Origin of the sequence: Parabacteroides faecis, assembly GCF_014647375.1 — a bacterium.
Classification (GTDB): domain Bacteria; phylum Bacteroidota; class Bacteroidia; order Bacteroidales; family Tannerellaceae; genus Parabacteroides; species Parabacteroides faecis.
In genome coordinates this window covers 173,015-230,685 of record NZ_BMPB01000013.1, presented here as the reverse complement: position 1 = coordinate 230,685, position 57,671 = coordinate 173,015, and the positions used below count along the sequence as shown (strand labels likewise).

General features: G+C 42.2%; 38 protein-coding genes and 1 pseudogene (2 of these 39 running past the window's edge). 32 read left to right on the top strand and 7 right to left on the bottom strand.

The window, feature by feature from the left end:
* The 10 genes from IEY67_RS19215 to IEY67_RS19170 all read left to right on the top strand — a co-directional run.
* Positions 1–964, top strand: the 3' portion of a protein-coding gene (locus IEY67_RS19215; protein WP_183670743.1) for an oligosaccharide flippase family protein. 443 nt of this gene lie to the left of the window's left edge; 964 of the gene's 1,407 nt are visible here — the last part of the coding sequence; the start codon falls outside the window, past its left edge; it ends in the stop codon at positions 962–964.
* A gap of 13 nt (positions 965–977) precedes the next feature.
* Positions 978–2,180 carry an EpsG family protein gene (locus IEY67_RS19210; protein ID WP_183670746.1) on the top strand — a complete coding sequence of 401 codons (1,203 nt, stop codon included), beginning with the start codon at positions 978–980 and terminating at the stop codon, positions 2,178–2,180.
* A 4-nt stretch (positions 2,181–2,184) separates the two neighbouring features.
* Positions 2,185–3,303: a glycosyltransferase WbsX family protein gene (locus tag IEY67_RS19205; protein WP_183670748.1), complete on the top strand. Its 1,119-nt coding sequence runs from the start codon at positions 2,185–2,187 to the stop codon at positions 3,301–3,303.
* Complete coding sequence (locus tag IEY67_RS19200) at positions 3,284–4,270, top strand: glycosyltransferase family 2 protein (protein ID WP_189086830.1); 987 nt, start codon at positions 3,284–3,286, stop codon at positions 4,268–4,270. Before IEY67_RS19205 ends, IEY67_RS19200 begins: the two co-directional genes overlap by 20 nt.
* A gap of 434 nt (positions 4,271–4,704) precedes the next feature.
* On the top strand, positions 4,705–5,310 hold the full coding sequence (locus IEY67_RS25225; RefSeq protein ID WP_229801134.1) for a glycosyltransferase: 606 nt from the start codon (positions 4,705–4,707) through the stop codon (positions 5,308–5,310).
* The gene (locus tag IEY67_RS19190; RefSeq protein ID WP_183670754.1) at positions 5,300–6,889 is read left to right on the top strand and encodes a heparinase II/III domain-containing protein; all 1,590 of its coding nucleotides are present in this window, start codon (positions 5,300–5,302) and stop codon (positions 6,887–6,889) included. The genes IEY67_RS25225 and IEY67_RS19190 overlap by 11 nt, the downstream gene beginning before the upstream one ends.
* Before the next feature lie 18 nt (positions 6,890–6,907).
* Positions 6,908–8,119, top strand: coding sequence for a glycosyltransferase family 4 protein (locus IEY67_RS19185; protein ID WP_122353006.1), 1,212 nt, complete (start codon positions 6,908–6,910; stop codon positions 8,117–8,119).
* Entirely contained in the window at positions 8,116–9,276 is a 1,161-nt protein-coding gene (gene wecB / locus IEY67_RS19180) for a non-hydrolyzing UDP-N-acetylglucosamine 2-epimerase (protein WP_122374092.1), read from the top strand. Before IEY67_RS19185 ends, wecB begins: the two co-directional genes overlap by 4 nt.
* Entirely contained in the window at positions 9,273–11,654 is a 2,382-nt protein-coding gene (locus IEY67_RS19175) for an SLBB domain-containing protein (protein WP_122374091.1), read from the top strand. The genes wecB and IEY67_RS19175 overlap by 4 nt, the downstream gene beginning before the upstream one ends.
* 5 nt (positions 11,655–11,659) lie before the next feature.
* Positions 11,660–12,733 carry a Wzz/FepE/Etk N-terminal domain-containing protein gene (locus IEY67_RS19170; RefSeq protein WP_183670756.1) on the top strand — a complete coding sequence of 358 codons (1,074 nt, stop codon included), beginning with the start codon at positions 11,660–11,662 and terminating at the stop codon, positions 12,731–12,733.
* Between the two features lie 20 nt (positions 12,734–12,753).
* Here the strand turns inward: IEY67_RS19170 and IEY67_RS19165 are convergent, their stop codons facing one another.
* Positions 12,754–15,591, bottom strand: coding sequence for a bifunctional fucokinase/fucose-1-phosphate guanylyltransferase (locus IEY67_RS19165; RefSeq protein ID WP_183670758.1), 2,838 nt, complete (start codon positions 15,589–15,591; stop codon positions 12,754–12,756).
* Between the two features lie 279 nt (positions 15,592–15,870).
* Between IEY67_RS19165 and IEY67_RS19160 the strand changes: the two genes are divergently transcribed.
* The 5 genes from IEY67_RS19160 (at position 15,871) to IEY67_RS19140 (ending at position 20,009) form a co-directional block, all read left to right on the top strand.
* Positions 15,871–16,473, top strand: a complete 603-nt coding sequence (locus IEY67_RS19160; RefSeq protein ID WP_122353001.1) for a master DNA invertase Mpi family serine-type recombinase — start codon at positions 15,871–15,873, stop codon at positions 16,471–16,473.
* A 618-nt stretch (positions 16,474–17,091) separates the two neighbouring features.
* Positions 17,092–17,553, top strand: a complete 462-nt coding sequence (gene ndk, locus IEY67_RS19155) for a nucleoside-diphosphate kinase (protein ID WP_122352998.1) — start codon at positions 17,092–17,094, stop codon at positions 17,551–17,553.
* A gap of 282 nt (positions 17,554–17,835) precedes the next feature.
* On the top strand, positions 17,836–18,345 hold the full coding sequence (locus tag IEY67_RS19150) for a DUF4494 domain-containing protein (RefSeq protein ID WP_122353109.1): 510 nt from the start codon (positions 17,836–17,838) through the stop codon (positions 18,343–18,345).
* Positions 18,342–19,010 carry a YggS family pyridoxal phosphate-dependent enzyme gene (locus IEY67_RS19145; protein WP_183670760.1) on the top strand — a complete coding sequence of 223 codons (669 nt, stop codon included), beginning with the start codon at positions 18,342–18,344 and terminating at the stop codon, positions 19,008–19,010. Before IEY67_RS19150 ends, IEY67_RS19145 begins: the two co-directional genes overlap by 4 nt.
* Positions 19,011–19,031: 21 nt before the next feature.
* Positions 19,032–20,009, top strand: coding sequence for a dihydroorotate dehydrogenase-like protein (locus IEY67_RS19140; RefSeq protein WP_122352996.1), 978 nt, complete (start codon positions 19,032–19,034; stop codon positions 20,007–20,009).
* Positions 20,010–20,069: 60 nt separating this feature from the next.
* Here the strand turns inward: IEY67_RS19140 and IEY67_RS19135 are convergent, their stop codons facing one another.
* Entirely contained in the window at positions 20,070–20,396 is a 327-nt protein-coding gene (locus tag IEY67_RS19135) for a cupin domain-containing protein (RefSeq protein WP_122353108.1), read from the bottom strand.
* A 171-nt stretch (positions 20,397–20,567) separates the two neighbouring features.
* Here IEY67_RS19135 and IEY67_RS19130 point away from each other — a divergent pair, with 171 nt between their 5' ends.
* The 7 genes from IEY67_RS19130 to IEY67_RS19100 all read left to right on the top strand — a co-directional run bounded on the left by IEY67_RS19130 (position 20,568) and on the right by IEY67_RS19100 (position 38,185).
* The gene (locus IEY67_RS19130; RefSeq protein ID WP_122352995.1) at positions 20,568–20,933 is read left to right on the top strand and encodes a MarR family winged helix-turn-helix transcriptional regulator; all 366 of its coding nucleotides are present in this window, start codon (positions 20,568–20,570) and stop codon (positions 20,931–20,933) included.
* Between the two features lie 65 nt (positions 20,934–20,998).
* Positions 20,999–23,455 (top strand): CoA-disulfide reductase, encoded by a 2,457-nt coding sequence (locus tag IEY67_RS19125; protein WP_183670762.1) that lies wholly within the window; start codon positions 20,999–21,001, stop codon positions 23,453–23,455.
* A gap of 183 nt (positions 23,456–23,638) precedes the next feature.
* On the top strand, positions 23,639–27,676 hold the full coding sequence (locus IEY67_RS19120) for a hybrid sensor histidine kinase/response regulator transcription factor (RefSeq protein ID WP_183670764.1): 4,038 nt from the start codon (positions 23,639–23,641) through the stop codon (positions 27,674–27,676).
* 181 nt (positions 27,677–27,857) lie between these two features.
* On the top strand, positions 27,858–30,995 hold the full coding sequence (locus IEY67_RS19115; RefSeq protein WP_229801132.1) for a SusC/RagA family TonB-linked outer membrane protein: 3,138 nt from the start codon (positions 27,858–27,860) through the stop codon (positions 30,993–30,995).
* A gap of 39 nt (positions 30,996–31,034) precedes the next feature.
* Positions 31,035–32,942, top strand: a complete 1,908-nt coding sequence (locus IEY67_RS19110; protein WP_183670768.1) for a RagB/SusD family nutrient uptake outer membrane protein — start codon at positions 31,035–31,037, stop codon at positions 32,940–32,942.
* A 200-nt stretch (positions 32,943–33,142) separates the two neighbouring features.
* The gene (locus tag IEY67_RS19105; protein WP_183670773.1) at positions 33,143–36,472 is read left to right on the top strand and encodes an SUMF1/EgtB/PvdO family nonheme iron enzyme; all 3,330 of its coding nucleotides are present in this window, start codon (positions 33,143–33,145) and stop codon (positions 36,470–36,472) included.
* Between the two features lie 468 nt (positions 36,473–36,940).
* Positions 36,941–38,185, top strand: coding sequence for a DUF4925 domain-containing protein (locus tag IEY67_RS19100; protein ID WP_183670775.1), 1,245 nt, complete (start codon positions 36,941–36,943; stop codon positions 38,183–38,185).
* Between the two features lie 75 nt (positions 38,186–38,260).
* On the opposite strand, the gene IEY67_RS19095 is transcribed toward IEY67_RS19100, so the two are convergent.
* The gene (locus tag IEY67_RS19095; protein WP_183670777.1) at positions 38,261–39,685 is read right to left on the bottom strand and encodes a PKD-like domain-containing protein; all 1,425 of its coding nucleotides are present in this window, start codon (positions 39,683–39,685) and stop codon (positions 38,261–38,263) included.
* 281 nt (positions 39,686–39,966) lie between these two features.
* Here IEY67_RS19095 and IEY67_RS19090 point away from each other — a divergent pair, with 281 nt between their 5' ends.
* Together IEY67_RS19090 and IEY67_RS19085 are read left to right on the top strand one after the other, a co-directional pair.
* Positions 39,967–41,436, top strand: a complete 1,470-nt coding sequence (locus tag IEY67_RS19090) for a PCMD domain-containing protein (RefSeq protein ID WP_229801131.1) — start codon at positions 39,967–39,969, stop codon at positions 41,434–41,436.
* A gap of 126 nt (positions 41,437–41,562) precedes the next feature.
* Positions 41,563–43,195, top strand: a pseudogene (locus IEY67_RS19085) (IS1182 family transposase).
* A gap of 143 nt (positions 43,196–43,338) precedes the next feature.
* Here the strand turns inward: IEY67_RS19085 and IEY67_RS19080 are convergent.
* Positions 43,339–46,311, bottom strand: coding sequence for an AAA family ATPase (locus tag IEY67_RS19080; RefSeq protein ID WP_183670779.1), 2,973 nt, complete (start codon positions 46,309–46,311; stop codon positions 43,339–43,341).
* A complete protein-coding gene (locus IEY67_RS19075; RefSeq protein ID WP_183670781.1) occupies positions 46,308–47,558 on the bottom strand; it encodes an exonuclease SbcCD subunit D in 1,251 nt (416 codons plus the stop codon). Before IEY67_RS19075 ends, IEY67_RS19080 begins: the two co-directional genes overlap by 4 nt.
* A gap of 109 nt (positions 47,559–47,667) precedes the next feature.
* Here IEY67_RS19075 and IEY67_RS19070 point away from each other — a divergent pair, with 109 nt between their 5' ends.
* Together IEY67_RS19070 and IEY67_RS19065 are read left to right on the top strand one after the other, a co-directional pair.
* Complete coding sequence (locus IEY67_RS19070) at positions 47,668–48,975, top strand: S41 family peptidase (RefSeq protein WP_122374079.1); 1,308 nt, start codon at positions 47,668–47,670, stop codon at positions 48,973–48,975.
* 54 nt (positions 48,976–49,029) lie between these two features.
* Positions 49,030–50,700, top strand: coding sequence for a putative transporter (locus tag IEY67_RS19065; RefSeq protein ID WP_122352983.1), 1,671 nt, complete (start codon positions 49,030–49,032; stop codon positions 50,698–50,700).
* A gap of 3 nt (positions 50,701–50,703) precedes the next feature.
* On the opposite strand, the gene IEY67_RS19060 is transcribed toward IEY67_RS19065, so the two are convergent.
* Positions 50,704–51,600 (bottom strand): 1,4-dihydroxy-2-naphthoate polyprenyltransferase, encoded by an 897-nt coding sequence (locus tag IEY67_RS19060; protein WP_122374078.1) that lies wholly within the window; start codon positions 51,598–51,600, stop codon positions 50,704–50,706.
* Positions 51,601–51,688: 88 nt separating this feature from the next.
* Here IEY67_RS19060 and IEY67_RS19055 point away from each other — a divergent pair, with 88 nt between their 5' ends.
* The 6 genes from IEY67_RS19055 (at position 51,689) to IEY67_RS19030 (ending at position 55,934) form a co-directional block, all read left to right on the top strand.
* Complete coding sequence (locus IEY67_RS19055; protein ID WP_122374077.1) at positions 51,689–52,087, top strand: hypothetical protein; 399 nt, start codon at positions 51,689–51,691, stop codon at positions 52,085–52,087.
* A gap of 148 nt (positions 52,088–52,235) precedes the next feature.
* Entirely contained in the window at positions 52,236–52,448 is a 213-nt protein-coding gene (locus IEY67_RS19050) for a hypothetical protein (RefSeq protein WP_122374076.1), read from the top strand.
* Positions 52,449–52,487: 39 nt separating this feature from the next.
* Positions 52,488–52,694 (top strand): hypothetical protein, encoded by a 207-nt coding sequence (locus tag IEY67_RS19045; RefSeq protein WP_122374075.1) that lies wholly within the window; start codon positions 52,488–52,490, stop codon positions 52,692–52,694.
* Positions 52,695–52,896: 202 nt separating this feature from the next.
* A complete protein-coding gene (locus tag IEY67_RS19040; RefSeq protein ID WP_183670783.1) occupies positions 52,897–53,844 on the top strand; it encodes a calcium/sodium antiporter in 948 nt (315 codons plus the stop codon).
* An 82-nt stretch (positions 53,845–53,926) separates the two neighbouring features.
* Positions 53,927–54,628 carry a nucleoside-specific channel-forming Tsx family protein gene (locus tag IEY67_RS19035; RefSeq protein WP_122352977.1) on the top strand — a complete coding sequence of 234 codons (702 nt, stop codon included), beginning with the start codon at positions 53,927–53,929 and terminating at the stop codon, positions 54,626–54,628.
* Positions 54,629–54,638: 10 nt separating this feature from the next.
* Positions 54,639–55,934, top strand: coding sequence for an NCS2 family permease (locus tag IEY67_RS19030; RefSeq protein ID WP_183670786.1), 1,296 nt, complete (start codon positions 54,639–54,641; stop codon positions 55,932–55,934).
* 75 nt (positions 55,935–56,009) lie between these two features.
* On the opposite strand, the gene IEY67_RS19025 is transcribed toward IEY67_RS19030, so the two are convergent.
* On the bottom strand, positions 56,010–57,671 hold the 3' portion of the coding sequence (locus tag IEY67_RS19025; protein ID WP_183670788.1) for a M13 family metallopeptidase. 384 nt of this gene lie beyond the right edge of the window; the window shows 1,662 of its 2,046 coding nt (coding positions 385–2,046); the start codon falls outside the window, past its right edge; it ends in the stop codon at positions 56,010–56,012.

The following is a 57,671-nucleotide window of genomic DNA, read 5'->3' as shown; positions in this document are numbered from 1 at the left end:
AATCGGAACTTTACTGATCTTCCTTTTTGTAAAGGATACGGATGACCTGCCGCTTTATATTATTATACAGCAGGGTGTTCTATTGATCAGCAATATCATTTTCTGGACTAATTTGTCGAGGATAGGGTTAAAAATCCGTTTTACAGGGATCAGGAATTCATTGAGGGCTATATTCAAGCCGGCCATATTCCTGTTCGTGCCAAGTATTTTTACGACTATCTATCTGTCACTGAACAATATCATGCTTGGATATATATCGGGGGTGAATGCTGTCGCCGTCTATGATTATCCGAATAAGCTTGCCCGTATCCTGATCACGATGATCAGTATATTAGGTATTACTATGATGCCCCGGCTAGCTTATCTGAGTAAGAAAAAGACACAGGAAGAGTATTTGAAGAAAATGACACAAATGTTATATGCCTCCCAGATCATCAGCATACCGGTTATGTTCCTGCTGATACTGACTTCGCATACGTTATGTTTGTTTGTATTCGGCAATGGATTTAACGGTTCAGACAGGGTATTAGCTATTGTCGCACCGACAATTGTCTACTCAGGGTTAGGTTTATACAATATTTTTATCACGCAGGACAAGATCCGGCAACTGACACGGGGAGTGATTTGCGGAACCATCGTCAATATATTGTTGAACCTGCTGCTTATCCCCCGGTTGAGTTTTGAAGGGGCAGCTTACTCGGCGCTTATTACAGAGACAGTCGTTCATTTGCTCCTGCTGTTCTATTTGAGGAAAGTGTTGGATATAAAAGATTTTATCATCACTTTTTCATCCCTTTTCTCGATAGCCTTATTCATTTTCCTGATACTCAGGTTTACTTTTACCGTAAATAATTTCTTCGATATGATGACTACCGGTATTATTTATCTGCTGTCATATCTGCTTCTTCTCTTTATTTTCCAGAGAAAAAGGATCAGGAAACTCTTTTTGAAACCTCGTTCATAACCCTGTTTTAGAAATGATATATCTGCTGATCCTGTTCACGATTCTCTTTTTCCTGTATTTATCGGAAATAAAGGGTGAGAAATCCTGGAGAATACCGGGTAGTTATATCATCTGGATATTGTTTGTGCTGGTTGCCGGACTCAGATATCGTGTGGGGGGCGATTCTTTATACTATCAGGATATCTATCCCTCTTTTCCGCTATTCAAGGATTTGAGAAATTATGGATTATACGAAAACGGATATGGTCCGCTATGGTATCTGTTCTGCGCAACAACCAAAGCCATAGATACCCGTTTTTTCATTATGCAGATCATACATGCCCTGATCATTAATACGGCAATGGTCTTTTTTTTCAATAAATACTCCAGGCATTTACTGGCCTGCCTCCTTCTCTATTATGTGTTTTACTTTTTGTATTTCAATATGGAGATTTTAAGAGAGTCTCTGGCTATATCGGTGTTCCTGTTCAATATGAAAAATCTGATCGATAAAAAATGGATAAGGTATACGGCCGGATGTGTTTTATCCCTGGGATTCCACCTTTCTGCCGTTGTTTTATTCTTTTTGCCGTTCCTGATGATGACATTGCAGAAAAAATATATCAAGGTTTCATTGACGATATTATTCATTACGATCACCTGCTTGTTCTATATACTGCAAAATAAAACGGATTCCCTTACCTTTTTACCGGGCATCCTGTTAATAAAAATGCACTCATATGGGACCAGAGAGATGAATAACCTGAACGGTATCATCAACAACTCAATGCCTTTCATCTGTTATCTGCTTATTTATCTGGTACATGGCAGACTGATAAGAAAAGGGTCGGACCAATCGGGGGGAAACCGGCAGGATCTACTGTTCAAAGTATTCCTTCTTTTCGCTTTTCTGGGAGGATTCAACGAAGGTATCTTCCGGTTTACCAATTACCTGACGCCTCTGGCTATCACTTATAGCGTCAATGTGATATACGATGTTACCCGGGAAAAGCGTAAGCAACTGGGGATAGTTGTTTCCTGCCTGGGATTGTTTATCCTGTTTGCACACAAATCGCTTTATTATTATAAAGATACCTCCGGTCTGGCCGATCATACCCGCAGGTATGAATTATGGTATCCGTATGAATCGGTTTTCACAAACAAAGAACATTACGGACGGGAACTTATTTTTTACAACGCAACTCAAAACTTAATTGATCTAAGAAATAAAAAATAAATATATGAGTAAAGATCGAAATATACGCCTGCTGGCACTCTATCTGCCCCAATATTATCCGTTTGCCGAAAACAACCGATGGTGGGGACAGGGGTTTACAGAATGGACGAATGTAGGAAAAGCACGTCCTCTTTTCCGGGGACACTACCAACCGAAAGTACCGGCCGACCTGGGGTATTATGACCTGCGGTTGCCGGAGATCAGACAGGAACAGGCGAACATGGCTGATGAATATGGCATAGAAGCATTCTGCTACTGGCATTACTGGTTCGGAAATGGAAGAATGCTGTTAGAAAGAGTTTTTGAAGAAGTCGTCGATTCCGGCAAACCGGATTTTCCTTTTTGCCTGGCATGGGCAAATCATAGCTGGGAAAAAAAACTGTTCGATAAATCGGGAGATAATACTTTACTGATAAAACAGGAGTATCCGGGAACGGAAGATCATACCGCTCATTTCTATTATCTGCTCAAAGCGTTTAAAGATAAACGTTACGTGAGGGTGAACAATAAACCGTTCTTTATGATATTCAATCCGGATGAAATACCGGATATAGAACAATTCATAGACCTGTGGAACAAGCTGGCCCGTGAAAATGGTCTTGAAGGAATCCATTTTGTCGCCCAATTAAGAGAATGTACTTTACAAAAACCTGAGGATTATCTGAAAAAAGGATTCAATGCAGTCAATATGGACAGGAAAAAGGATTTTTATAATCAGCACATCAGTTTTCAGTATAAGGTTTACCTGAAACTATTCCGTACCTTTTACCGCATGCCGAATGTGATCGACTACGCTTTTGCTTCCCGGTATTTCACAACGGATGAAGATAAAGATATACACATCTATCCTACCCTGATCCCCAATTGGGATCACTCCCCGCGCTCAAAGAACAGTGGTTTTATCCTTAAAAACTCAACCCCCGGATTATTTGCCAAACATATTCGTGAGGTTTGTGAAAATGTAAAAGATAAACCGGAGGAAGAACGGATTGTCATTGTCAAGTCATGGAATGAATGGGGAGAAGGGAATTATCTGGAACCGGACCTGAAGTACGGCAGACAGTTTCTGGAAACTTTAAAAAGAACTATCGACGATTTTTTTAATGAAGAACGACATGAATGATCCGCTGATATCTGTTATTATCCCAGTATATAATGCAGAAAGGACACTTGAAAGATGTATCTGCTCTTTACTGGCACAAAGTCACCGAAACACGGAACTGATCTTCGTCAACGACGGGTCGACAGACTCGTCTGCCGGGATATTACTGCGTTTTGCACGTAACGACAAGCGTATCTGTGTACTGGACATAACGAATAGCGGTCCCGGAATTGCCCGGAACAAGGGGCTGGAATATATGAACGGTGAATATTTCTGTTTCGTCGACAGTGACGATTATACAGAACAGGATTTCTTATCACGGATGTTGTCACATGCAGTCCTGCACAAAGCGGACATTGTACAGGTCGACCATTATTCCGTTACGGAAAAGGGAGAGATTATATCCGGCAGAAAACTTCTTCCCGAACTACTCAGAGGTTCTTTTATCTGCCTGGAAATGTTCAGCGAACAAAAGAGAATAAAGAATTTTCCCTGGGGAAAGTTATTCAGGAGCAGTAAATTCAGAGAGATACGATTCCCGGCTTTATATAAATCAGAAGATAAGGTGTATCTGTTCAAAGTTCTGACTCAATGCAACCGAATGTACCTTTCCGACCAGAAACTTTATTTCTATGTATTGGAACCGAACAGTTTATCGAGAGCTTCCTTTTCCCTGAAAGATATGGATGAAATAAAAGCCGGCTTGGAGATACGGATGTTATGCACACGGTTTTATCCTGGATTATCTGTTTACTGGGATATGTTTATCACATCTAAATCTGCTTTAACATACTGTAAACTAATACAGGTAAATATCGAAAATAAGAAAGAACTTCTATTGTTACTGGCTAGAATATTCGATACACATTATCGAAACAACCTGTATGCTTTCTTCAAAAACAGAAACAGATCATTGTTTATTCTATTATTTCACTGTCACAAACGATTCACTGCCTGGCTTTACAGACATATAATACATTCATTATGAAAATAGAGTTATGGGGAGCATATCCCCCACCCGTCGGTGGTGTAACAATCCATGTAAAGCGCTTGTTATATCACCTCAATCTATCGAAATTCGTTCTTTTACGGAACTTCAAACCCAATAAGGTCTCCTGCAAGTATATTCATCAAGTAAAATATTCTTTTTGGGAGTTTTTCTTATTATTATTCAAAGAGAAGAGAATCATTCATCTGCATTCTAACAACACAAAAGCATTTCTGCTACTATACTTATTTGGTATCAAACACAAGATTGGTGTTACCTTACATAATAAACGGTTGATTCATGAAACGTCGTTTATCAAAAAAGTCATTATTAAAAAGTTTTTACAACAGGCATCATTCATCTTTTTAAATGATCCCCTGTATAAAGCCTTGCTACTGGAAAAAGGATTTGGAACGAATAAAAACATGCACCTTATGCCGGCATTTATCCCTCCGGGAGATAACGAACGGGCGAAAATAAATAACTCTATACTTAATTTCCGCAATCGGCATACTTTCCTTATATCTGCAAATGCCTCCTGTCTGTTGCTGGAAAATGGAATCGACACCTATGGTTTTGATCTTCTGATCGAACTGATCCGTGAACTCAACCGAAAAGAAATAAATGCAGGACTCATCTTTTGTTTACCTCAAATAGGGGATAAAGAATATTATGATCAGTGTCTTAACAAAATCAAGCAATATCGATTAAATGATCACATTCTGATCTTTTCAGACTCACTTAGCAATGGTTTTGAAATATGGGAACTATCTGATTTATTCCTCCGCCCCACTTCTACAGATATTGAAGGTATTTCCGTAAAGGAAGCATTATTATACAAAACACCAGTCATTGCCAGTGATGTTTGTTCCCGTCCTGCTTCAACAATATTGTTCCGCAACAGAGACTTTGATGATCTACTGAATAAAACGTTAGATGTCGTTTACAAACGAATAGAATGCAATCTGCAACCGGATCATATTGAAAATCCTGTTCCCCGTATTCTCCAAATATATAAAGAAATTGAAAATGAAGATTAAACGATATTACCACACAATACGGTTTCTGAAAATTCAGCAATTAATTTACCTCTTAAGAAACAGAACGAAGAAACATTTGGCTTTTCGACACAATAGAAGTCACAAAACAATGATTTATAAACCAGGCAATACGCTGCAGCTTGCCTCGTTCATAGTCAAACCGACATCATTTTCCGGTAAAAATACTTTCACATTCCTAAACCTGGATGCAGACTTCGCCGGATGGGAAGACAAACGGCAAGGTGCATTATGGCTCTATAACCTGAATTATATGGATTTTCTTTTACAAAAGAATATCACTTTTGAAGAAGCGTCTTATTGGATCAATTCATTCATTGAAGTACTTCCACTGAATCGACCGGGCATGGAACCCTATCCTACCGCACTCAGAGGTATTAACTGGATAAAATGCATTTCTCGCTACCGCGAACTGATCCCGGCACAAGAACTACAGAAATGGGACAGTTCGCTCTACTCCCAGTATCTCTGTTTATATGGCAATTTAGAATATCATTTATCAGGCAATCACCTTCTGGAAAACGCTTATTCGCTTTTATGGGGAGGTCTTTATTTTCAGGAAGGAAAGTTTTACGAAAAAGCAGTCTGGCTGTTGACGCAGGAACTGAATGAACAGATCCTTCCCGATGGAGCACATTATGAATTAAGCCCGATGTATCATGAAATACTTCTGGACCGGTTGCTGGACTGTATCAATGCTTTAAAATATAATGAGCGTTTTGAAGGGCAAGAATATGTTATTTCTTTTCTTGAAGAAAAAGCCCGGCTTATGCTTAGCTGGCTGAACGCGATCATCTATAAAGACGGAACAATCCCTTTACTGAATGATTCCGCTTACGGGATAGCGCCGACGTCAAAAGAATTATTTGCCTATGCTAAACGGCTGGATCTTCAATGGTCGGTCCATAAACTGAAAGAAAGCGGCTACCGCAAATTTGTATCCGGACCTTTTGAAATGGTTCTGGATGTCGGGAACATCGGTCCCGATTATATCCCCGGACATGCCCATGCCGATACATTCAATTATGAATTACGTATCGACGGGAAGCCTTTTGTTGTCGATTCGGGTATTTCAACTTATGAGAAGAATGACCGCAGACAATATGAACGCGAGACGCGTGCCCACAATACCGTACTGGTAAATGGAAAGAGTTCCAGTGAAGTGTGGGGAGGCTTCAGGGTGGCACACCGGGCAAAGATCACGGGCTTAAAAGAAGATAAGTACTGTATTACGGCATGTCACAACGGTTTCAGGAAATCCGGAGTCGAACATCAACGAATCTTCAATATGAATGATAAGGAGATTATGATTTGTGATTCTCTTCTACCCATATCCGGGAAAAACGGAATCAATCTGATCCATCTTCATCCGGATATCCGGATCATCTCCGTCAATAATGATTCTATAAAAACAAACCTGGCAATTTTCAATTTTTACGGAACAGATGAAATATGGATCGAAAACTGTGAAATAGCTTTCGAATATAATAAACGAGTCGCAACTAAAAGAATAGGAATCGCATTTACCAATCAAATGCAATACACGATACGCTGCGACTAACATAAGAGTAAAACACAAATGAACATTTTATTTCTTACCGACAATTTTCCCCCGGAGGTAAATGCACCTGCCAGCAGAACCTATGAGCACTGCAAAGAGTGGGTTCAGCTTGGAGAAAAAGTAACAGTTATCACCTGCACACCCAATTTTCCACAGGGAAAGGTATACGAAGGGTACCAGAATAAACTGTATCAGACGGAATACATGGATGGCATCAAAGTGATCCGTGTATGGAGTTATATCACCGCTAACGAAGGATTCCTGAAACGTACGCTCGATTACATCAGCTTCTCCGTTTCTTCTTTCTTCGCCGGTCTTTTCCAGCAGGCTGATATGATCATAGCAACATCTCCCCAATTCTTCACGGCTCTTTCCGGACGCACATTAGCTTTTTGGAAAAGAAAACCCTGGATCATGGAAGTGAGGGATCTGTGGCCTGAATCGATCAAGACCGTCGGGGCCATGAAAGACAATCCGGTCATTCGCTTTTTTGAATGGGAAGAGAAAAGATGTTATCAGTCAGCCCGAAAGATCGTCGTTGTAACCGACTCTTTCAAGAAAAGGCTGGAAGAAAAAGGAATATCACCTCAAAAGATAGTTGTGATAAAGAACGGAGTAGACTTAACAAAGTTCAAACCGGCAGAAAAAGATCGGAAGTTACTCAAAGAGCTACATCTGGAAGGGAAAAAAATCATCGGTTACATAGGTACACACGGGATGGCTCATAAACTGGATTTCATACTGCAATGTGCAGCCGGGATGGATGGTAAAAACAATTATCATTTCCTGCTGATCGGGACTGGAGCAGAAAAAAAGAATTTACTAAAACGAAAAGAGCAATTAGATATAAAGAATGTAACCATGCTCGATCCGGTCTCCAAGCAAGAGGTAAAACGATACATATCTATTCTGGATATTGCTTTGATCAATTTACGCAAATCCGATTTATTCACGACAGTCATTCCTTCCAAAATATTTGAGAATGCAGGTATGGAAATCCCTATTCTTATGGGTGTGGACGGTGAAGCCCGCCAGATCGTAGAATCTTATCAGGCAGGATTGTGCTTCGAGCCGGAGTCGGAAGATGATTTTAACCGGAAGCTGCATCTGCTTCTTTCTGATCCCGCTTTATATGAAAAATGCAAAGAAGGATGCCGGAAACTGGCTCACGACTTCAACCGCAAACTCCTTGCTGAACAAATGTTGCATATAATAAAAGAAACAAAATGAAAAAGATTATGCTAGTCTTCGGGACTCGCCCCGAAGCAATAAAAATGGCTCCGCTGATCAAGGAGTTTCAAAAATATCCGGAACAGTTCCAAACAATCGTTTGCGTCACCGGACAACATCGGGAGATGCTGGATCAGGTTCTTCACCTTTTTGATATTCATCCCGATTACGATCTCAACATAATGAAACAGGGACAAGATTTATATGATGTTACCGCCCGTGTCCTGACCAATATGAGAGACGTTTTGCAAAAAGCCAACCCCGACCTGGTACTGGTACACGGCGATACGACCACCTCTACCGCAGCCGCCCTGGCCGCCTTTTATCAACAGATACCCGTCGGACATATAGAAGCCGGATTGCGTACTCATAATATATACAGTCCCTGGCCGGAAGAAATGAACCGCCAGATCACGGGGAGAATAGCTTCTTATCACTTCTCTCCTACCTCTTTAAGTAAAAAAAATCTGCTTGCGGAAGGGATAGACGAGAACCGGATCACAGTAACAGGCAATACTGTAATAGACGCCTTGTATCATGTGGTCAGTCAAATAAAGAATAAGGACAATTTACGCCAACAGCTTATTGCAGACCTGGAAACAGCGGGTTATAAAATAGCCCGTCTGTCAGAACAAAGTAACCGGAAATTGGTTTTAATAACAGGTCATCGCAGGGAAAATTTCGGTACTGGTTTTATAGCCATGTGTAAAGCTATCAAAACTTTAGCTGAAAAATATCCGGATGTAGACTTTGTCTATCCGATGCACCTGAACCCGAATGTACGGAAACCTATACAGGAGGTGTTCGGAAATACGCATCTTCCGAACATGTTCTTTATAGAGCCGCAGGAATATCTTCCGTTCGTTTATCTGATGGAGCGATCTGCCATCGTCCTGACAGATAGCGGCGGTATTCAGGAAGAAGCTCCGGGATTAGGAAAACCGGTATTGGTCATGCGCGATACCACCGAACGCCCGGAAGCAGTAGACGCCGGAACAGTGAAACTGGTTGGAACTGATTTTGTCAAGATATTAGACGAGACCTCCCGGTTACTGGAAAATCAAGCATATTATGAACAAATGAGCAAGGCTGTCAATCCTTATGGAGACGGACTTGCCAGCGAACGAATTGTCACTAAAATTAAAGAGATTTTATGAAGACGCTAAACAAACTTTTTTTCTGTACTCTTTTTCTTTCATTTTCAATCATTGTATCTGCACAGATCCCGCAGGAATTCATCGACAAAGCCAAAGCGGCTGGGATGACCGAAGAGCAGATCCAACAGGAAATAGCCAAACGAATAGGAAACACAAATAGTAAAACTCCGGTAACTCCTTCTTCCGGTACAACAGATATACAAAGGGTTACAACCAACAATGAAATTCCATCGATAGAAAAGCAAAGAGAAGATAATAGCATCCAGGACAGCACCCGGAATCAAGTATTCGGCCGTGACATATTCTCAAACAAAAATCTCTCGTTCGAACCGAACATGAACATGCCGACTCCCAGAAATTATCCTCTCTCGGCCGGTGATGAAGTCCTTATCAATGTATGGGGAGATTCTGAATTAAATCTGAAATTAACTTTATCTCCTGACGGGACGATCATTATCCCGAATGTCGGCCTTGTCCCTTTAAGCGGACTCACCATCGAACAGGCAGAGAACAAGATCAAACAGGAACTTGGGAAAATCATAGCGAACCTGAACGATAGCGAACCCAACACATTCGTTTCAGTCGGCCTCGGTAAGATACGCAGTATAAAAGTAAACATTGTCGGGGAAGCGATCGCACCCGGTACTTATACATTACCTTCTCTAGCCTCCCTGTTCAATGCATTATACGCGGCAGGAGGTGTAAATGATATCGGCTCTTTACGAAATATCCGTGTCTACCGGAATAACAAAGAAATTGCCAACCTGGATGTATACGATTATCTCCTGAAAGGGAAGTATGACACGAATATTCGTCTGGAAGACAATGATATGATCATCATCGAACCTTATGAACAACTCGTCAACACGCATGGAAAAGTAAAACGCAACCGTACATTCGAACTTCGCAAAGGCGAAACTTTAAGCGACCTGCTTAAAATGGCGGGAGGATTCACCGGAGATGCTTTTACCGAAGATGTCACAATCAAAAGAAAATCAGGTTCACGCTATCAGATAGCGACCGTAACGGAAGAAGAGTTTCCGACATTCATGTTACAGGACGGCGATTCGCTGCTTGTGGATTCCGTTATCCCGTTCTATGACAACCGGCTCACTATAACCGGGGCTGTCTGGCGACCGGGTGAATATGAATTAAGCCCTAAAGTACATACGGTGAAACAACTGGTAAATCAGGCTGCCGGTTTAAAAGGCGATGAGTTTATCGGACGTGCCCAGATCATCCGGTTGAACCCCGATTTCACCAGCACAGTCCTGGCTATCGACATACAGGATATTATGAATGGGAAATCACCCGACATCGAATTACAGAAAGAGGATAAAGTACATATCCCTTCTTTATTTGAACTTCGGGAACCTTACACCATAAAAGTAGGTGGAGCTGTAAATAACCCGGATACGATCCTTCCTTACAGCAAAAATATGACTGCGGAAGATGCGATCATTCAGGCAGGGGGATTACAGGAATCAGCTTCCACCATCAATGTGGAAATAGCACGCCGCATAAAAGATCCGACAGCAGATAAAAGTACGAACCAAATAGCAAAAGTATATACTATCTCGCTAAACGAAAACTTACATTTACCATCCAAAATAGCAGGAACACCCGATACACTCTTTACCCTCGAACCTTTCGATGAGGTATTCGTGCGTTTCTCTCCCGGTTATGAAAAGCAGCAGGTTGTAAAGGTCGATGGTGAAATTACTTTTGCGGGTGATTATGCACTTCCACATAAAAATACCCGCTTAAGCGACATTATCGCTCAATCAGGAGGAGTTACCCCGGATGCTTATGTAAAGGGAGCCAGCCTGAAACGCCAGTTAACACAAGATGAAATCCGTCAGGTCGAAACACTTCTTGAATTAAGTAAAAACAAAAGTAGTAAAGATTCTGTCGCCTTATCACTGGAAAACATCAAAGATTATTCAGTCGGGATAGATCTGCAACAGGCACTCGCTCACCCTGGCAGTACTCATGACCTGGTTCTGAGGAATGGTGATGCTATTTATATTCCTCAGTTACAAAGTACCGTGAAGATCAGTGGCTCCGTCACTTATCCGAACAGTATAACCTATACGAAAGGAATGTCTGTACAGGACTGCCTGTCACAAGCCGGAGGATATAACGATATTGCACGCAAATATCCCATCGTCATTTACATGAATGGAAAAGTGGCGACAACACGTAAAGTCGGTATCTTCTTCAAACGGTATCCGAAAGTCGAACCGGGCTGTGAAATCGTAATTCCAAGCAAGACCCAACGGGACAGAGGAGCCAGTCTGGCAGAAGTGTTAAGTATTGCCAGTTCGACAACATCTATTGCAGCCATGATCACGACACTGATAAACTCTTTAAAATAAGATCTATGAATATAACCGATAATAAAACTCCGGAAGACGAACGAGATATAGACTTTATCGCTTTAACTAAATATTTATGGTCCAAACGGAAATTATTCCTGAAATGTTGTGGCATAGCGATCGTTGCCGGACTCATCGTTGCCTTCAGTATACCTAAAGAATATACGACAACGGTCAAATTAATGCCCGAGACGAACAATATATCGAACAAAATGGGTAATCTTGGCGGACTAGCTGCCATGGCAGGAATTGACTTGAATAGTGGGAATAGCCAGGATGCGATCTCGCCGGATCTATATCCGGATGTTGTTCACAGCACACCTTTTTTACTGGAATTATTCCCCGAAGAAGTTATCAATAAGAAAAAGACATTGTCTACGACTTTGTTCGATTATATGAATGAACATCAACGGGAAGCCTGGTGGAGCTATCTGCTAAAAGCACCTTTAGCAGGTGTATCGTATCTGGCAGAGCTTTTCAACGGACAAGAAGAAAACCCGGGAAAGATCGATCCTTTTTTTCTGACAAAACAACAAAAAGCAATTATCAAAGAGTTACAAAACCGAATATCGGTTTATATCGATAAAAAAACACAGGTAGTAACTGTTTCCGTTGAGATGCAGGACCCGGTAATTTCGGCGTCCGTGACAAGGAAGGTCATCGATATGTTACAAAGTTACATTACCAATTACCGGACTCAAAAAGCCAAACAAGACCTGGAGTTTACCAATAAGGTATTGAAAGAAGCACAAGAGGCCTACTACAAAGCCCAGCAAGCCTATGCCGCTTTTGAAGACGGGAATAAGCAAATCATCTCCGCCAGTTCCCGGACAGAACAGGAACGTTTGAAGAATGAGATGACACTCACATTTAATGTATACAATACGTTAGCACAAAAACTCGAGCAAGATAAATTACGGGTTCAGGAACAAACACCGGTCTATACGATCATAGAACCGGCAACAGTTCCCCTTAAAGCTTCAGCTCCTAAAAAAGTGCTGATCCTTATCGGTTTTGTTTTTATGACGATCGCCGGATTAACCGGATATTTGCTGGTCAAAGATAAACAGTTATTTTGACCGGCAAATATCCGTCGGCTTTATGACCGGCTGATCTGCAAACCCTTGTCCGAAAGACTCATCTCTACAAAACGGGCATTCGGATTATGAGGAGAGGCTGTCAGCTTTTTACGTATCAGCAAAGCGGCTTCAGGATCTTTAGCCACAATATACAAATAGCCTCCGCCTCCGGCTCCGGGCAGTTTACAGCCTAATGCATAGTCTTTTATCTGGGTGATCAATGCTTCGACAGCCGGAGGATTCGTTCCGGAATCGAGCGCCTTTTTCTGTTCCCATGTCTTTGCGATAAGCTTACCGTAAGTCTCAAAATTACCGCATTGAATTGCTTCGAACATATCCAAAGCATGCGTTTTCATTTCTGAAAGCAAACGAAGATGGGTTGTACTGTTCAGGAACATTCCCTGCACGATCTCTGCCAGAATATTTTTTGCCGTACGGGTAATACCTGTATAATATAATAAGTGACAAGCCCGGTACTGCGGATCGGTAAATAAATATTCCGGCAACCAACGCACAGAAGGATTCTGATTGAAACCTTCTCCTGTCTGTAGCAGTTTCAAACCATGCAATACGCCGCCATACTGATCTTGCCAGCCTCCGCCCGTTGTAAGCAGTTGTTCTAAAATCAATGTACGATATCCTATTTTACTTTTGTCCCATGCCAGACCACAGAAATCAGAAATAGCTCCAAGCACTGTTGCTGCCAGGATGGAACTGGTACCAAGTCCGGAACCTGCCGGAATAGCGGCCAACAAAGTAACCTCCAGGCCACAACCGAAGTTCTTCAGCTGATCTTCCAACGAAGAATAATGTGCTGCAGAAAATTCCGGAACAAAACCGGCGAGAGCCAATGCTGCTTTAGGAATAGAAAAAGGAGAACCGATCTTCTTATAATCCCGTAATTCATCCCAGGTCGAAACAACCTCCATCGCTCCCAGGTCAATAGAACGCAGGATGATCTTATATTCTTTCGAAGGTTTTACATAGACCTGCAAAGGCGGTTGACCGTTCAACTCAATGGCTACATTAACGACATTTCCTCCGGCATACATACAGTAAGGAGGTGTATCGGTCCAGCCTCCGGCCAAGTCGATACGAACCGGACTGCGCCCCCATACAATCTGATCGTGGTATACATTCAAATAAGGAGATTGCTTTTCACCAGAGACAGATCCTATCAGTCCTTTCCGTAACAAAGAGAAAGCTTCCTGTTGTTCTTCCTCATACGGTTTCCCTTCCAATTGCAACACACGTGCCCGGAACATCCGGTTATGTATCTGCTTCATCAAAGGCATTTCTTCCGAAAGTGCTGCTGGTAAATCAAGGCCTCCTCCGGCAAACTCTCGGGCTGCATCGGCCAGGTCCAACTGATAAAAGACACTTTTTTCATGATTGGCAGCCAACATAGGCCAATTCGTATAACGGAATTTCTCACGCTGAGTAAACAACCGACTCAGATTAGCACGATCGGATAATTCATTCGCCGACATTTTTTCAGACGATTTCCATATCTCCCTGCCGCTTTCCAGTTCTGCTTCAGAAACCATCCAGCGTATAACCAGTCCTAATTCTTCTATATCTTTACAAACGGGGAACAATGCAGCATTCTGCAAATCATCGAATGTTTCCAATGTGATGCCTCTATCTTCTGCCCACTTGGTAACAGGCACTCCCATAAAGAGAGTCTTCTCATCAGTAGATGCCCCCTTGAACAGATCATTAAAACCATAAGGACGTCCAACCCAATCCTGTTCACCGACAGGTACCACATCGATACAAACACCGGACGGGAGATTCAGTTTCCAGTTATTTTCGGGTACACCGGTTATAATATGTCGGTTATCCAGTTTCCAGTTCTTGCCTATATAACTGTTCTCTATCCATAACTCCGAGTTTCCGGCAGTCAACGGAAGATCGATAGAAGCATTCTGCACAAACATGGCCGGGTGAGGTTTCACCTTCCGGTGCATGATAGCGCGTTGGTCGCGAACCAGATTCTGCACAGCTAACGTCGAAGAAATCAGTTCGCGGCTCGTCCCATAATGATAAAACTCCCCTCCTTCCAAAGGAAGAATAGCTACGCTCAACTGGTTCAGTTCATCATCAACGATACGGGGATGATCTCCCAATGCCAGTCCGAACTCAGAATACAGATCATATGACTTCATCTTTTTTTCCTCACCTGCATATGAGTGCCCCATCAGCAACTCCATCGCCCGGTCACTAAGCAACCACACTCCTATATCCATCAGAAAAAGATGTGTCTGAGCCAACTGTCCCAGTTCAGTCAAAGATGGCTTTTGGAGCATAAAGTCTAATTTATCCGGTGTCTGCCTGTTTGAAACAAACACGCCATGATTGGTTGCCAGAGCGGGATCGACCCATAATCCGTAACAGACAACATCCACTTCCGGAATATCCTGTAACGGTTCGCTGTTTCGGATATATACATCTCCGCTTGCAATCAATGTATGAAGCGAAGCGGGTGCCTTCTGCATGATCTCTTCATACAGCGGAAGTTGCAGGGACAGTAGATTTTGTGATAATTTCTGTCCTCTCGCCCACCGGAATACAGGTATCGGTGTTAAAATCTTTCCCGACGGAGCATATCCGGGCAAACGCCGGCTTTGTCCTCCGGCATGCAACAATATTCTTTTTTCTTTAGCCAACCATTCTTTTACAGACATTTCCGGTGCTTCCTTTTGCCGGCATGCCTCGACCAGCCAGGTTGTCCCACCACCGGAACCTAACCGGGCACCCACCGGATCAGAAGTACAAAACCACTCATCAGCATCCACTTTCGTTATTTTGTGGAAACAGTTCACCAAATTAGGAGGTAACGATAATAATTTCTTCATATTTATATATGTGTCGGAAAACAATGAAGTCATTTCCGTCTAATTAATCAAATCTTTAGCACAAAAGTAGTTTTTCCTAGCATTTCGATCACATCGAAGTTAAATTTTAATTTAATTTTACCATTCAAGATGATATTGGTTTAAATTATTATATTCATATTTGTAGAGAAAAACAACTTACATATCCAGTTGACGATAAAAAACGTTGGTTTTTACTAATCACCCCCTGTCTTTTCGTATTCTAACGTATCTTTAGTTATTCATTTAATATTCAATTGTATGATATACGGTTATGTAAGAGTCAGTACAGACAAACAAAGTACTGAAAATCAGCGATTTGAAATTGAAAAGTTCGCAAAAGCCAAAAGCATGCGTATTGATCGCTGGGTAGAAGAAACAATCAGTGGAACAACAGATGTTGCAGAACGGCAGCTTGGCCGGTTAATTAAGCAAATCCGCAAGGGGGACATGCTGGTCACAACTGAGTTATCGCGTTTAGGGCGTAACCTGATGCAGGTGATGAGCTTCCTTCATCAATGTATGGAAAGAGACATTTTCGTGCTGACGGTAAAAGAGCGCTATGAGTTGGGAAACAACATCAACAGCAAAATCCTGGCATTCGCTTTCAGCCTGAGTGCCGAGATAGAACGCAACCTGATTTCACAACGTACCAAAGAGGCATTAGCCAGAAAAAAGAAAGAAGGCACCAAACTGGGACGTCCTAAAGGGGGAAAATCAGAACAATACAAATTATCCGGTAAAGAAAGTCAGATACGCAAACTCCTGGAGGAAAAGAAAACCAGGCTGTACATCAGTAAAAAGCTAGGTGTAAACAGGCAAACTCTGAGAGATTTCATGAGGATGAATCCGGAATTGGACTAATTATAGAAATATTAAGTTTTTTGTCACCCGAAGAATATATGTCTAAATTGTTAAACAATGCAATCCCGGTGAATGAATCCTAAGCTAAATTGTTTATTTATAGTTGTTTGTTCTAAATATACGGGGAATACCTGTGCGAAAGTTTCTAATATTAATAATGTTTGTGTTCTTAAGGGATATTTTGACCGCAATTACACTCTCATTATAAGACAATTAGATACAATTATAGATCGGCAGAAAATTAATTTCAAATGATTTTTGCATTTAAGGCAAATATGCAGACTCTCTTCGGATAAGATAGATGGTTTTTTGGAAAAAAATCTGAGGTTGTAAAAATTACACCAAGAGAAAGAATTCAAAGAATAAACAATAATGGACACAAGAGTCCGAGTTAAAAACAAAAGAGATGAATCCATAGCGCAGCAAGTAATAAAAAGGACAAAGACTTTGGAATTTTACTTTAGTAATGAATTATTGGTGTATAGGGAAAACTTCATTTTCCCACCTTACTTTTACACATTATTATACAATAAATTAACTAATAGTAAATAAATATACTATCTTTGGGACAATTAGCGCAAAGTGGAATATTCGTAGAACCTTATAAAAAAAATCAGTATGGAAAGAACACTTGTAATATTGAAACCATGCACCATTCAACGAGGTTTGATCGGTGAAATTATTGCCCGTTTTGAAAAGAAGGGCCTGATCCTCGAAGGTATGAAAATGACATGGCTGACAGACGAGATTTTAAGTGAGCATTATGCTCATTTAAAAGAAAGATCTTTTTTCCAAAGGGTTAAAGATGCAATGGCCGTATGTCCTGTCATTGTTTGTTGTTGGAAAGGGGTCGATGCAGTAAATGTTGTACGTACGCTGGCCGGAGCCACTAATGGCAGGAATGCAGCACCCGGTACCATCCGGGGAGATTACAGCATGAGTGTACAGGAAAATATCGTACACGCCTCCGACTCACAGGAAACAGCAGCCATTGAATTAAAAAGATTCTTCAGCGAGGATGAATTATTTAATTATGAGACAAAAAACCTGCTCAGTCTTTACGCGAATGACGAATTCTGAGATATAAAGTAAAACAAAAGGCCGGAAAAAAGTATATGATATCTCTTTTCCGGCTTTTTTATTTCAGATATCTCATCCTATCCTCGCGGACCGGATGAACAACCTCATTACTAATCTAAAAATCTAATACCATGAAAAACACACTACATCATATAAACAAGCCCTCTCTATGAAATGTTCCGAAAAAATAAAGAAATTCATTGCAGTTGTATTATTCCCGAATTGCACCTATATTTGTACTGTATTTTAAACACGAGTACAGACAATAAAAACGAAAACAATATGCACAGTTGGTTTGAATGTAAAGTCTCCTTTGAAAAAGTACTGGAGAATGGAATGCAAAAGAAAGTAACAGAACCTTACCTGGTCGATGCCCTCTCTTTTACCGAGGCAGAAGCCCGTATCATCGAAGAAATCCGTCCGTTCATCTCCGGCGAATTTACTGTTACAGACATTAAACGTGCCCGCCTTTCCGAATTGTTCTTTAATGAAAACGGCGACCGTTTCTATAAGATTAAAGTATATTTTATCACACTCGACGAAAAAAGCGGTGCAGAAAAGAAAACAGCAGCACAGATGCTTGCACAGGCTTGTACGCTGAAGGAAGCTATCTCCGTACTGGAAGAAGGTATGAAGGGAACAATGGCCGATTATACGATCGCTTCGGTTACAGAAACTATGTTGATGGATGTTTTTCCTTTCTCCGTCAACGATGATAAAACACCCAAATCAGGAGAAGAACTGATCGCCGAACAGAAAAAGCAAGCTGAAGACAAAGCACAGGAAGCATGAGTATCTCCCAGAATATAGTACAACTCAAGGCATCGTTACCGGCAAATGTCACGCTGGTAGCCGTGTCTAAGTTTCATCCGGCAGAAGCATTGAAGGAAGCCTACAATGCAGGCCAGCGTGTTTTCGGCGAAAGCAGGGCACAGGAGCTGACGGCAAAACAGAAAGTACTACCGGGTGATATCGAATGGCATTTCATCGGACCGCTGCAAAGTAATAAAGTGAAAGATATTGCGCCGTTCATCCATACGATCCATAGCATCGACTCCCTTAAATTATTGCAGGAAGTGAATAAACAGGCTGTGAAAAACAGCCGGATGATCCGTGTATTACTGGAAATACACGTCGCACAGGAAGATACCAAACACGGACTGACTCCTGACGAATGCCGCGAACTTCTGCAGAACGAACAACTCGCAGAACTCAGGAACATTCAAATATGCGGATTGATGGGAATGGCGACCTATACAGATGACACAACACTCATCGAACAGGAATTTCACACCTTGCATAAACTTTTCAGTGATTTAAAATCTATATATTTCAAAGGAAATGATAATTTTGCAGTGTTATCTATGGGGATGAGTCACGATTATCCGATCGCCATCAGCCAAGGTAGCACCATGATACGGGTTGGAACCAGTATTTTCGGCGAACGCGAGTACTAACACATTAAAATTGAATCTGACATGATTGACATTAAAACCCAATACGCGGGACTAACACTTCGTAATCCTTTAATCGTTGGAAGTTCAGGTCTGACAAATAACCCTGAACGGAACAAGGAATTTGAAAAGGCCGGTGCCGGAGCAATCGTTCTCAAATCTCTTTTTGAAGAACAGATCGAAATGCAGAGCGATTCGCTCATGCAGGATTCTGATTATCCGGAAGCAGCCGATTATATCCGCGGTTATGTAAAAGCAAACCAGGTAAACAATTATCTGGAGCTGATCAAAAAGACTAAAGAACAGTGTACCATTCCTATTATTGCCAGCATCAACTGTTACAAATCTGATGTATGGATCGACTTTGCCCGTCAAATAGAACTGGCCGGAGCCGATGCACTGGAATTGAATGTTTATTTCCTCGAAACAAGCCTGGAATATAATCAGGATGAAATACGCGACCTCTACGTAAATATCATCAGGAAAGTAAAAGAAACAGTTTCAATACCTGTTATTATAAAGATCGGAAAGAATGTAGGAAATATTCCGGCATTGGTCAACACATTAAAGGTAAACGGAGCGGATGGTGTAGTGATGTTCAACCGTTTTTACCAACCGGATATCGACATTAACAATATGCAAATAGTATCTGGCAATGTATTCAGTAACCACTCCGACCTGAGTGATACGATCCGTTGGACAGCCATTGTTTCAGGAAAAGTACCAGGAATAAGTATTGCTTCATCTACCGGTATACATGATTGGGAAGACGTTATCAAATGTCTGTTAGCCGGAGCGTCTGCCGTACAGATGTGTAGCGCATTGTATACGCATGGCGGTGAAATCATCTCACAGGTACTTACTTGTGTGGAAGAATGGATGCATCAGGCACACTATCAAAGCCTGGCACAATTCCAAGGCAAACTGAATTACGCTAACATACCGAATCCGGCTATGTATGAACGTTCACAGTTCATGAAATATTTCTCTAACAGAGACTAATATAGATAGAATAAAGAAAAAAGAGACAAGGCTATCAAAAAACCTTGTCTCTTTTTTTATTTATCCTTTGATCATGGTCAAAAGCATTTTAAACCGTTGTACTGCAGTTAATGCATGGGGTACATTCGCAGGAAGCACCAATGACTCCCCAGCTTTCATCTTGGAATGATTTCCATCGACTACTATTTCCATCTCACCTTCCAGTATCTGGACCAGGGCATCAAAAGGAGCAGTATGCTCACTCAATCCTTCGCCTTTATCAAAAGAAAACAAAGTGATATTGCCTGCTGCACTTTTTACGATTTGTTTACTGACTACCCCTCCTTCAGAATAATCAACCCAACTACTCAGATCGACCACAACTCCTTTTTGAAATAACTTTTCCATATTCATCCAATTTATCTGTTACAAATTATTCTTCTTATTTTCTTTATTAAACAACAAATGAAAAACATTTGTTCTTAACAGCCTGTTTATAGGAAGAATAAAATATTTTCCACTAAACAATATAAATATTAAAAATATTGTCTATATTTGCACCATCAATAAAAATACAACATGGAAGCAATCTGTGTAATCAAAGACATATACAAAACATTGTATCAGTTTGAAAAGGCTTTTTCAGAGGTACACGAGATCACGATCAATGAAGCGATGTTACTCTGTTGCCTGAAGGACAACCAAGCAAAATCAGCAGGGACGATCTGTGATTATATAGGTTTATCGAATTCACGGGTATCGAAGGTAATCACTTCTGTCGAAAATAAAGGTTTTATCCACCGGGCAATCAGCAAAGAGGATAAACGGCAGATGTTTTTCTCCCTCACTCCGAAAGGTAAAGAGAAAGTACAACAGATGATGAATGCCGAACTACGTTTCGACGGTTTGTTCGGTAAATTGCAGCAATGCATGGAAAAAGGGTAAAACCTTTTTTTATCAATATATTTTCTAATAGCAAATATGTGTAATCAAAATAATATATCCATAACATGAAATACTTAATAGTCGGAGGAGTTGCCGGTGGAGCTACCGTAGCAGCCCGTTTACGCAGAATCGATGAAAATGCAGAAATAATCCTGTTCGAAAGAGGAAAGTATGTCTCTTATGCCAATTGTGGATTACCTTATTATATAGGTGGGACAATCGCCGAACGCGATAAACTGTTCGTACAGACAGCTCAGGGATTTACAGCCCGTTTTAATATAGATATTCGTACCGAACAAGAGGTGACAGCTATTCATCCGAAAGAAAAAACAGTTGAGATAACAGATATCAACACTGCTCGTACCTATAGCGAAAACTATGATAAACTGATCCTTTCTCCCGGAGCAGAACCTCTTCGTCCCGGCATTGAAGGAATCAATAGCGATAAGATATTCACTTTACGTAATGTCCCGGACACTGATACAATCAAGAAATATGTCAGCAGAAGCAATCCCCGGCACGCCGTAGTTGTCGGAGGTGGATTTATTGGACTTGAAATGGCAGAAAACCTGCACCAACTAGGCATTCAGGTAGCTGTCGTTGAAATGGCAAACCAGGTCATGGCTCCGTTGGACTATTCTATGGCAGCCATTGTACATCAGCAATTAACAGACAAGCAAGTCGATCTGCGGCTGGAAGATGGCGTCTCACGTTTTGAAGAAACACCTGAAGGGATAATAGTTCACCTACGTAGCGGCAAACAGATTACGACTGATCTCGTTATTCTTAGTATAGGCGTACGTCCGGAAACCAGACTGGCCAAAGAAGCAGGATTGTCTCTCGGTACATTAGGAGGTATTGCTATAAACGATTACATGCAAACTTCCGATCCTGACATCTACGCTTTAGGCGATGCCGTAGAAGTTCGTCATCTGGTTACAGGCAAACCTGCTTTAATCCCACTCGCAGGCCCGGCAAACAAACAAGGACGCATCGTAGCTAATAATATTGTATATGGAAATCGCGAGACATATCCGGGTACGATGGGAACTTCTATTGCCAAAGTTTTTGACCTTACCGTTGCAGCGGCTGGGGCTAACGCCAAGTTACTGAAACGCGAAGGGATTACTTACCAGTCCTCTTATACTCATTCGGCATCACACGCCGGCTATTATCCGGGAGCAGTACCGATGTCTGTTAAAATATTATTTTCACCGGAAAACGGTCAGTTACTAGGTGCACAAATCGTCGGATTCGACGGAGTGGACAAACGAATTGAAATGTTTGCACAAGTGATCCAACGTAAAGGTACGGTTTACGACCTGGCGACGCTAGAACATGCTTATGCTCCCCCCTACTCTTCAGCCAAAGATCCGGTTAACATGGCTGGTTATGTAGCTGAAAATATCCTGACTCAAAAGGTCGAAATAGTACACTGGCGTGATATTGCCGGATTACAGAAAGATACATTGTTACTGGATGTCCGTACAGCCGATGAATACAGCCTGGGAACACTACCTAATGCCATCAATATTCCGGTGGACGAACTCCGTACCCGCTTATCGGAATTGCCGAAAGATAAATCGATCGTAGTAAGTTGTGCTGTCGGATTACGAGGTTATCTGGCTTATCGTATCCTGACACAACATGGTTTCAAGAATGTAAAAAATCTTTCCGGAGGTTATAAAACATGGAGCGTAGCTTCTGCAAAACCAATATCTGTTATGGAAAACGGTACACAAAAAACAATAGAAACCCCAAAAGTATCACGACCGACTCCTTCGCAAGTATCCGAAAAACAGACAGTTCGGATTGATGCCTGCGGACTGCAATGCCCCGGTCCGGTTCTGCAATTAAAAAAGCATTATGCCGAAATAAACACTGGCGACCGGCTCCTGATAACGGCCACAGATCAAGGATTTGGAAAAGATGTTGCTGCCTGGTGTAATATGACCGGAGCGCAATTGGTTGGAGTAGAAAACAAATCAGGAGTAATTCACGCCACCATCGAAAAAGGAGAACCGAAAAGTAGTTGTAAAGTTCTGGGCGGTGCCGACAACAAAACTCTTATCGTTTTCAGTGACGACCTCGACAAAGCTTTAGCTTCATTCGTTATTGCAAATGGAGCAGCCTCAACCGGCAAGAAAGTAACCATGTTCTTTACTTTCTGGGGATTGAATGTTATCAAGAAACGCCAGAAGCCGTCAGTATCGAAAGACCTGTTCGGTAAAATGTTCGGTTGGATGCTCCCATCGCATAGCAGTAAACTGAAACTGTCAAAAATGAATATGGGAGGAGCCGGAAGCTGGATGATGCGTCTGATCATGAAGAAGAAACATATCGATAGCCTGGAAAGTCTGATTGCACAAGCTGCAGAAAACGGAATCGAAATGATCGCCTGCACTATGAGTATGGACGTCATGGGTGTGAAAAAAGAAGAATTAATGGATAATGTCACTTTAGGAGGTGTCGCCACTTATCTCGAACGCGCAGAAGAAGCCAATATAAACCTCTTCATCTAAGAGATCACAACATCTTCTATATTTCTATCAAGTCCTGAATAACTTATAAGGGTTATTCAGGACTTGACATTTTAACAGGAAATACAATAGGGGGTTGACGAAGAGTAAACAAAATATTACATATCTTTGTATTCATATAAATCAAAAGAATTTACGGACTTATACCTAAATAACCAAAGAAATATGACAAAGCACACACAAATATTATTCTTTCTTCTGTTATCACTGCTATTCCATTCTGCCGACAGTAAAAATATTTCCCCCTATTTTTTCTCGCAGATCGGGATAGAGGATGGACTTACCCAAGGCACTGTTACTCATATCTATCAAGATACAGACGGGTATTTATGGCTCGGAACCCAGGGAGGTTTACACCGGTACGACGGATACGAATTTAAGGTATTTAAGAACAATCCGACAGACTCTTGTTCATTGGCTGACAATAATGTACAGGACATCGCCGAAGACAGGAATAAAAATATTTGGGTGATCACAGACAATGGGGTTCACAAAATTGCGCATGAGACAGGGCATATCCAACGATATCATGTGAAAGAAACCCGCTTTATGCATTGTTGTTTACGCTGCCGGAACGGAGAATTTCTATTTGCCGGAGAAAAGTATCTATACCAATATGATGAACAGGGCGATTCACTCGTTTATAAAGATTGGCTATCCTCTACTCCCATCGCTCCTAACATAAAAGCCCTACAGGAAGACGAAGAAGGAAATTTGTATGTAGCCAGTTCACAATCCGGACTTGCCGTATTAAACAAGCAGAGGGAAGTCATACATTATTATAAACATGATCCGGATGATCCGTTTTCACTTATCAAAGGTTCTATTTGCGGGTTATTTACCGATAGTCATAAACGCCTATGGATACTTTCTGAAACATCGGGGCTTTGTTATCTGGACAAGGCTAATAACAAGTTTATCCATCTGAATACGACAAACTCAGCATTAAGCAGCAATGTTGTCCGCGCGATAGCAGAAGGGGAACCCGGAACATTATTACTCGGCACTTTCGCCGGATTGAATAGTCTGGATCTGGAAACATTTAAGGTGACTCCTTATAAATTCAATCCGAATGAGCCCGGAGCATTGAGTTATTATTCCGTTCACAGCCTGCTCAAAGATAATGCCGGGGCATTATGGGTCGGGACCTGGAAAGGATTGAATTACTACAGCCCTGCCAGAAAACAATTCTATCTAATCACTCCCAATGAATTCACCGGATTGCTGGGTATGGGAAAAGAAGACGACAACGGTAATATTTGGTTTGCCACAGAAGGTGCCGGATTATTCTGTTATAATCCTGATACACAAAGTCAGCAGTTTTATCCTAAAAAATCACCGTATAAAAGTAATTACAGTTCCAACATATTCAAATCTTTATTCATAAAAGGTGACAGTATTCTTTGTGCGACTAATACCGGGTCTGTTTACCTGTTCTCCAGAAAAAGAAAAGATTACCGGTTACTTTTTGATTGTGAGCGGGGAGATATTTATACCCTGCTGAATGACAGTAAAGGTAGACTATGGATTCCGACCAACTCCGGTACCGGATTAGTGTTGATAGATAAAGGAAAGCAAATTAACCAATTTCCGGTAGATGGAAAAAACAGAAAATTTCTTTATGTCTCCACATTAAAAGAAGTAGAACCCGATGTTTTTATTCTGGGAACACTCAAGCAGGAACTTTACAGATATGATATGAAGAAAGAGACTCTCAAAACGATCTCTTCACAGGATCTTAACCTGCATGACAATGTAAAGCCCGGAGCCATCAGCGCCATTTTAACCGATTCGCTACAGAATATATGGATATCTTTCTTCGGTAGTGGCATCTACTGTTTTGATCGGGAAATGAATCTGATCAAACAATATACTGACACCACCGGTGTAACGGATGGTTATATCTACACCATGGTACAGGATAAAAATCAATGTTTATGGGCCTTATCCGGAAATAGTCTATATTACTACGAACCGGAGACAGATCGTTTCATATCTGTTCATAATGCCAGCCAACAAGTACTGGAATTCACTCTGCTTGCAGGAACAAGCGATAGCAGGGGTACTCTTTATTTCCCGGGAAATAAAGGAATCATGTGCTTTAAACCCACCTCTATGAACAAAAACACCTATATTCCACCTGTCTATCTGACTTCATTGTCTATTAATAATAATCAGGTAGAATTTGAGGATAAAAAATCTATCGAATTAAAGGCTGACGAAACCAATATTTCTATCGGATATACAGCTCCAGACTTTATATCGCCTCAACAAAATCAATATGCATATAAGATGGAAGGAGTAGAAAGTGAGTGGAACTACGTAAAGGGGCGAAGAGTGGCCTACTATAGTAATTTAGCACCAGGTAGTTACAATTTCAAAGTAAAGGTCGCAAATAGCGAAGGAGAGTGGAATCCGCAAGAGTCCTCTTTAAGTATTACAGTCATGCCTCCTTTATATAAAACATGGTGGGCTTACACCCTGTATATCATCGTTATATGTATTATTATATACAAGTTTGTCTACCACCAGAAAGTACGCCACGAACTGGAAAGTAATATCCGTTTCAAACAGCTGGAACAAGAAAAAATGAAGGAATTACACGAGGAGCGTATGAGATTATTTACCAACTTCTCACACGAACTACGCACTCCTTTAACTCTTATTATCAATCCACTGGAAGATCTTTTAAGCCATAGTGCGTTTTCTACAGAGGTAAAAAACGCTTTACAACTCATGCGTAAAAATACTCAGAGATTACTCTTACTCGTTAATAATCTAATGGATGTACAAAAATACGATGCTCATAAAATGGTATTACAAAAAGAAAAATTTAATCTGGCAGAATTTATAAAAGAATTATATGATTCCTTTATATCTATTGCTAACCATCGACATATCACATTCACTCAAAAAAATGATATTCCTGACTGTTTTTGTGTCTATTATGACCGTCAAGAGGTTGAAAAAGTGCTGTTTAACTTATTGTCTAATGCTTTTAAATTCACACCGGAAAAGGGGACTATTGAGATGAAATTATCAGTACTTTCCAACGAAAGTGACTTAGTTCGTGTGAAACTAAGTCAAAATTCACACCTCATCGAGGACTATTATTTACACATACAAGTATCTGATAATGGGCAAGGTATATCACAGGAAGAGCTTGAAAAAATATTCCAGCCATTCTACCGTTCTTCACAGGATTTACATCACCAGGTTGCAGGTTCCGGTATCGGTTTAAGTTTAGCACGATTTATCGTAGAACAGCATAATGGTATCATATGGGCGGAAACAATGCCTCAATCCGGTACCCGAATGCATGTATTACTCCCTGTACAGGAAAAACCGGTCAGTGCCCCGATAAAACAAACAGAATCGATAATTCCCGTAAATATTCAGGAGCTCATCCCGAACGATAAAAAAAGAAATACAGCCGTCACACAAACACTATTGCTCGTTGAAGACAATAAAGATGTATTGGAATATCTCGAAAAACAATTTGAAAATGAATATAACATCTTAAAAGCAGGGAACGGTAAAGAAGCATTGGAACAAATAGCATTGAAAACGCCGGATCTGATTGTCAGCGATATCATGATGCCGGAAATGGACGGATTGGAGTTATGCACCCAAATCAAGCAAAATATCAAATTTTCCCATATTCCTGTCATTTTATTGACAGCCAAAACCATGCCTTCTCAAATAACCGAAGGATACAAGGCCGGAGCAGACGACTATATCATAAAGCCGTTCGACATTACTCTATTACAAACCCGTATAAAAAATCTATTGACCTCACGGAAACAGATACAACGGAAATATGAGAAAAAACTGAATCTTGATGAACTTGGTGTTAAAACAACCCGGCAGGATGAAGAATTCCTCAAACAATACACAGCCATTATTAAAGCAAATTTCTCTAATCCTGACTTGGATGTCGATATGATCTGTAAAGAAATAGGTATGAGCCGCGCTAACTTCTACCGGAAAGCAAAAACCCTGACCGCCCTGTCTCCTGCCGAAATGATCAAGCATCTCCGTTTGGAAGCTGCGGCCCAAATGCTACGTGAAACCAATTTAAGTATTTCCGAAATACTGGAAAAGGTTGCGTTCAGCAGCAGCGGATACTTTGCATCCTGCTTCAAAGCTGTATATGGCATGTCACCAAAAGAATACAGAAACGTCAATAATTTAAAAGATTAAAAAATAAATATCCTTTATTAACAAGTAAAAATAGTCTCAGAATCTCTATTTAGAGACAAAACTAACCTTTTTTGAAACGAAATAGACTTTTTTCGCCTTGATTTCTCATCACTTTTGCAGTGGGTCAATCAATAAGTGTTAACCATTTATTATAATTTATATGAGAAACAAGTTTTTAACAATGTTGATGGGAATTTTTCTTTTCGCCCACCAATTAATGGCACAAGACATTTCTGTGTCAGGTAATGTAAAAGATGAGAAGGGTGAGGCGCTGATCGGTGTCTCCATCCAGGTAAAAGGGACCACAATCGGGAACATTACCGACATAGACGGTAATTTCATGATCTCCTCTGTGCCCGCAAACAGCGAATTGGTATTCTCTTATATGGGATATCAGACTCAGACAATAGCTGTAAAGGGAAATAAAGTTATTAACGTCACATTAAAGGAAGACTCTCAAGCACTTGAAGAAGTGGTTGTAGTCGGTTTCGGTACACAAAAGAAAGTGAACCTGACAGGTGCCGTTGCTTCTGTCGGCTCTGAAGTATTGGAAAATAAACCGGTAGCCAATGTCGGTCAGGCATTGCAGGGTGTTGTTCCCAACTTGAACGTATCAGCTACGAATGCATCACCAAATGCAACTCCTTCTTTTAACGTTCGTGGTGGTACTTCTATCGGTTTGAAAGAAAACAAAACGAATGAATGGGAAGTTAAAAACGGCAGTCCGTTGATCATAGTCGATGGTATCCAGGTTGATGCGGATTATTTGAACATGATGAACCCTAGCGATATTGAAAACATATCTGTATTAAAAGATGCTTCTGCTTCTGCTATTTACGGTGCACGTGCGACTTATGGTGTTATGTTGATCACTACCAAATCAGGTAAAAATGAATCGAAAGCAACGGTTACATATAATATGAACCTACAATGGAATACACCATCTCGTATTCCTGACATTTTGGATTCTTACACACACCAGTTAGCTTCCAACAAACAGACAGAAATGACAGGAGGTACGGTTACTCCATGGATGGAAACCCTGTTAGCCGCCAAGAAAAAATACATGGAAAATCCGACACCTGAAAATGCCTGGATTTACAATGAGGGTAGTACAACCGCAATGACATGGGTAGCCAATATGAACCCGTATGAAGTTGGAGTAAAAGACTGGACACCTCTGCAGCGTCACAATATCTCTATCAGTGGAGGATCTGCTAAAACTCGTTACTACATATCTATGGGTTACCAACGTCAGGAAGGTATGTATAATATCAATACGGATATTCAGAATCGTTATAATATCAATATGAACCTGAATACAGAAATCACGAATTGGTTTAATATCGCTTCTAAAATTTCATTCAACTCCAGCAATTATAACGAACCTTACATGAACCCTCAGAAAGGTTCCGTATGGTCTGCAATGAAAAATGAACCCGGACGTAATCTGAATATGCCGATTATGACAGGTCCTAACGACCCTATACCCAATACTTATACAGATAATATTCTGGGTTGGCTAGCTTATGGTGCTACACAGCAGACCAAAAATACCAGTACAGTATTTAATGTTACTCCAACCATCACTTTTTGTCCTGAATTCAATATAAAGGCAGAATTGTCTTATCGTCCGACAGAATACTTCCAGAAACGATTCATTCCTGTTCGTAACTATGTTGTAGACTCTTGGGGGGGTACGGTTAACACACATACAAACCCATCCAGTGTAAGGGAAGAAGCCCGTCATTCCGACTATTACACAATCAATGCTTATGCAAATTTCAACAAAGCATTCGGAAAACACAATATTTCGGCAGTGGCTGGTTTCAACCAGGAATGGTATCAATTCCGTAAAACCTGGGGAGAAGCAGAGGATGTTATCTCCAACGACATGCCGACTTTAGGTATGACTAACGGTGCACAATATACAGGTGACAATTTCGAACATTGGGCTATTCGCGGAGCTTTTGTCCGTGCTAATTACAACTACGACGGACGTTATTTATTTGAATTCAGCGGACGTTACGACGGAACTTCCCGCTTCGGAAAAAACTCCCGTTTCCAGTTCTTCCCTTCTTTCTCTGCAGGTTGGAGACTTTCGGAAGAAAAATTCATGACAGATACACGTAGTTGGTTAGACAATTTAAAAATTCGTGGATCATGGGGTTCATTAGGTAACCAGGATGTTGCAAACTATGCTTATATTGCCAGCTACGGTGCAGCCGATTATATTTCATGGGTAATGAACGGTTCTCAACTGATGGGTATGAGTCCTACAGCAATCATTGCAAACGACTTGACATGGGAAACAGCCAGCACATTAGACTTTGGTGTTGACTTTACGGTATTAAATGGTCGTTTGGATGCTACATTCGACTGGTACACCCGCCGTACAACCGACATTTTGATGAGTGGAACAAAACTTCCGGCAGTTCTGGGAGCCTCCGTTCCTAAACGTAACTCCGGAGAATTAAAAACAAACGGTTGGGAATTGAGTTTAAAATGGAAAGACCAGTTAAGCAATGGCATTCGTTATGATATCGGATTAGTTTTATCTGACTATCAATCTAAAGTCGTTAAATTCACAGGTAACCCTAATGGCCTGCTGGATACTTTATATGATGGTATGAAAATGGGTGAAATCTGGGGATATGAAACTGTTGGTATCTTACAGGAAAACGATTTTACTATCGATGAAAACGGTAAATATATCCTGAATGGACCAGACCAAACCGAAATTCTGGCTAACCATTACCCAGGTGATATCCGTTATGCCGACCTGGACGGTGACGGTAAAATTTCAAAAGGTGACAATACAATAGATAACCATGGTGATAAGAAAGTAATCGGTAACTCCACCCCTCGCTTCCAATATGGTATCACCGGTAATATTTCATGGAAAAACTTCGATCTGAATATATTCTTCCAGGGAATTGCAAAGAAAGACGTTTGGATCAGCGATAACGTATTCTGGGGTGGTTCAGGTACAGCCGGAAACTGGGAAATGTATAATAACTCATGGACACCGGAACGCACCGACGCAAAATATCCGATGTATGCAGGACGTATTTCCAGTGTTGCTCAGACAGGATATCTGTTTAACGGAGCTTACCTCCGCTTGAAAACATTGGCATTAGGATACACATTGCCTAGAGAATGGACCAGCAAAGCTAAACTGTCTACAGTGCGTTTAAGCTTGTCAGGATATAACCTGTTTGAAATCACACAGATTCCAGATCTGTATGACCCTGATCAGATTTCATCTGCTTATCCGATGATGCGTTCAGTAGCATTTGGTCTGCAGGTAGGTTTCTAATAAGTACATTTAAAACACAACAATTAAAGAGATTCAATTATGAAATTCAATTTTAAGAAATATATACTGGCTCTTGGAATGGCATCGGTATTGCTACCGGGCTGTAACGATGACTTCATGGAACGTTATCCTCAAGACCAGCTTACAGATGAGAGTTTCTGGAAAACAGAGACAGATTTAAAACTAATGTTGAACAGTCTTTATCCTCTTTACATTATCGGCCACCAAAGCGGTTGGGCACAAGATAAAAGCCCCGCACTGAATGTTGTCGGTAGCCCTTTAATGTACGGCGATGTCTATTCCGACAACTGTGTTAAGACTGGTAACGAATTCAGAAGCATGGCTGGTGAACTGATCGTTCCGACCGGAGCTTCTGCCGATAACGGATGGTACTGGTGGAATCTTCGCAAAGTAAATTTCTTTCTGAACCGTTACGATAGAGCAGATCTTAGCCAGGAAAAGAAAAATGCATATGCAGCAGAAGCTTATTTCTTCAAAGCATGGGACTATTATCAAAAAGTACTTTTGTTCGGTGATGTACCCTGGCTCACACGAGACCTGAATGTAGACTCGGAAGAATTGTATGCTGCCCGTACACCTCGTTCGGAAGTAATGGATTCTGTATTAATGTGTATCAATAAAGCCGTAGAATGGTTACCTGAAAAAGGGAAACAGGAAGACGAACGTTTAAACAAAGATCAGGCTAATTTCCTGAAAGCTCGTATCTGCTTGTTTGAAGGTACATTCCGTAAATACCATACGGAAGCCGGTCTGCAGGAAACTGCAAACAAATGGCTGGAAGAAGCAGTTAAAGCCAGTGAAACATTAATCGGTAAATATTCTCTTTATAAAAACGGAGAAGATACATATTGGAAAATGTTCGCAACCACCGACCTGTCAGGTAATCCGGAAGTAATTCTTGCACGCAATTATTTGGAAAATAAGGTAGGTCATGCTGCCCAGCGCTATTTTAATCAGAATAACTCTAACCGTCAGTCAATGGGTGCGACTCGTAGCCTGATCGATGAATATCTTTGTATCGACGGTCGCCCTATTTATACGGGAGGAAGCGAAAAGAACTACGAAAAGAATTCTAATTTCCTTGGTTATGGCAAATGGACAGAACTGGAGAACCGTGACCCACGTCTGACACAAACAGTATGTCGTCCCGGTGAACACGTTACTGTCTATGAAGGTGGCGTTGTTGACAAAGATGCAAATGGAATTAAATATCCAGATTTGAATTACAACGCATCCGGCTCCACAGTAACCGGTTACCGCGTGATCAAGCACTGGATGGGGGATAAAGTGGAAGAAGACCGTACAACTCAAGGTATACAGGCTGCTATCGAATTCCGTTATGCTGAATTGTTACTTATCTATGCTGAAGCAAAATATGAATTGAACGGAACCCTGAGCCAGGCTGATGTAGACCTAACGATCAATGCTTTGCGTGAACGTGCCGGATTTGACTTCAATAAATACCCGACTGCACGCTTAACCGTAGGCAGTGAACCTGCCGATCCGCGCCTGGATAAAATCTATGCTGATAAACTGGAATACACCGTATCTCCGTTATTACGTGAAATCCGTCGTGAACGTCGTATTGAAATGGCTATTGAAAATCGTCGTTATGAAGATTTGATACGCTGGAAAGCAGGAAAACTGTTAACCGTACCAATGCGTGGTATGCATTTCCTTACAGTTCAGGATTTATATGATGGGACACATACAGAAAAGCCGGAAAAAGCACAACAGGTTGAATTAAACAAAACCGTATTCGTTGACGACGAAGGTTTCCTGATTTGCTATCCGAAAAGTCCGTATCAAAATACGATCAAAGGTACATTACCCTGGGATGATTACCGCTACTATTGGCCTATCCCGAAAGAAGAATTAATTATGAACCCGAACTTAGTTCAGAACAAAGGTTGGGAAAATAAATAATTGATTAGATACCTACTGAAAAAGGAATCATTTTAGTAATAGAATGATTCCTTTTCTTTTTGGATTGATTATATGGAAATTCTCATGCTTTTATAAAGCACAGAGATAATAATGATCGCTTTTGATACAAAATTACCATTCTTCATTCTCTATTAACTCATACTTTTGTAGTATTAGATAACTTTAAACGATATCATGACATGAGATATAAAGCCTGTTTAGTCTCTATTACATTATCTTTCCTTTCATTCGGTAACATTCTTGCCAACGATGCCGACTCGTTACGTCAAGTACAAATAAACCGACTGCAAGAACAAGTCAACTGGGTAAATCCGGAAGCCATCCGTGCTTATCTGGATGATTCAAAATCATCTCTGGGTGACCAGGCACCCGGACTCTATCAGAAACTGGAAGAGCTGGAATCTTTATTGCCCCAGGTAAACCAACATCTCGCTAAAGACACAAGCCTGCAAACAATTAACGAGGCAGAAAAACTACTCGCTCTCAAACGGGAAATCATACTGGCTAATCCCCTTCTGGATGTCGACAACCTATTGATAGCCCGTTATCATCTGGGCGATAAAGCACGCAAAGCAATGGGACCGTCACTCGGTACATCTACCGCCAACTATAACTCGCTCTTCTCCAACAGACGCAAAGGATATGACGCTGAAATCTGCCGTCTTTCCAATCTGCGCGGAGAAATTCAAAGCAAGACACTCTATAAACCAAACGCCGATGTTCCTATTTCCGATATCCAGCTGCATTGGGATGCCGACCGCCTGCTCTTTTCATCTCTCGACGAAAACCGGAAATGGCAGATCTACGAAATGAACACAGATGGAAGCGGACTCCACCAGAAGATAACGGTCGATGAACCGGACCTGGAATTCTGCGATGCCAACTATCTGCCGGACGGCAAAGTCGTAGCCACCTGCAATATCGGTTATAACGGCGTTCCCTGTGTACACGGAGATGATGTTGTCGCAAACCTCATCTCTTATGATCCAGAGACAAAAAACATACGCCGGCTGACATTCGACCAGGACGGAAACTGGGCACCGATCGTTATCCCGAACGGCCGCCTGATGTACACCCGCTGGGAATACACCGACCTGACACATTATTTCTCCCGTATCGTGATGCACATGAATCCGGACGGTACAGAAAATAAAGCCTTATACGGAAGTGGTTCTTATTTTCCGAATAGTACGTTCGATATGAAACCGCTTTCCAAATACAACAGCCGTTTTATCGGCATCATATCCGGCCATCACGGGACTTCACGTTCAGGACGGTTGATCATCTTCGATCCGGCCAAGAGTCGCAAAGAAGAAAAAGGAATGATACAGGAACTCCCTTTCAGCAAACGTCCCATCGTCCCGATCATCAAGGATGAACTCGTAGAAGGCGTTTGGCCCCAGTTCATGAAGCCTTATCCGTTGAATGAAAAATATTTCCTGGTAGCTTGTAAACCGGCACCCGATGCACTTTGGGGTATCTATCTGGTGGACGTATTCGATAACCTGACCCTGATAGCCGAACAGGAAGGCGAAGGCCTCACCGCCCCTATTCCTCTGAAGAAAACGGAAACGCCCCCTATCATCCCGTCCAAGATCAAACCGGGAGAAAAAGAGGCTACCGTATTCATTCAGGACATTTATGAAGGGGAAGGAACGCAGGGAGTACCCCGCGGAACAATCAAAGCGCTTCGTATCTTTGCCTACGAATATGCTTATATCCTCGCTCCGTCCGACCACGATGCGCAAGGTATCCAGAGCGGATGGGATATCAAACGTATCCTCGGCACGGTTCCGGTCGAAGAGGACGGTTCCGTCATGTTCAAGATTCCGGCCAATACGCCTGTTTCTATCCAGCCGCTGGACAAAAACGGAGCTGCCATCCAATGGATGCGAAGCTGGCTGACGGGTATGCCCGGCGAAATCGTATCCTGTACGGGCTGTCATGAAGACCAGAATACAATCGCTATGCCCAAGCGTACGATCGCCTCGACAATCACTCCGCATCAGTTGAAAATGCCTGAAGGAGGCATCCGGCCGTTCACTTTCCGCCTGGAAGTGCAGCCGGTGTTAGATCGTAACTGCGTTTCCTGTCATAACGGTACGATAGCTCAGCCGGACTTCCGCAAAGACCAGATGGTCACTTACAAACGAGGTGTCCTGACCAAGCTCGAACGTCCTTATGACCAGAGTTATCTGAACCTCCATCCATACGTATACCGCCAGGGACCGGAATCGGATATTTACGTACTCCGCCCTTATGAATATTACGCGAATAACAGCGAACTCATCCGTATCCTGCAGGCAGGCCATCATGGTGTAAAAATCCCGGAACAAGATATGAAGACGTTATATACCTGGATCGACCTGAATGCTCCTTATTTCGGTGCGTTCACTCAATTGGATTTAAAGAAGGAAGCACCAAAGAACCAGGTAGAACGCCGTATGGAACTGGCAGAAAAATACAGTGGCGTACGGGTTGACTGGCAACAGGAAATCAAAGATTACGCTGCCTGGTTAAAAAACAAAGAAGACAATGTTGTCGATGCGACTACCGGCGCGAGTACATCCGCAGAAACCGGTTCTTTGAAAGAGGCAAAGAAAATAAAAACAGTCAAAGTCAAAGGTTTTCCTTTTAGCCGGGAAGAAGCAGTAAAGAAGCAGACGGCAGATAACAAAGCAAACCGCCAGCTGACCGTAGCTCCCGGTATCACCCTCGACATGGTCTGGATACCTGCCGGTACATTTGTTATGGGTGATAACAATGATCCGTCAGCCTCCCCAGCTTTCAAGACACAAGTCAGGAAAGGATTCTGGATGAGTACAACGGAGATCACGAACGAACAGTTCGGTGCACTGTTTCCCGAACATGACAGTCGTTTCATAGGTCAGACCTGGAAAGACCATACAACTCCCGGTTATGCAGCCAATCTCCCCAAACAACCGGTTATCCGTATCAGCTGGGATGAAGCAAACGATTTCTGTAAAAAACTGGGTGAAAAGAATCAATGTAACGTCACCCTCCCTACCGAAACACAATGGGAATGGGCAGCCCGTGCCGGATCGGCAAACGATTTCTGGTTTGGAGACCGTCATGCAGACTTCGGTTCCTATGAAAACCTGGCAGACAGTACGACCGTCGACCTTGCCGTTACCGGTGTAAACCCCAAACCGATGCGCCCGAATGACCCAATGCGTAAATTCTGGGATTTTCTGCCGAAAGAGCTGGCTGTAAACGACCATCATCTGATCTCCGCAGATGTGGCATCGATGAAACCGAATCCCTGGGGTGTATATGATATGAACGGAAATGTGGCAGAATGGACACGTTCCGACTATGTTCCTTATCCGCTTAAAGAAAAAGCAGAGAAAGTGAAAGCAGAACAGAAAGTCGTACGCGGCGGTTCATGGCGCGAACGTCCGAAGTATTCCACTTCGGCTATCCGTAAGGCTTACTATCCGTGGCAACGTCCGTTCAATGTCGGATTCCGTATTATCATAGAAGATTAAAAGCACATCACTACAGTATAATTCAAAGTACCCTTCAGCCTTCAGGACATCGTTAAGCATTGTTATTCAAAGCTAGATACCTGAAGGCTGTTTTTTTTAAACGGATAACTATCCGTACATTCATCGACAGGCACCGGAACCATTTCCGGCAGGCAGCGAGAAACATATATGTTTTGACTACAAAAGACTTATGTTTTGTGATCTAAATACTTATGTTTTTGTAGACAAATACTTAAGTATTTTCATTAGAATACGCATTGTTTCCTTTCAGGTAAAAACGATTGTAAATCAACACCCTAAAAACAGCTGAAAGCTGAAAGGTGTATATGAAATAAACCGCAGGACAAGCACTATTTCTTAAATCTTAAATTTAGAACACTCATTCTTCAAAATGGCCATTGTGTAGTAACAAAGAAAGCAGTTAATTTGCCATGTTTTTATATTATATAATTAATTAAATAATTTATTATGAGCAAAAAATTACTGTATCTACTTACACTGATTTGTTCTATCAGTTTATTTACAGCATGTAGCGATGACGATAACGAGAAGAAGGAAGAAGAAGTTGACAATAGCTGGGAACAGGTAGTCGGCGATTACAGCGGAGAAAAGCTGACATTCTCATACGGTGAAACGACTCTGACAGGAAAAGAAGTGAAATTTTCAGCAACAAACGGAACAAACGGCAGTCTTTTACTAAAGAATGTAATCCCGGGTGAAAACGAAACGACAATCTCTGATATAGCTGTTACCAAAGGCGAATTCTCCGGGACAGCGACTACAACCAATGCAAACGTCGAATATACCGGCTCTGTAAAAGATGAGGTTATGACGTTGAAACTGACTGTGGTTATGAATGATCCGAACGGATGGGCTAAGACATATCGTTTATCCAATTACGAAACAGGAGAATATAACTATGAAGGAATGCCTATGATTGTTCCAACAAATTGTGCTTTATATGCGAATTGGGAGGCAGAAGAGAATTATGTAAATGTACTCGTTCCTATCTTTAAAATTGCAGGAGGAATCCTTTTACCTCAAGTATTAAATACAGTAACACTTGAAACCGATGGAAATATCACCGCAGAATTCATGCAAAAGCCAAAAGTTCAATTTGAACAAAGTTGGATCATGAGCTTTTTCTTTACAGGAAATGCTCCTGACGAAAGTACAGTTAAAGCATTAATACCAGCTAGTGGATGGCAAACGGCTCCTAAGCATCTAGCCTATTGGTTTGTAAAAAATGACCAATTATATGTCAAACTGAACATTTCAACAATTCTTTCTCAAGTATTAGGATCAGAAGCTGAAGGTCTCGGAGATATTATCAACGAACTCCTTAATGGAGATCCTTCAGTTATAAAAGGTATGCTAAGTACAATGGCTGGTATAGACTTATCTAATATATCAGATGCTTCTTTTGCAACTTTATTAAGCTGGGTTAAAGATGGTATTCCCATGAATGTAAAAATAGAGAACAGCTGCACTTATATGTATCTTGATAAAAAATCATTTGATCCATTCTTCTCCTCGCATGATGCTTCAGGCGAAGCAACATCGGATTTGTCAGAAATATGGAAAGCCTTAGTTGCAGCAGGAAAAATACCTCAAGAAATGCAACCTATGGCATTATTCATAAATATGATAACTGAATATTGGCCTGGAACCACAGCATTCGGTTTAGGCATGAATTTACAAGCTGCAAATTAATACAAATATTTAAACTAAAAAAGAAGGTGTCCCAAAAGGATGCCTTCTTTTTTTAATTGTTTTACTTTAAAATCTTTACCTAATTACAATTTTTTGTTCAGTTTTATTTTTGCCATCAGTAACTATAACAAAATAAATTCCCTGCTTAAGGTTATTTAGGTTAGATTCAAAGCTGTTTGTGTTCAGATGTGCTTTTGATAAAACTAAAACTCCTTGTTGGTTGTATATTTGAATTGTTGATTTATTTCTAATACTTAATTTAGAATCAAGGTTACATGTTTGATCTTGTGAGACTTTTAAGACTTTTGTATTATTATCGTATGTTATACTATATATCTTGTTTTCATTATTAGAATGTTTGATAATAATTTTATTATATTCTTTGATATATCTATCACTTAATTGTACATGAACTGTTAAAATATTTTCTCCTATATTCAAATTTGAAGGATCAAGTACAAATTTTGAGCTAGGATTTAGACTATAAAAATGCTGATTTATTAGCCATGCTATCTGATAGATTGGTGATGACTGAGGGTATTTTACATAGAATTCAACCGGTTTATCATAAACATCCTCAGGACCAAAAAGTCCGTATTCATTGGAAATTGCTTTTATATTAATGCTTTTACTACTGGTTGTTTCGTTTATAGAGAAATCTAAATCAATTTTATAATAAGGGTATGGACTATCAGGTCTAACAGTAATTCTATTGGTGTTTTGTCCACTAACAATTATCCCATTTGAAATATTCCATTTATATTTTGCACCTGCAATATTATCAACAGCAATAGTATATGTTTTCTGCTTATCATCAGAATATATTGCCTCAGGAACTTCTATAATATTTAGATATGAAATATCAAGTACTTTTAATTTATATTTAGTGGTTTCACTTAATAATGAATTTTTATTAGAGATTGCTTGAACTTTTATATCTCCTTCGTAATATAATTGCAAAGGAGTCTCAATTAGCAACCAAACATTGTTATTCGAAATATCTTTTCGTTGGAAAGTCCCACTTAAACCGTCTGTAGTTTTACATCCTCTAGGTAAAGTCCATTGATAAGTCCTTGTATTTTCAACATTTGAAAAAAAGAGGAGTGGACCTAATTTGCTAATGAATTCGGGTGCAGAAGGTTTTTCTGGTTCTGGTTCTGGGACTGGCTTTATTCCTGAAATTTTTACTTTAGCTTCCATTGTTACATTAGAAGTGCCATTAAATCCTGTGACCATAATTGTTCCTTGTGGTACATTGTCCCAAGTGATTTTTACTGATTCTCCCTCTCGTCCATCAAGTAAACCCCAAAGTGTTTGCCATACCAATGAGCGAGTATTAGGGAAATTTACAACTTTATACTCATATTTGATACCAGCATAGACAGTATCTTTAGAGGGTGAAATTCCTGGACCTTGTATTTTGTACTGAGCGACAGAGATTGTACTAAAAAGGAAGGTCAACAACAATGAAAGAAATAATTTTGAATAAATAGTTTTCATAATGTAAAGATTAAATTAATATTAGTTTAAACTATAGGCAATAAAGCTAACGAAAATATAATGAATATTCTATTTTTTTTATATAAATCGTTGACAATTGATAAATATCCTTAGTCAATGTATTCAGGGAGCTACCTGCAAATATCAATATTCTTCTAAATGAGAACCAAACCTTTTGATAACTCTATAGTTAGGAATTTCTCAAAAAATCTCTTTATCTTCGTGCTGTTTTGAAGAACTTTATTTTAATAACTAAAAGGTATTAGTTTACTAACAGATTTATGAAAACAAAACTAATGTATTTATTCAGCATGTTCTGCATGTTAAGTTTGTTCACGGCTTGTAGTGATGACGATAAGGGAGGACCTATCGGAACAGAATTTGACGGCGTATATAAAGGAACGCTCGATGTAGATCTGGACGGAACTAAAGTCGGTGAAAATCTTCCCCAGAAAGTGTATGTGACCAAAGTCGGCGACAACCAGATCAAGATGGAACTGAAAAACTTCAGTTTCGGGGCTATGGCACTCGGAAACATTTCCGTAGACAAATGTAATGTAGAAAAACAAAGTGATGACGTTTGTAAGTTCGATGGCGAACAAAAGTTGACGTTACCTATCGTCGGCGATTGTGATGTGGTAATGAACGGTACTATCGCCGGTGAAAAACTCGATATGGTGATCAATGTAAAAGCTACCCAGTCAGGTGCAGCCATCACAGTGAAAGTCGATTTCAAGGGTACGAAACTGGCTACCGACCAGAGTTCGGAGGCTAAGATCACAGAATTTACTTTCGACAGCAAAGAAGTCGTTTCACAGCCGGAAATTGACGGAACAAACATCACCTTTATGGTAACAGACACCATCAAAGCGGAAGAATTGGCAGCTTTAGTTCCAACAATCAAAATTTCCGATAAAGCAACAATCACTCCTGCAAGCGGTGTAGCGCAGGATTTCTCTAAACCTGTCACTTACACTGTGACTTCGGAGGATGGAATTACGACCACGACTTATACTGTTTCCGTAGCTGGCAAAATGCAGAAATATTCACTAGACGAATGGGTTGACAAAGGAACCGGTAAGGCTGCCTATAAAACGCCATTCCCCGATGATAAATTGGCGACCAGCAGTGCCGGTGCCAGCTATTTGGCATTATTTGGTTATACAGACGAATTTCCGGTTGTTCCAACAGAGGATGCTGTTAAAGGTATGGCAGCTAAACTGACAACTAAGAATACATCGGATATTTCTTTAGCACCTGCTATTACTTCCGGTTCTCTGTATACCGGACGTTTTGCGGTCGATCCTTTTAACCAGTTGAACAGTACGAAATTCGGTATCATGTGTGATAAGAAACCGTTGCTCTTTAACGGTTACTATAAATATACCCCGGGCGAATTGTTCCTGGATGGTTCTGATAAAAAGAATATCGTAGAGCATCCTGAATTGACGGACGAATGCAGCATTAAAGGTGTTTTATATGAAGTAGCTAACGAAAGCGAAACGTTGACAGGCCTGAACATCGGCGATTCTGAAAAGATTGTAGCAGTAGCAAGCCTGGCCGATGGTACGGCGAAAGCGGAATATACTCCGTTCAGCCTCGAATTCAATTTTCTGGATGGCAAAACGTATGATTCAACCAAATTGTATAAGCTGGCTCTCATTTTCTCTTCCAGCAGTAAAGGTGATACTTTCCAGGGAGCACCCGGAAGTACCTTATATATAGATGAACTGGAAGTCGTTTTCGAATAATACACGATTCGTAAAATCCATATCGTGAAAAAGGGGGCTGTCCAAAAAGTCGGATAGCCCCTTTTGCTATTGTTTATTTCGGTAAAAAGCAGTATCTTACCGTTGCAAAAAACAAAACCAATAGCAATGGCTAAGATAGTATTTAAAGAGTTAACTTCCAACCAAAATGTACTTTTTCCGGTAAGTTTATCGGAAAAGATAGCTCCCAATCATCCCGTTCGTGTTGTAAACAGTGTTGTAGACACATTGGATATTAGCAGTCTTCTTCAGACATATAAAGGAGGAGGCACCAGCAGCTACCATCCCCGTATGATGCTCAAGGTTCTGTTTTATGCGTACTTGAACAATATCTATTCCTGCCGTAAAATAGAAAAGGCCTTGGAGGAGAACATTCACTTCATGTGGTTATCCGGAAATAATACTCCCGACTTCCGTACAATCAATGATTTCCGTAGCAAACGTTTAAAAGAACACATAAAATCGTTGTTTTCAGCCATTGTTCTGTTGTTACAAGAATCCGGCTATGTCAGTTTGGATGTACAGTATATCGATGGCACCAAAGTGGAATCGGCCTCCAACCGCTACACTTTTGTCTGGCGTGGCAGCGTGGAAAAGAACAAGGCCAAACTGGAGTCGAAAATACAAGCAATCCTTAGTGAGATTGACAAACATATCGAACAGGACAAACAGGAAAGGACACCGGAAGCCTTACCAGATATGGATTCCTGTGGTTTGCGGGAAAAGGTGAGCGCTTTAAACAAACGGCTCTCCGAGATGAATAAGGCTGAGCAGAAGCAAGTCAAAAAGTTACAGGAAGAATATCTGCCCCGCCTTGCCAAATATGAATTGCAATTAGAGAAATTAGAGGATCGTAATTCTTTCAGTAAGACGGATGAAGACGCAACCTTCATGCGCATGAAAGAGGATCATATGAAAAACGGGCAATTGAAACCCGCCTATAACGTACAGATTTCTACAGAAAATCAGTTTATTACAAATCTGGGGATTTACAGGCGTGCCGGAGATACGGGAACTCTAATTCCTTTTTTGAATGATTTTCGAGAGACTTATCATAGGCAATCTTCTATCGTAGTGGCCGATGCCGGTTATGGAAGCGAACAAAACTACGAATTTATGGAGAATGCGGGTATAGAGGCTTTTGTCAAGTACAATTATTTCCACAAAGAGCAGAAGCGTGCCTGGAAGAAGGATGCTTTTGCCATACAAAACCTTTACTATAATCAGGAACAGGATTACTACGTATGCCCGATGGGACAACATATGGAATATACAGGGCAAAGGAAAAATAAATCCGATGCAGGGATATGTATCCGTACTGAAGCGTTATCAGGCACAGAAATGTGAGGGTTGCCCGCTGAAATCTCAATGTCATAAATCAAAGACTAACCGGATCATAGAAGTTAACTATAACCTTAACAGGCATAAACAAAAAGCACGGGAAAAGCTCATGAGTGAGGAAGGTATTTATCATCGGGGCAGACGATGTATAGAACCGGAAGCTGTCTTTGCACAGATAAAGCATAACTCGGCATGGAACCGATTTAGATTAAGAGGGTTGGAGAAGGTAAAAACAGAGTTTACCCTAGTTGCTATTGCACATAATCTAAGGAAACTGGCTAAAAAAGTCAGTTCTCTTTTGTTTTTTACTTATTTCTGTAGGATAACTTCTCGAAAAGAGATAATTGAGAAAAACAAAGATGGTCTTAAAATAAAAATGGATAATAAAAGAGCGGCATAACAAAAAAGAAGGCATCCTTTTCAGACACCTTCTTTTACTTAATAAGTAGTAGATAAAGATGATAAACCAATTCTAAGATTATTACCTACAAAAGCCTCTAAGAAGATATGACCCCAACCTTCAAAAAATCATTCCATCACAGTTTATATCACTTCCAGATAACTCCTTCCATTCCCTGCCCGATTTACGCGGATCTGTACCGGAATACGCTCCGTCATTTCCTGCACATGTGAAATCACACCGATTTTACGCCCCTGGGTACGCAGGCTTTCCAATGCATCCATAGCAATACGTAACGTATCGGCATCCAAAGATCCGAAACCTTCATCGATAAAGAGACTTTCTACCTTCATCCGGTTTGAAGATAAAGAAGATAACCCCAATGCTAGCGCCAGCGAAACCAGAAATGACTCCCCACCTGACAGACTATGTACCGTACGTATTTCATCGCACATATCACGGTCGATCACCTGCAAGGCCAACGTTTCGGGTACCCTCTCCAAACGATACCGACGGCTCAGGTCACGTAACTGGACATTGGCATAATTAAGCAAGACATCCAGTGTATAACCCTGCGCAATACGGCGGAACTTGGCTCCATCCGCAGAACCCGCCAGGTCATTCAGTTTCGCCCAACGTTCACTCTGTACACGGCATGCCTCCAGTTCTTTTTGCTGACTGGCTATTTTTTGTTTGTTCTCTGCATTGGAGCGGAGACGGAAAGCATACTCATTTTTCTCTTGGGTGACACGAGCCAATAAAGCATCCAGGGACTCCCCTCCGTGTTTCTCATTCCAGGATTCGGACCAGTCGGACAACGCTTTCTGACGAAGCAACAAATCCTCCGATGCTTTTTCAAGATCACGGGCGATCTGGTCGGAAATACCTTTCAACTGATCGGCAATACCCGATTGTTCAGTCTGGACGGTTTGCAGACGTTTCAAACGTTCTTTTAATTCTTCTTTACGAAGGTTATACTCCTGTTCAACCTGATCGGCAGGTTTACCGGACAAGAGTTTTGAACGTTCCGCCTGTAGTGCGGACAACTCCGTTCGGTTTTTCTCATGGCGCAAGGTAGCCTCCTCCGTCTCCCTGATCAATGAAGGAAGAAAAGAAGCATACGATTCGCACTCGGCTTTCTGAGCGCTTTGCTCCCGTTGCAGTTGCTGTAACTTCTCCGTATTTTCATGCCATTGACGAGCAAAAGTCGTTAATGTTTCCCGGAAAGAATCCGGGTCCTGTAACCATGCTTTCTGCCATTCATCATTCCCGAAAAGCCGGTTTGCGGCAGAGAGGGATTTATTGAGTGTTTCCTTGCTCTCCGCACAGATGGACTCTTCGCGGGTGATCTGGGTTTCAGCCAGTTTCTGTCGTCCCAGAATATCCGTACGGGATTGTTCAGCCTCGGTCAGTTCCTTATGGAGTTGCAAAAGCTGCTGACGTAATTGATTCAGCTGCTTTTCACCTGCTCCATAAGCCGCTTTACGGGCCGTCAACTGCTGAAGTTGCAAAGTCAAGGCAGCGATCAACTTCGGCATTTCAGATACGGCAGCATGTGTCACTGCAGGATGATGCAGACTTCCGCATACCGGACAGGGACTACCTTCCTGCAGTTTTTTCCGCAACTCCATGATATCGCCGCTGGCCGTTTGCCGTGCCTGTTCGATCAACAGATTTTCGCGCTCCACACGAACCGACTCTATCTGTTTATCGAGGGTCTCCATATCCTGCGATTTCAGTTCTTGTTCCTGTTTGCCGATAGCTTCCTCCGTTTTCCGGAGAGCTACCTGCTTATTTCCGGCTGTCCTCTGAACTGTTTCCAACTGGACAACCAGGCGAGAAGCCGTTTGTTTAATGCTCTCTATCGTCTTTGTCGATTTCTCAATGGTTTGCCGTGCGCCGGAAGCTGTATCCAGATGCAGTAATAAAGCAGAAAGTTGTTCCGCGATACTCTCTTTACGCTCATATCGTTTCCGCCAGTCGGTCAAACGGTTGATCTCTGCCATGCCATGCTCCTGTCTGGTCCGGGCGGCTTTCAATTTATCCTCACCTTCCTTTTTCCGTTGAAGCGCATCCCGCAGACGAATCTCCGTATCTTTGACGGAACGGATAGCTTCATCTAACCGGACATCCAACCTGCGAGCCTGTTGCAACTCCTGCTGCAAAGCTTTGAAGTCAGCATCCGAACGCTGTTCATCCTGAATACCTTGTTCATATTCTTTACGGGCAGTATTCAGAAGTTCCGTTGCCCGAAGCAATTTACCGGCAGCCTCCTTTTGTTGTACCTGACGGGTAGCGATCTGTTGCCCGGTGGCCTTAACCCCTTCCTGTAGCGCCTGTTGTTCGACTTTCGACTTCTCCAAATCCGACAAGGCTGCTTCTGATTCTTTCAGGCGTGTTTGCAGTTCCTGTTCCGCTTCTTCCGTCAGCAGCTCGATGCCCTGGATACGGGCTTGTATCTTATCATAAGCCTCTTTGGCAACAGCATTCTTTTCAAAGATCAGACGGGAGACCGAAGAATAAAGTTCGGTACCAGTCAACTTTTCGAGCAATGAGGCCTTTTCCCCCTGTTCCGCTTTCAGGAAAGTAGAAAAATCATTCTGTGCCAACAGGACAGAGCGGGTAAACTGTTCAAACGTCAAGCCGATCAGTTCAACCACACGCGATTGTAATTCCGAGCGGGTCCCCTGCTCCTCCTTTTCCTGATCTATATTATATAAGGCAACACGGGGACTTTGCAAACGTCCGTTCTCTTTGTCACGGGCACGTCCAACCGACCAGCGTGAACGGTAACGATGTCCGTTCAACGCCAGGAAATCGACTTCGGCATAACCGGAAGCCGTCCCTCTCCGCAACAAAAAGCGGGGGTCGCTTTGCGGAAGTACTTCCTCATTCACATCCCGTAATTTCACATTGTTCTCTTTTGCCTGATCCGTACGCGGCGTACGGGCAAACAAAGCGAGACACATGGCATCCAATATGGTAGATTTTCCAGCTCCCGTCGGTCCCGAGATAGCAAAGATCCCGGCAGACAACAAAGGTTCGACAGTAAAATCGACTTCAAATTCACCTTCCAGCGAGGCCAGGTTACGGCCCCTTATCGCTAATACTTTCATAGAGAGACCTCCCGCATTACATCGTTGAACAATGATTCGATATCCTCCGGCAACTCCCCGCCATATTTACTGGTAAAAGCATGTCTCAGCATATCCAGCGGGGCAATCCGTTGCAGGTCGCCGTAAGACAACGGACGAACCGTATCTTCCCCCTCCCGTTTCGGGTAAGAAGGAACGATAGAAGTCAGACGAACCGCCTTACCGGCAAGCGTCTCCTCTACCCTATGACGAAATCCCGGGTCGGGTTCGGTCAGTAACACCCGTACTTCGACGTATGGCCAACGACTCGGATTATCGGAATCTTCCTCTTCGGCAACAGGCAATTCTGCCAGCCGGGCAATTACTTCTTCCGGGGATGCGGGATGTTCCGGAATCCGGTGCAAGTCGACAAGCAAGGGCACAGGCACCGGTTCGACCGCCGACAAACATCCGTTATCGATTGTAACGGCAACAACCTGATGACGATAATTTGTCTCCGAAAAAGACATCGGTAACGGACTACCGGAATAACGCAGGTTCTCCCGGCCACCTATACGCTGTGCCTTATGAATATGTCCGAGAGCAGTATAAACCAATCCCTCGTCGAATGTATCGGAAGATACAGACTCCAACCCTCCCATAATGATACGTTCACTCCGGTCGTCTTCCGACAGTTCGGCTCCGGTTGCATGCAGGTGCCCCATAGCGACCAAGGCTTCGCCCGGTTGCCGCTTTCCATCGGCATAATCATACAGTTGCCGGTACATACGGTTTATACCGGCGATATAGGTATCGTGTGTCTCTTCCGAAGCCGGATAATCACCCTGCCGGAGATAAGGGACAGCCAGGCACCAGGCTTCACGCTTCTTTTCCTTATTATACAAAGGTATCAGCAGGGAGTCAAAATCAATCTCTCCGGTTTCCGTGCGCCGGATAATTCCGACGATAGAAGTATTCAACTCTTCCAGCAAAGGGACAGGAGATTCTAACCGGGCCGCCGAATCATGGTTTCCGGCAACAACCACAATTTGCAGGTGCGGATTACGCCGGTTCGCCTCTTTCAGGAAATGAAAGAAACGCCGCTGGGCCGCGGCAGACGGATTAGCGACATCGAATACATCTCCGGCAATCAACAGTACATCAGTCTGATGCTGCGCCAAGGTATCGACCAGCCAGTTCAGAAAAGCATCGTGTTCCTCCTCCCGGTCGTAACCGAAAAAGGTCTGCCCGAGATGCCAGTCGGCAGTATGTATGATCTTTAAAGACATCGTTTGTTTATCTTATTTTCATCAAATGAATATCAAAGATATTACTTTTTCTAAATAAACCTTATATTTGTAACTAAGTAATTTAAAGTACGCATAACAAGATATATTTATGAAAAAAACAATCACATCATTACTGTTCGGTACAATACTCTGCATCGTCCCGGCCTGCGGTCAGAGTGAAAAGAACGAACTCGATGCCACCCAAAAAGCTTTCATCGTTTCCCGCTTCTGTACCGAAGTAAAATACAATTTCGTCCACTACAACAATCTCACATACAACTGGGACAGCCTGTGTATAACCAGCTTACCTTCACTTACCGCTACTCAATCAGACGAGGACTTTATAAACGGGCTGAAACAATTATGCGCACAACTCCATGACGGGCATACGTTTATCTACCAGACAAAGTGGTCGAAAAATTCCAAAGAATGGCTCCGTCCTTTTCCAATAACAACCAAACGTGTCGGCAACCAGGTCTTTGTCACCTCCGTCCATAACTCAGAATTCAAAAAACAAGGCGTATCCTATGGTTGCGAAATATTGGAGATCGATGGCGAGAACGTACTGGAATATGCAGATAAACATATCACTCCATACCTTGCCTCCTCCACTCCACAATGGTCTGACCACGCTCCGTTCAGAGGATACGAGCTGACTAACGCAAAAGGGACCAAGGTTTCACGCATGTTGCTGCGTACCCCTGAAGGCAGAACATTCACAATAGAAAGCGATCGCAATATACCCTGGGATATCCCTGCCGACTCGTCCGTATTCGAATATAAAGTGCTTGAAGGTAATATCGGATTACTATCCGTCAAAAGCTTTTTAACAGAAGACTTTCATAGGGATGAATTTGATAAGATATACGAAGAAATTTTAAAGACCAATGCCCTTATTATCGATATCCGTGACAATGGAGGTGGTAATTCAGACCATGCTGACTATATAATCCGGCATTTCGATGACAAACCTGTGCGGTTGGGACGTTGGAGTAGCCGGATGTATATTGCAGCCCATGGTTCATGGGACTATCCTCAGGAGTGGTTTACGGAAAGTCCGGATCCGATGGAGCCTGTTAAAGACAAGCCCATTTACAAAAAACCGATCGCATTGTTGGTAAATGCCACGACATTTTCTTCGGCAGAAAACTTTTGTGTCACATACCGAGGACTTAACCGGGGTAAAATAATTGGAACTCCGACAGGTGGAAGCACCGGAAATCCGATATTTATAGACCTCGGATTTGGTTTAGGATGCAGCATCTGTACCAAAAACGAATGGGATGTGGATGGCCGCGAATTTATTGGAATCGGTATCGTCCCTGATATCGAAGTAAAAGAGAATACCGATATGTTTCTGAAAAACAAAGATGTAGTCATAGAAAAGGCCCTCGAGGTTTTAAAAGATTCATTATAAGCGAAAGCTAACTTAAAAAGCCCTATCTTTGTACCTTCAACAAATAACACTGGTATGGATTGGTTGCAGGAAGCTTTTTTTGAGCCGACGATGTTGCAGGCTGTTATAGTGATCTCACTGGTTTCGGCGGTGGGGTTATTTCTGGGAAGACAGAAAATATTCGGTATCTCACTGGGTATCACTTTTGTTTTCTTCGCCGGGATTTTGGCCGGACATTTCGGGATTGTAGTCAATAAGGATATGCTGAACTTTGCACAGAGCTTCGGTCTGATCCTGTTTGTCTATTCCCTCGGATTGCAGGTCGGTCCGGGTTTTTTCTCGTCTCTGAAAAAAGGTGGTGTCGCCATGAACATGATGGGGCTAGGCGTGGTACTGCTCGGATTGATACTGACACTTGTCCTGCACTGGACTACAGGCGTTTCGCTTCCCAACATGGTCGGATTACTCTGTGGAGCTGTCACCAACACACCCGCACTGGGAGCCGCACAACAAGCCCTGTTACAAGTAAACCCGGCGGACAGCAAGGAAGTGACAGACATGGCACTGGCTTGTGCCGTGGCTTATCCGTTAGGAGTCGTTGGCGTTATAATGGCGATCATCCTGTTAAGAAAAGTGTTCGCCAACAAGAATCTGCCGGACGATAAGGAGAAACACAACACGAAACCCAACATCACAGAATTCCATATCAGTAACCCTGCTATCTACGATAAAAGTATCAAGGATATCATGAAACTGACAGAGAAACATTTTGTTATCTCCCGTGTATGGCATAACGGGAAAGTCAGTATTCCCACTTCCGACACCATACTTCGTGAAGACGACCATTTGCTTATCATCTCCCATAAATCGGACGTAGAAACGATCAAAGTTCTTTTCGGGGAACAGGAGAACGTCGACTGGAACAAGGAAGATATCGACTGGAATGCAATCGACTCGCAACTGATTTCCCGCCGTATCGTCGTCACCCGTAACCGCGTGAACGGGGTAAAACTCGGATCACTCCGCCTGCGTAACCTGTATGGAATCAATATTACCCGCGTAAACCGTGCCGGTATCGACCTGGTTGCAGACTCTGCCCTTCATTTACAGATAGGCGACCGCCTGACGATCGTCGGAGAAAAAAATGCGATAAACAATGTCGGTAAAATCCTCGGCGATGAGATCAAACGCCTGGATAATCCGAATCTGTTAGCCGTATTTATCGGTATCTCGCTGGGAGTCCTGTTAGGTTCTTTGCCAATTATGCTGCCGGGCATGAATACACCGATCAAACTGGGTATTGCCGGTGGTCCGATCATTGTCGGCATCCTGATGGGAGCCTTCGGTCCGCGTTTCCATCTGACCACCTATACGACGATGAGTGCCAATCTGATGCTGCGCCAGCTAGGTATCGTAATCTATCTGGCAGGGCTGGGTATAGACTCGGGTGCCCACTTCTTTGAGACGGTATTCCGGGCAGAGGGGCTGCTTTGGGTAGGTCTGGGGTTCCTGCTGACAATCGTACCTGTTCTGATAGTCGGTTTCATCGCTTCCCAGTTCCTTAAACTCGATTATGCCCATAACGTAGGAATGCTCTGCGGCAGCATGGCAAATCCGATGGCACTAACCTATGCCAACACAACGGTCGAAGGCGATGAGCCTTCGGTGGCCTATGCGACTGTCTATCCCCTTTCCATGTTCATCCGGGTGATATCGGCTCAATTGATCATTATGCTATTTATGTAAAGCTTATACCAAACAGGTCCGGATCAACAATACTGATAGCAGAAGAGTAAAGATGAAAACATTCCGCGCCGTATGTCCCAATGTTTTGTTGAGCTCACGCCCTTCAAAACGGTAGAGTTCACGCCAGGTCGCATAGAAAAGGGCGAAAAAGGCAGCGAACAGAAATAAGATCCACCACGGGGCATCAAACAGGAGCGGCATTGCGAGCATAAGAGCGACCACCCCATTCAACAGATAGAATATCCGACCGAAGCCACGCCCAAACAAGACGATCGTAGTCCGTTTCCGGGCTGCCTTATCCTGGGCATAGTCACGGTAATTATTCACAATCAGAATATTTGTGGATAGTAATCCGACCGATAATGATAAAAGGAACGATAACAAAGAGAACGATAATGCCTGCACGTAATAAGTGAAGCACACCGGAATAACCCCGTAAAATAAGACCACACAAACATCTCCCAGCCCGTTATACGCCAAAGGAAAAGGTCCGGCAGAATAGGCTAACACGCAAATAGCGATAGCAATCCCGACAGGGATCAGTTCCCAACCGGCATAAAATAAAAGCATGCAGCCGCATAGGCAAGACAACCCCAATGTTATAAAGGTAGCCTTCAGCATCGCCTTCGGAGTGATCCATCCCTGGGCTACCGCACGTTCAGGTCCCAGACGATCTTCCTTATCCGCTCCCTTTTTAAAATCGAAGTAATCGTTTGCAAAATTACTGGCTATCTGTGCCAACAAAGCCACACCAAAACATAAAAAAGCCGGTACTAACCGGAATACTCCTTCACACCAGGCTAAAACACAAGCTAATAACACCGGACTTAACGATGCAGGCAGTGTTTTCGGCCGGGCCGCTTCCACCCATGATTTCAAAAGGCTCTTCTTCTCTTTCATCTTCTCTCATTCATAATTAACAGGCAAAAGTATAAACAAAAACTACAATGATTTGTTATTTTATTAAGAATTCGTATATCTTTGCAGCATGAAAAATTTTCTGTTCATACTGACTCTGCTTTTCGGCATCTTGCTTTTCTCTCCACAAGAGGAGACTGGAAGCAACGATATTGCCGTGTCTAAAAAAGAGGCAGTCATGAAAGAAAAAAGTTCTGCCGATGTACAATATTACCTCACTGTCTTGAGCACAGACCTCAAAGAAAGCAAAGGCCTGACTGCACGCAGAACCGTTCAACTGACAAATAATACATTTCATTTACGCACGCTGAAAATAGCGGAAAAAGTACTTCAGGACATTCGCCTGAAAGAAATGAATGCACAACGAAAAGTGTTGGAGAATGTATCGGAATGTCAAACTATAAATCTGTCCACCCTTCTCTGCCGTACGGCGCAACATGTGTTTGCCCTGCGGAAACTCATTATTTAATTTTTAAAGGATAACTATGTCTTCATGTATGGTGGTTTCGCTATACATGCTATCTGGCGGATCCATGGTCCGTTCTCTTGCTGTATGCCGGTTTATTACTTGCTGCAGTAAAACAAGCATTATTTATTCATTTAAAAATTATAATATTATGTCTACAAAAAAATCAAATAAAACACGTATTTATCTGTCAGTTATTATCACAATTATCGGTTGCGTATTAGCTTGTAGTTCCATCATTCCTAATGACTATCTGAAGTTATTGGTTGTAATGTGCGCTCTGGGATACGGATTGTTCGGTATCATGAAAGGATTGAGCAACTCCGGTTCTACAGAAGAAACAGCTATTGAAGAAAAAGAATAAGTTCGATTGAACAAAAGTAACCTTTAAAAAGTTTATAAAATGAAGATAAATAAAGATTTGGTAGACGCCGTCATGATGGTATCGTTTATCATATTGGTTTTGATCGGTACAACCGATTTTGAAAATGCAATTGTTAAAGATGTAACAATGGGAGCACTAGGGTTATTGACAGTCAGTATGGTCGTACTTCGTGCCATACAATTAAGACAAGCTGCCAAAGAGCCGAAGGAAGAATACGAATATTAAATCACTAATACGAATATTCCTAACAACCCTAACTAAAATGTCTAGTTGCTTCCTGCTGTTACTCCGAAGCGATTCCGGGGTTATCCAAGGTACGTTTTTCTGCCTAAAAAATAACTTGCTGTTTACTTGGTTACGGTAATCTTTGATTATCGGACAACAGGAAGCCGGACATTGTAATAAAAAGATTAGTAAATTTGCAGCCATGATAACAAGCGTTACATTATTAATTCTTTCATTGTTTGCTCTTTATATCGGAGCAGGCTGGTTGGTAAAAGGGAGTACGGAATTAGCGCTGAAAGCCAGAATATCCAATCTGGTGATCGGACTTACGATCGTTGCATTCGGTACCAGTGCTCCGGAATTGGTAGTCAGTCTGAATGCCTCCTTGTCCGGACAGGGAGATATAGCAGTCGGTAATATTATCGGTTCCAACATTTTCAACATTGCCGTCATTCTCGGTATTTCTGCCGCCATCCATCCCTTACAAGCCAAACGCCAACTCACCCGTCTGGACATTCCTATCCTGATCGCCGCAACTGTTGTTTTCACCCTCCTCTTTTGGAACGGGACTCTCAACAGACTGGAAGGTTGCCTGTTCCTGGTAGGTATCATCCTCTATACTGTATTCAGCCTGTATTACTCACGAAAACATGAAAAGAAAATAGAAGAACAAGCCGGGGAACTGGAAAAACAACCTGAACCCTGGCATAAAGATCTCCTGTATATCGCAGGTGGACTGGTCATACTGATATTTGCCTCCAACCTGCTCGTCGATAATGCCGTTTCAATCGCTCAGGAGTTAGGTGTCAGCGAAGCTGTGATCGGACTGACAATCGTCGCTGCGGGCACAAGCTTGCCGGAACTGGCCACATCGGTTGTCTCAGCACTCAAGAAGAACCCGGATATTGCGATCGGAAATATCGTAGGTTCCAACTTATTCAATATCCTGGCGATCGCAGGTACCAGTTCGGTGGTCAATCCCATTGTAGCGAAAAACGTGAATTACATCGATTTGCTGGTCATGCTGGGACTGTCCCTACTCCTGCTCCCACTGGCAAAAAGCGGACAAAAAATATCCCGAACCGAAGGATGGGCACTGATAGTAATGTATTTATGTTACCTGGCCTGGTTGCTCAGGGATCTGATCTGATAATGTAAAAGCAGGACTCTTTGAAGGTCTTGCTTTTTTTATACCTTTGTGGCTTCCATACATATTATTTTAAACGATCAGCATGAGAAAGTTTTTTACCCTGACGATTTTATTGCTTGCTGTTTTCTGTGGGAAAGCACAAAACATTCAGTTACATTATGATTTTGGAGGAGCCCTCTATGACAAGGATCTGGACGGACGTCCGGCATTGACCTCCACGGTGGAAATGTTCAAACCGGATAAATGGGGAAGTACTTACTTCTTCGTGGATATGGATTATAAAAGCAGCGGAGTAGCTTCAGCTTACTGGGAGATTGCCCGCGAACTGAGTTTCTGGAAACCGCCTTTCTCTGTCCATTTAGAGTATAATGGCGGTTTGATGAAGGGAGCCTCCTATAATAACGCCTATCTGGGTGGTGCGACTTATACTTATAACAGCAAGGATTTCAGCAGGGGGATCACCTTCACTGCTATGTACAAATATATCCAGAAACATAAAACACCCAACAACTTCCAGTTGACAACAACCTGGTATCTTCATTTTGCGAAGAACGGATTGTGCACTTTCAGCGGCTTTGCCGATTGGTGGCGGGAAAAGAACGATCACGGAAACTTCATCTTCCTGTCTGAGCCTCAGATATGGGTAAACCTCAACAAGATAAAAGGGATAGATGATAAATTTAAGTTGAGTGTTGGTAGCGAAGTCGAGTTAAGCCATAATTTCGGAGGACGGGACGGCTTTTATACCATTCCCACACTCGCTGTAAAATGGACATTCGATTAAATAAAGTTGTATGATACAAAAACTATTAGGGTTTGATAAACAGACCATGACAATCCGTACGGAAGTCATTGCCGGCATTACTACATTCCTAACAATGAGTTATATCCTGGCTGTCAATCCGTCTATCCTCGGTACAACCGGTATGGATAAAGGTGCGGTTTTCACAGCTACGGCATTAGCCTCCGCCATAGCGACACTTCTCCTTGCTTTCATGGCAAAACTACCGTTCGCACAAGCTCCGAGCATGGCATTGAACGCTTTTTTTGCATTCACCTTGGTTCAGGGGATGGGGTATACCTGGCAGACAGCCATGACAGCCATGTTTGTAGAGGGCGTGATATTTATCCTTATTACCTTTCTTAATATCCGGGAGCTTATACTCAATAGCATCCCCATGAATCTGCGTTATGCTATATCATCGGGGATCGGTATATTCATCGCTTTCATAGGATTGAAAAATGCAGGGATCATCGAGTCAAACCCGGCAACCTTCGTGATGTTCGGGGCTTTTACACCTTCTTCTGTCCTGGCGATGGTCGGTATATTATTAAGTGGCGTACTGATTGTCAAGAAGGTAAAAGGGGCCTTGTTCTACAGTATCCTGATCTGTACCCTGATCGGCATACCACTCGGGGTGACGGAAATACCGGAAGGGTTCCTTCCTGTTTCCATGCCTCATTCGATGGAGCCTACCTTCTGCAAATTCGATTTTTCCGAGTTCTTCACGTTGGATATGGCAGTCGTGATCTTTACTCTATTGTTCATGAATATATTCGATACGGTAGGAACATTGGTCGGTTTGGCTTCCAAGACCGGGATTATGGGAGAAGACGGACATATCCCGCATGTGAAAGAGGCGATGATGTCTGATGCGATAGGTACTACTATCGGGGCGATGATGGGTAGCTCTACCATTACAACGTATGTGGAAAGTGCCTCAGGTATCGCAGAAGGCGGCCGGTCCGGTTTCACATCCCTGGTAACAGGTTTACTGTTTATCCTGGCGTTGTTTTTTGCACCGTTGTTCCTGCTTATTCCCAGTGCGGCAACAAGCGGGGCTTTAGTCCTTGTCGGCGTCTTCATGATGGATTCGATCTCCAAGATAGATATGGAAGATATGTCGGAAGCGCTTCCGGCTTTCATTACCATTATAATGATGGTTCTTACTTACTCCATCGCCGACGGAATGGTGTTAGGGTTGCTTTGCTACGTGCTGATAAAATTATTCTGCGGTAAGCACAAGGATATCAGTATTACGATGTATATACTGGCTGTCCTGTTCTTATTGAAATTCATATTTGCATAAAAGAATATTTTCCAGATATAAAAAAGGGGATAATCTGCATAAGATCATCCCCTTTTCTACTTTTATATATCAGTGTTACCAGATCACTACCCGTTCAGCCGGCATCATATACATCGGATCGCCTTCTTTAATATCGAATGCAGAATAGAAAGTATCGATATTACGTAAAGCTGCATTTACACGCCATTTACCCAAAGAATGCGGGTCGATCTTAGTCAGGCGCAGGATCTCTTCCGGACGGATATTCTGCCCCCAGAGGGTTGCATATCCCAGATAGAAACGTTGTTCGTTTGTAAACCCGTCGATCGGAGCCGGAGTTTCTTTTCCTTTCAATGAATTCAGATAAGCCAGATGCGAAACTAGCAGACCACCCTGGTCGGCGATGTTTTCACCTAAAGTATAACGTCCATTGGCATGAACACTGTCTACGACGATGATATTGTCGTATTGTTGTACCAAACGGTCGGCACGTTCTGTAAACCGTACAGCATCTTCCGGAGTCCACCAGTCGGTCAGGTTACCGTCTTTATCGTAGTTACGTCCCTGGTCGTCAAATCCATGTGTCATTTCATGACCGATCACCACACCGATAGCTCCATAATTGACAGCATCGTCGGCTTCCGGATTGAAGAAAGGAGGTTGCAGGATAGCGGCAGGGAAACAGATTTCATTTGTTGTCGGATTATAATAAGCATTCACTGTCTGCGGAGTCATTCCCCAGCGAGCTTTGTCGACCGGCTTTCCAGCCTGTTGCAACATATAATCCATTTCAAAGATATTTGAACGGCATACATTTGCCCAGTAAGAATCGTCTTTGATCTCCAGAGCCGTATAATCGCGCCATTTATCCGGATAACCGATCTTTACGACAAAAGCAGACAGTTTTTCCTGTGCTTTCACCTTCGTCTCATCGCTCATCCATTCAAGACCGGCAATACGTTCCGACAAAGCTTTCTGTAAATTACCTACCAATTCCAACATCTTCTCCTTGGAAGAAGCCGGGAAGTATTTAGTAACATACATTTGGCCTACAGCCTCACCCAAAGCATCATTCACTGTTGACAAAGAGCGTTTCCAACGAGGCTTCTGCTCCTGTTTTCCAGACATTATTTTTCCATAAAAATCAAATTCGGCAGATACAAAATCATCGCTCAGGTAGGGTGCTCCCGCATTCAGCAAGTTGAATGCCAGATAATATTTCTGTTCGTCGATGGATACATTTTTCATAAATTCACCCAATGCGTCATAGAACGGAAGTTGTTTGGCATCCAGATATTCTATTTCCATCAAACCCATGCTCTCGAAATAGACATCCCAGTCCAAAGGATTATTCCTGGCCTTAAATTCTTCCAGTTTGATCTTATTATAATTCTTCTGCGTATCGCGGAGATCCTCACGGCTAAAAGAAATTTCAGCAATGCCGGTTTCTATTTTCATCACAGCATTTACTGCTGCATCTGCCTGTTCCGGAGATGCTCCGGTCAAAGTAAACAGTTGTTTGATGAATTGCTTATAAGCATCACGGACCTTCACCGTTGCCTCATCGTCAAGCAGGTAATAATCGCGGTCGCCCATGCCTAAACCGGCTTGATACATTTGAACGATATTCATCGAACTGTTCTTTTCATCGGCATCGACAAACAAAGCAAAGAAAGGAGCCATTCCCTCTTTATGCAGAACGGCGACCATTTTAGCAACATCCGCTTTTGTTCCCAGGCGTTGGATAGCTTCCAGCTG

Coding starts and splice junctions, on each gene's coding strand:
- IEY67_RS19055 (WP_122374077.1), top strand. CDS start 51,689: ATGAAAAATTTTCTGTTCATACTGACTCTGCTTTTCGGCATCTTGCTT.
- ndk (WP_122352998.1), top strand. CDS start 17,092: ATGGAAAGAACACTTGTAATATTGAAACCATGCACCATTCAACGAGGT.
- IEY67_RS19030 (WP_183670786.1), top strand. CDS start 54,639: ATGATACAAAAACTATTAGGGTTTGATAAACAGACCATGACAATCCGT.
- IEY67_RS19145 (WP_183670760.1), top strand. CDS start 18,342: ATGAGTATCTCCCAGAATATAGTACAACTCAAGGCATCGTTACCGGCA.
- IEY67_RS19090 (WP_229801131.1), top strand. CDS start 39,967: ATGAAAACAAAACTAATGTATTTATTCAGCATGTTCTGCATGTTAAGT.
- IEY67_RS19065 (WP_122352983.1), top strand. CDS start 49,030: ATGGATTGGTTGCAGGAAGCTTTTTTTGAGCCGACGATGTTGCAGGCT.
- IEY67_RS19130 (WP_122352995.1), top strand. CDS start 20,568: ATGGAAGCAATCTGTGTAATCAAAGACATATACAAAACATTGTATCAG.
- IEY67_RS19035 (WP_122352977.1), top strand. CDS start 53,927: ATGAGAAAGTTTTTTACCCTGACGATTTTATTGCTTGCTGTTTTCTGT.
- IEY67_RS19115 (WP_229801132.1), top strand. CDS start 27,858: ATGTTGATGGGAATTTTTCTTTTCGCCCACCAATTAATGGCACAAGAC.
- IEY67_RS19125 (WP_183670762.1), top strand. CDS start 20,999: ATGAAATACTTAATAGTCGGAGGAGTTGCCGGTGGAGCTACCGTAGCA.
- IEY67_RS19095 (WP_183670777.1), bottom strand. CDS start 39,685: ATGAAAACTATTTATTCAAAATTATTTCTTTCATTGTTGTTGACCTTC.
- IEY67_RS19105 (WP_183670773.1), top strand. CDS start 33,143: ATGAGATATAAAGCCTGTTTAGTCTCTATTACATTATCTTTCCTTTCA.
- IEY67_RS19060 (WP_122374078.1), bottom strand. CDS start 51,600: ATGAAAGAGAAGAAGAGCCTTTTGAAATCATGGGTGGAAGCGGCCCGG.
- IEY67_RS19165 (WP_183670758.1), bottom strand. CDS start 15,591: ATGAAGAAATTATTATCGTTACCTCCTAATTTGGTGAACTGTTTCCAC.
- IEY67_RS25225 (WP_229801134.1), top strand. CDS start 4,705: ATGCCGGCATTTATCCCTCCGGGAGATAACGAACGGGCGAAAATAAAT.
- IEY67_RS19185 (WP_122353006.1), top strand. CDS start 6,908: ATGAACATTTTATTTCTTACCGACAATTTTCCCCCGGAGGTAAATGCA.
- IEY67_RS19075 (WP_183670781.1), bottom strand. CDS start 47,558: ATGTCTTTAAAGATCATACATACTGCCGACTGGCATCTCGGGCAGACC.
- IEY67_RS19190 (WP_183670754.1), top strand. CDS start 5,300: ATGAAGATTAAACGATATTACCACACAATACGGTTTCTGAAAATTCAG.
- IEY67_RS19080 (WP_183670779.1), bottom strand. CDS start 46,311: ATGAAAGTATTAGCGATAAGGGGCCGTAACCTGGCCTCGCTGGAAGGT.
- IEY67_RS19110 (WP_183670768.1), top strand. CDS start 31,035: ATGAAATTCAATTTTAAGAAATATATACTGGCTCTTGGAATGGCATCG.
- IEY67_RS19140 (WP_122352996.1), top strand. CDS start 19,032: ATGATTGACATTAAAACCCAATACGCGGGACTAACACTTCGTAATCCT.
- IEY67_RS19100 (WP_183670775.1), top strand. CDS start 36,941: ATGAGCAAAAAATTACTGTATCTACTTACACTGATTTGTTCTATCAGT.
- IEY67_RS19175 (WP_122374091.1), top strand. CDS start 9,273: ATGAAGACGCTAAACAAACTTTTTTTCTGTACTCTTTTTCTTTCATTT.
- IEY67_RS19050 (WP_122374076.1), top strand. CDS start 52,236: ATGTCTACAAAAAAATCAAATAAAACACGTATTTATCTGTCAGTTATT.
- IEY67_RS19120 (WP_183670764.1), top strand. CDS start 23,639: ATGACAAAGCACACACAAATATTATTCTTTCTTCTGTTATCACTGCTA.
- IEY67_RS19160 (WP_122353001.1), top strand. CDS start 15,871: ATGATATACGGTTATGTAAGAGTCAGTACAGACAAACAAAGTACTGAA.
- IEY67_RS19135 (WP_122353108.1), bottom strand. CDS start 20,396: ATGGAAAAGTTATTTCAAAAAGGAGTTGTGGTCGATCTGAGTAGTTGG.
- IEY67_RS19070 (WP_122374079.1), top strand. CDS start 47,668: ATGAAAAAAACAATCACATCATTACTGTTCGGTACAATACTCTGCATC.
- IEY67_RS19170 (WP_183670756.1), top strand. CDS start 11,660: ATGAATATAACCGATAATAAAACTCCGGAAGACGAACGAGATATAGAC.
- IEY67_RS19200 (WP_189086830.1), top strand. CDS start 3,284: ATGAAGAACGACATGAATGATCCGCTGATATCTGTTATTATCCCAGTA.
- IEY67_RS19040 (WP_183670783.1), top strand. CDS start 52,897: ATGATAACAAGCGTTACATTATTAATTCTTTCATTGTTTGCTCTTTAT.
- IEY67_RS19210 (WP_183670746.1), top strand. CDS start 978: ATGATATATCTGCTGATCCTGTTCACGATTCTCTTTTTCCTGTATTTA.
- IEY67_RS19205 (WP_183670748.1), top strand. CDS start 2,185: ATGAGTAAAGATCGAAATATACGCCTGCTGGCACTCTATCTGCCCCAA.
- IEY67_RS19045 (WP_122374075.1), top strand. CDS start 52,488: ATGAAGATAAATAAAGATTTGGTAGACGCCGTCATGATGGTATCGTTT.
- IEY67_RS19150 (WP_122353109.1), top strand. CDS start 17,836: ATGCACAGTTGGTTTGAATGTAAAGTCTCCTTTGAAAAAGTACTGGAG.
- wecB (WP_122374092.1), top strand. CDS start 8,116: ATGAAAAAGATTATGCTAGTCTTCGGGACTCGCCCCGAAGCAATAAAA.